The sequence below is a fragment of the Bacillus sp. P4_E1 genome (genome assembly GCF_056401715.1).
Genome location: NZ_JBFUIV010000017.1, coordinates 1 through 57,671, shown reverse-complemented (window position 1 = coordinate 57,671; position 57,671 = coordinate 1). Strand labels below are relative to the sequence as shown.

General features: G+C 35.0%; 56 protein-coding genes, 10 pseudogenes, 1 riboswitch and 1 other annotated feature (1 of these 68 running past the window's edge). Of the genes and pseudogenes, 17 read left to right on the top strand and 49 right to left on the bottom strand.

Annotated features, from left to right (window positions below):
- A protein-coding gene (locus tag AC1DS7_RS21370) for a hypothetical protein (protein ID WP_016100976.1) crosses the window boundary here: on the bottom strand, positions 1 to 109 show its 5' portion. It extends 41 nt beyond the left edge of the window; only the first 109 of its 150 coding nucleotides appear in the window; it begins with the start codon at positions 107 to 109; the stop codon falls past the left edge of the window.
- Positions 110 to 186: 77 nt separating this feature from the next.
- On the bottom strand, positions 187 to 1,224 hold the full coding sequence (locus AC1DS7_RS21365) for a tryptophan--tRNA ligase (protein WP_080118264.1): 1,038 nt from the start codon (positions 1,222 to 1,224) through the stop codon (positions 187 to 189).
- Positions 1,225 to 1,229: 5 nt separating this feature from the next.
- Positions 1,230 to 1,436 (bottom strand) — a binding site (T-box leader).
- Between the two features lie 224 nt (positions 1,437 to 1,660).
- Here AC1DS7_RS21365 and AC1DS7_RS21360 point away from each other — a divergent pair.
- Complete coding sequence (locus AC1DS7_RS21360; protein WP_033715025.1) at positions 1,661 to 1,960, top strand: hypothetical protein; 300 nt, start codon at positions 1,661 to 1,663, stop codon at positions 1,958 to 1,960.
- Positions 1,961 to 2,064: 104 nt separating this feature from the next.
- On the opposite strand, the gene AC1DS7_RS21355 is transcribed toward AC1DS7_RS21360, so the two are convergent.
- Together AC1DS7_RS21355 and AC1DS7_RS21350 are read right to left on the bottom strand one after the other, a co-directional pair.
- Positions 2,065 to 3,186 carry an AI-2E family transporter gene (locus AC1DS7_RS21355; protein ID WP_002033358.1) on the bottom strand — a complete coding sequence of 374 codons (1,122 nt, stop codon included), beginning with the start codon at positions 3,184 to 3,186 and terminating at the stop codon, positions 2,065 to 2,067.
- A gap of 64 nt (positions 3,187 to 3,250) precedes the next feature.
- On the bottom strand, positions 3,251 to 3,499 hold the full coding sequence (locus AC1DS7_RS21350; protein WP_002033357.1) for a GlsB/YeaQ/YmgE family stress response membrane protein: 249 nt from the start codon (positions 3,497 to 3,499) through the stop codon (positions 3,251 to 3,253).
- 231 nt (positions 3,500 to 3,730) lie between these two features.
- Between AC1DS7_RS21350 and AC1DS7_RS21345 the strand changes: the two genes are divergently transcribed.
- Positions 3,731 to 4,201, top strand: a complete 471-nt coding sequence (locus tag AC1DS7_RS21345; protein ID WP_016100973.1) for a GNAT family N-acetyltransferase — start codon at positions 3,731 to 3,733, stop codon at positions 4,199 to 4,201.
- A 28-nt stretch (positions 4,202 to 4,229) separates the two neighbouring features.
- Positions 4,230 to 4,372: riboswitch (cyclic di-AMP (ydaO/yuaA leader) on the top strand.
- Positions 4,373 to 4,469: 97 nt separating this feature from the next.
- Positions 4,470 to 4,613 carry a hypothetical protein gene (locus AC1DS7_RS21340; RefSeq protein ID WP_000945246.1) on the top strand — a complete coding sequence of 48 codons (144 nt, stop codon included), beginning with the start codon at positions 4,470 to 4,472 and terminating at the stop codon, positions 4,611 to 4,613.
- Positions 4,614 to 4,694: 81 nt separating this feature from the next.
- Here the strand turns inward: AC1DS7_RS21340 and AC1DS7_RS21335 are convergent.
- The 3 genes and pseudogenes from AC1DS7_RS21335 to AC1DS7_RS21325 form a co-directional block, all read right to left on the bottom strand.
- Positions 4,695 to 5,841 (bottom strand): annotated as a pseudogene (locus AC1DS7_RS21335) (collagen-like domain-containing protein); the annotation flags it as partial.
- Positions 5,842 to 6,045: 204 nt separating this feature from the next.
- Positions 6,046 to 6,801, bottom strand: a complete 756-nt coding sequence (locus AC1DS7_RS21330; protein ID WP_002033352.1) for a class I SAM-dependent methyltransferase — start codon at positions 6,799 to 6,801, stop codon at positions 6,046 to 6,048.
- A 41-nt stretch (positions 6,802 to 6,842) separates the two neighbouring features.
- On the bottom strand, positions 6,843 to 7,385 hold the full coding sequence (locus tag AC1DS7_RS21325) for a CGNR zinc finger domain-containing protein (protein ID WP_476999201.1): 543 nt from the start codon (positions 7,383 to 7,385) through the stop codon (positions 6,843 to 6,845).
- 112 nt (positions 7,386 to 7,497) lie between these two features.
- Here AC1DS7_RS21325 and AC1DS7_RS21320 point away from each other — a divergent pair, with 112 nt between their 5' ends.
- Entirely contained in the window at positions 7,498 to 8,694 is a 1,197-nt protein-coding gene (locus tag AC1DS7_RS21320) for an MDR family MFS transporter (RefSeq protein WP_016100968.1), read from the top strand.
- 81 nt (positions 8,695 to 8,775) lie between these two features.
- Here AC1DS7_RS21320 and AC1DS7_RS21315 read toward each other — a convergent pair whose 3' ends face one another.
- Positions 8,776 to 9,690: a tetratricopeptide repeat protein gene (locus tag AC1DS7_RS21315; RefSeq protein ID WP_002033348.1), complete on the bottom strand. Its 915-nt coding sequence runs from the start codon at positions 9,688 to 9,690 to the stop codon at positions 8,776 to 8,778.
- Between the two features lie 369 nt (positions 9,691 to 10,059).
- Between AC1DS7_RS21315 and AC1DS7_RS21310 the strand changes: the two genes are divergently transcribed.
- Together AC1DS7_RS21310 and AC1DS7_RS21305 are read left to right on the top strand one after the other, a co-directional pair.
- Positions 10,060 to 10,440 (top strand): hypothetical protein, encoded by a 381-nt coding sequence (locus AC1DS7_RS21310; RefSeq protein ID WP_002142535.1) that lies wholly within the window; start codon positions 10,060 to 10,062, stop codon positions 10,438 to 10,440.
- 75 nt (positions 10,441 to 10,515) lie between these two features.
- Positions 10,516 to 10,743, top strand: a complete 228-nt coding sequence (locus AC1DS7_RS21305) for a DUF3923 family protein (RefSeq protein WP_002033344.1) — start codon at positions 10,516 to 10,518, stop codon at positions 10,741 to 10,743.
- A 96-nt stretch (positions 10,744 to 10,839) separates the two neighbouring features.
- On the opposite strand, the gene AC1DS7_RS21300 is transcribed toward AC1DS7_RS21305, so the two are convergent.
- From AC1DS7_RS21300 to AC1DS7_RS21285, 4 genes are all read right to left on the bottom strand, one after another.
- Positions 10,840 to 11,391 carry a DUF2179 domain-containing protein gene (locus AC1DS7_RS21300; protein ID WP_002033341.1) on the bottom strand — a complete coding sequence of 184 codons (552 nt, stop codon included), beginning with the start codon at positions 11,389 to 11,391 and terminating at the stop codon, positions 10,840 to 10,842.
- Between the two features lie 220 nt (positions 11,392 to 11,611).
- Entirely contained in the window at positions 11,612 to 12,025 is a 414-nt protein-coding gene (locus tag AC1DS7_RS21295; RefSeq protein WP_002084378.1) for an ATP synthase subunit I, read from the bottom strand.
- A 53-nt stretch (positions 12,026 to 12,078) separates the two neighbouring features.
- Entirely contained in the window at positions 12,079 to 13,401 is a 1,323-nt protein-coding gene (locus AC1DS7_RS21290) for a hemolysin family protein (RefSeq protein ID WP_002142537.1), read from the bottom strand.
- A gap of 119 nt (positions 13,402 to 13,520) precedes the next feature.
- The gene (locus tag AC1DS7_RS21285; RefSeq protein WP_012261301.1) at positions 13,521 to 13,925 is read right to left on the bottom strand and encodes a MerR family transcriptional regulator; all 405 of its coding nucleotides are present in this window, start codon (positions 13,923 to 13,925) and stop codon (positions 13,521 to 13,523) included.
- 310 nt (positions 13,926 to 14,235) lie between these two features.
- Here AC1DS7_RS21285 and AC1DS7_RS21280 point away from each other — a divergent pair, with 310 nt between their 5' ends.
- Positions 14,236 to 15,123, top strand: a complete 888-nt coding sequence (locus AC1DS7_RS21280; RefSeq protein ID WP_002142538.1) for a DMT family transporter — start codon at positions 14,236 to 14,238, stop codon at positions 15,121 to 15,123.
- Positions 15,124 to 15,144: 21 nt separating this feature from the next.
- Here the strand turns inward: AC1DS7_RS21280 and AC1DS7_RS21275 are convergent, their stop codons facing one another.
- Together AC1DS7_RS21275 and AC1DS7_RS21270 are read right to left on the bottom strand one after the other, a co-directional pair.
- Positions 15,145 to 15,681, bottom strand: coding sequence for a hypothetical protein (locus tag AC1DS7_RS21275; RefSeq protein WP_002142539.1), 537 nt, complete (start codon positions 15,679 to 15,681; stop codon positions 15,145 to 15,147).
- A 21-nt stretch (positions 15,682 to 15,702) separates the two neighbouring features.
- Positions 15,703 to 16,557 (bottom strand): pentapeptide repeat-containing protein, encoded by an 855-nt coding sequence (locus AC1DS7_RS21270; RefSeq protein ID WP_016100966.1) that lies wholly within the window; start codon positions 16,555 to 16,557, stop codon positions 15,703 to 15,705.
- 195 nt (positions 16,558 to 16,752) lie between these two features.
- On the opposite strand from AC1DS7_RS21270, the gene AC1DS7_RS21265 reads away from it, so the two are divergent.
- Positions 16,753 to 16,926 (top strand): DUF1272 domain-containing protein, encoded by a 174-nt coding sequence (locus AC1DS7_RS21265; protein WP_001162783.1) that lies wholly within the window; start codon positions 16,753 to 16,755, stop codon positions 16,924 to 16,926.
- A 69-nt stretch (positions 16,927 to 16,995) separates the two neighbouring features.
- Here the strand turns inward: AC1DS7_RS21265 and AC1DS7_RS21260 are convergent, their stop codons facing one another.
- From AC1DS7_RS21260 to AC1DS7_RS21240, 5 genes are all read right to left on the bottom strand, one after another.
- Positions 16,996 to 17,472, bottom strand: coding sequence for a heme-degrading domain-containing protein (locus tag AC1DS7_RS21260; RefSeq protein ID WP_002033314.1), 477 nt, complete (start codon positions 17,470 to 17,472; stop codon positions 16,996 to 16,998).
- Between the two features lie 304 nt (positions 17,473 to 17,776).
- Positions 17,777 to 18,343: an SGNH/GDSL hydrolase family protein gene (locus AC1DS7_RS21255; RefSeq protein ID WP_016100964.1), complete on the bottom strand. Its 567-nt coding sequence runs from the start codon at positions 18,341 to 18,343 to the stop codon at positions 17,777 to 17,779.
- A gap of 16 nt (positions 18,344 to 18,359) precedes the next feature.
- Positions 18,360 to 19,184 (bottom strand): MBL fold metallo-hydrolase, encoded by an 825-nt coding sequence (locus AC1DS7_RS21250; protein ID WP_016100963.1) that lies wholly within the window; start codon positions 19,182 to 19,184, stop codon positions 18,360 to 18,362.
- Between the two features lie 29 nt (positions 19,185 to 19,213).
- The gene (locus AC1DS7_RS21245; RefSeq protein ID WP_002033311.1) at positions 19,214 to 19,771 is read right to left on the bottom strand and encodes a DUF7010 family protein; all 558 of its coding nucleotides are present in this window, start codon (positions 19,769 to 19,771) and stop codon (positions 19,214 to 19,216) included.
- 27 nt (positions 19,772 to 19,798) lie between these two features.
- Entirely contained in the window at positions 19,799 to 20,638 is an 840-nt protein-coding gene (locus tag AC1DS7_RS21240) for a phosphotransferase family protein (protein ID WP_016120556.1), read from the bottom strand.
- A gap of 176 nt (positions 20,639 to 20,814) precedes the next feature.
- Here AC1DS7_RS21240 and AC1DS7_RS21235 point away from each other — a divergent pair, with 176 nt between their 5' ends.
- Positions 20,815 to 21,024, top strand: a complete 210-nt coding sequence (locus AC1DS7_RS21235; RefSeq protein WP_000801639.1) for a hypothetical protein — start codon at positions 20,815 to 20,817, stop codon at positions 21,022 to 21,024.
- 138 nt (positions 21,025 to 21,162) lie between these two features.
- On the opposite strand, the gene AC1DS7_RS21230 is transcribed toward AC1DS7_RS21235, so the two are convergent.
- From AC1DS7_RS21230 to AC1DS7_RS21205, 6 genes and pseudogenes are all read right to left on the bottom strand, one after another.
- Positions 21,163 to 22,062, bottom strand: a complete 900-nt coding sequence (locus AC1DS7_RS21230) for a PhzF family phenazine biosynthesis isomerase (protein ID WP_016100961.1) — start codon at positions 22,060 to 22,062, stop codon at positions 21,163 to 21,165.
- 11 nt (positions 22,063 to 22,073) lie between these two features.
- On the bottom strand, positions 22,074 to 22,850 hold the full coding sequence (locus AC1DS7_RS21225; RefSeq protein ID WP_016100960.1) for a GNAT family N-acetyltransferase: 777 nt from the start codon (positions 22,848 to 22,850) through the stop codon (positions 22,074 to 22,076).
- A pseudogene (locus tag AC1DS7_RS21220) lies at positions 22,847 to 23,550 on the bottom strand (SDR family NAD(P)-dependent oxidoreductase). Before AC1DS7_RS21220 ends, AC1DS7_RS21225 begins: the two are co-directional and overlap by 4 nt.
- Entirely contained in the window at positions 23,547 to 24,110 is a 564-nt protein-coding gene (locus AC1DS7_RS21215) for a GNAT family N-acetyltransferase (protein ID WP_476999186.1), read from the bottom strand. The pseudogene AC1DS7_RS21220 and the gene AC1DS7_RS21215 overlap by 4 nt, the downstream one beginning before the upstream one ends.
- Positions 24,111 to 24,254: 144 nt before the next feature.
- Complete coding sequence (locus AC1DS7_RS21210; protein ID WP_215588373.1) at positions 24,255 to 25,757, bottom strand: class I adenylate-forming enzyme family protein; 1,503 nt, start codon at positions 25,755 to 25,757, stop codon at positions 24,255 to 24,257.
- Positions 25,758 to 25,968: 211 nt separating this feature from the next.
- Entirely contained in the window at positions 25,969 to 26,502 is a 534-nt protein-coding gene (locus AC1DS7_RS21205; RefSeq protein ID WP_002014057.1) for an NAD(P)H-dependent oxidoreductase, read from the bottom strand.
- A gap of 124 nt (positions 26,503 to 26,626) precedes the next feature.
- Here AC1DS7_RS21205 and AC1DS7_RS21200 point away from each other — a divergent pair, with 124 nt between their 5' ends.
- On the top strand, positions 26,627 to 26,950 hold the full coding sequence (locus AC1DS7_RS21200) for a winged helix-turn-helix transcriptional regulator (RefSeq protein WP_002167925.1): 324 nt from the start codon (positions 26,627 to 26,629) through the stop codon (positions 26,948 to 26,950).
- 247 nt (positions 26,951 to 27,197) lie between these two features.
- On the opposite strand, the gene AC1DS7_RS21195 is transcribed toward AC1DS7_RS21200, so the two are convergent.
- The 4 genes from AC1DS7_RS21195 to AC1DS7_RS21180 form a co-directional block, all read right to left on the bottom strand.
- Positions 27,198 to 27,464, bottom strand: coding sequence for an ArsR/SmtB family transcription factor (locus AC1DS7_RS21195; protein WP_000661861.1), 267 nt, complete (start codon positions 27,462 to 27,464; stop codon positions 27,198 to 27,200).
- A gap of 184 nt (positions 27,465 to 27,648) precedes the next feature.
- A complete protein-coding gene (locus tag AC1DS7_RS21190; protein WP_476999185.1) occupies positions 27,649 to 29,052 on the bottom strand; it encodes an anti-sigma factor domain-containing protein in 1,404 nt (467 codons plus the stop codon).
- A complete protein-coding gene (gene sigI / locus AC1DS7_RS21185; RefSeq protein ID WP_002128341.1) occupies positions 29,045 to 29,767 on the bottom strand; it encodes an RNA polymerase sigma factor SigI in 723 nt (240 codons plus the stop codon). The genes AC1DS7_RS21190 and sigI overlap by 8 nt, the downstream gene beginning before the upstream one ends.
- Positions 29,768 to 29,865: 98 nt before the next feature.
- Entirely contained in the window at positions 29,866 to 30,060 is a 195-nt protein-coding gene (locus AC1DS7_RS21180; protein ID WP_033708374.1) for a hypothetical protein, read from the bottom strand.
- Between the two features lie 215 nt (positions 30,061 to 30,275).
- On the opposite strand from AC1DS7_RS21180, the gene AC1DS7_RS21175 reads away from it, so the two are divergent.
- Complete coding sequence (locus AC1DS7_RS21175) at positions 30,276 to 30,482, top strand: hypothetical protein (protein WP_000834521.1); 207 nt, start codon at positions 30,276 to 30,278, stop codon at positions 30,480 to 30,482.
- Between the two features lie 68 nt (positions 30,483 to 30,550).
- Here the strand turns inward: AC1DS7_RS21175 and AC1DS7_RS21170 are convergent, their stop codons facing one another.
- From AC1DS7_RS21170 to AC1DS7_RS21160, 3 genes and pseudogenes are all read right to left on the bottom strand, one after another.
- The gene (locus AC1DS7_RS21170; protein ID WP_002084333.1) at positions 30,551 to 30,922 is read right to left on the bottom strand and encodes a hypothetical protein; all 372 of its coding nucleotides are present in this window, start codon (positions 30,920 to 30,922) and stop codon (positions 30,551 to 30,553) included.
- A 61-nt stretch (positions 30,923 to 30,983) separates the two neighbouring features.
- Positions 30,984 to 31,343: pseudogene (locus tag AC1DS7_RS21165) on the bottom strand (recombinase family protein); the annotation flags it as partial.
- A pseudogene (locus tag AC1DS7_RS21160) lies at positions 31,336 to 31,404 on the bottom strand (Holliday junction resolvase RecU); the annotation flags it as partial. The pseudogenes AC1DS7_RS21165 and AC1DS7_RS21160, both read right to left, overlap by 8 nt.
- Positions 31,405 to 31,533: 129 nt before the next feature.
- Between AC1DS7_RS21160 and AC1DS7_RS21155 the strand changes: the two are divergent.
- Positions 31,534 to 31,830, top strand: a complete 297-nt coding sequence (locus AC1DS7_RS21155) for a hypothetical protein (protein WP_098167792.1) — start codon at positions 31,534 to 31,536, stop codon at positions 31,828 to 31,830.
- A gap of 1,400 nt (positions 31,831 to 33,230) precedes the next feature.
- Here AC1DS7_RS21155 and AC1DS7_RS21150 read toward each other — a convergent pair.
- Positions 33,231 to 33,974 (bottom strand): M15 family metallopeptidase, encoded by a 744-nt coding sequence (locus AC1DS7_RS21150; RefSeq protein ID WP_476999200.1) that lies wholly within the window; start codon positions 33,972 to 33,974, stop codon positions 33,231 to 33,233.
- Positions 33,975 to 34,218: 244 nt separating this feature from the next.
- Here AC1DS7_RS21150 and AC1DS7_RS21145 point away from each other — a divergent pair, with 244 nt between their 5' ends.
- On the top strand, positions 34,219 to 34,473 hold the full coding sequence (locus tag AC1DS7_RS21145; RefSeq protein ID WP_476999184.1) for a SunI/YnzG family protein: 255 nt from the start codon (positions 34,219 to 34,221) through the stop codon (positions 34,471 to 34,473).
- A gap of 340 nt (positions 34,474 to 34,813) precedes the next feature.
- On the opposite strand, the gene AC1DS7_RS21140 is transcribed toward AC1DS7_RS21145, so the two are convergent.
- Entirely contained in the window at positions 34,814 to 35,137 is a 324-nt protein-coding gene (locus AC1DS7_RS21140; RefSeq protein WP_098636504.1) for a hypothetical protein, read from the bottom strand.
- Positions 35,138 to 35,356: 219 nt separating this feature from the next.
- The gene (locus AC1DS7_RS21135; RefSeq protein WP_476999204.1) at positions 35,357 to 36,142 is read right to left on the bottom strand and encodes a hypothetical protein; all 786 of its coding nucleotides are present in this window, start codon (positions 36,140 to 36,142) and stop codon (positions 35,357 to 35,359) included.
- Between AC1DS7_RS21135 and AC1DS7_RS21130 the strand changes: the two are divergent.
- Positions 36,086 to 36,391: pseudogene (locus tag AC1DS7_RS21130) on the top strand (hypothetical protein); the annotation flags it as partial. The gene AC1DS7_RS21135 and the pseudogene AC1DS7_RS21130 overlap by 57 nt on opposite strands.
- A gap of 31 nt (positions 36,392 to 36,422) precedes the next feature.
- On the opposite strand, the gene AC1DS7_RS21125 reads toward AC1DS7_RS21130, so the two are convergent.
- Complete coding sequence (locus tag AC1DS7_RS21125; RefSeq protein WP_215588376.1) at positions 36,423 to 39,704, bottom strand: VaFE repeat-containing surface-anchored protein; 3,282 nt, start codon at positions 39,702 to 39,704, stop codon at positions 36,423 to 36,425.
- A 1,008-nt stretch (positions 39,705 to 40,712) separates the two neighbouring features.
- Between AC1DS7_RS21125 and AC1DS7_RS21120 the strand changes: the two genes are divergently transcribed.
- The gene (locus tag AC1DS7_RS21120) at positions 40,713 to 41,969 is read left to right on the top strand and encodes an ATP-binding protein (RefSeq protein WP_061675657.1); all 1,257 of its coding nucleotides are present in this window, start codon (positions 40,713 to 40,715) and stop codon (positions 41,967 to 41,969) included.
- 280 nt (positions 41,970 to 42,249) lie between these two features.
- Here the strand turns inward: AC1DS7_RS21120 and AC1DS7_RS21115 are convergent.
- From AC1DS7_RS21115 to AC1DS7_RS21105, 3 genes and pseudogenes are all read right to left on the bottom strand, one after another.
- Positions 42,250 to 42,376: pseudogene (locus AC1DS7_RS21115) on the bottom strand (IS6 family transposase); the annotation flags it as partial.
- A 367-nt stretch (positions 42,377 to 42,743) separates the two neighbouring features.
- Positions 42,744 to 44,534: a helix-turn-helix transcriptional regulator gene (locus AC1DS7_RS21110; protein ID WP_033715022.1), complete on the bottom strand. Its 1,791-nt coding sequence runs from the start codon at positions 44,532 to 44,534 to the stop codon at positions 42,744 to 42,746.
- Between the two features lie 4 nt (positions 44,535 to 44,538).
- Entirely contained in the window at positions 44,539 to 45,129 is a 591-nt protein-coding gene (locus tag AC1DS7_RS21105) for a sensor domain-containing protein (RefSeq protein WP_016100947.1), read from the bottom strand.
- A 284-nt stretch (positions 45,130 to 45,413) separates the two neighbouring features.
- Between AC1DS7_RS21105 and AC1DS7_RS21100 the strand changes: the two genes are divergently transcribed.
- Positions 45,414 to 47,423, top strand: a complete 2,010-nt coding sequence (locus AC1DS7_RS21100) for a serine hydrolase domain-containing protein (RefSeq protein WP_016100946.1) — start codon at positions 45,414 to 45,416, stop codon at positions 47,421 to 47,423.
- 129 nt (positions 47,424 to 47,552) lie between these two features.
- Here AC1DS7_RS21100 and AC1DS7_RS21095 read toward each other — a convergent pair.
- The 9 genes and pseudogenes from AC1DS7_RS21095 to AC1DS7_RS21055 all read right to left on the bottom strand — a co-directional run.
- Positions 47,553 to 47,768: pseudogene (locus tag AC1DS7_RS21095) on the bottom strand (DDE-type integrase/transposase/recombinase); the annotation flags it as partial.
- A gap of 507 nt (positions 47,769 to 48,275) precedes the next feature.
- Complete coding sequence (locus AC1DS7_RS21090; RefSeq protein WP_016100945.1) at positions 48,276 to 49,253, bottom strand: DUF4179 domain-containing protein; 978 nt, start codon at positions 49,251 to 49,253, stop codon at positions 48,276 to 48,278.
- Positions 49,254 to 49,256: 3 nt separating this feature from the next.
- Positions 49,257 to 49,787 carry an RNA polymerase sigma factor SigX gene (locus tag AC1DS7_RS21085; protein ID WP_002190245.1) on the bottom strand — a complete coding sequence of 177 codons (531 nt, stop codon included), beginning with the start codon at positions 49,785 to 49,787 and terminating at the stop codon, positions 49,257 to 49,259.
- A gap of 795 nt (positions 49,788 to 50,582) precedes the next feature.
- A pseudogene (locus AC1DS7_RS21080) lies at positions 50,583 to 50,666 on the bottom strand (YjcZ family sporulation protein); the annotation flags it as partial.
- Between the two features lie 293 nt (positions 50,667 to 50,959).
- The gene (locus tag AC1DS7_RS21075; RefSeq protein ID WP_016100944.1) at positions 50,960 to 51,940 is read right to left on the bottom strand and encodes an alpha/beta hydrolase; all 981 of its coding nucleotides are present in this window, start codon (positions 51,938 to 51,940) and stop codon (positions 50,960 to 50,962) included.
- 182 nt (positions 51,941 to 52,122) lie between these two features.
- On the bottom strand, positions 52,123 to 53,490 hold the full coding sequence (locus AC1DS7_RS21070; protein ID WP_215588378.1) for a sensor histidine kinase: 1,368 nt from the start codon (positions 53,488 to 53,490) through the stop codon (positions 52,123 to 52,125).
- Positions 53,487 to 54,161 (bottom strand): response regulator transcription factor, encoded by a 675-nt coding sequence (locus AC1DS7_RS21065; protein WP_002142571.1) that lies wholly within the window; start codon positions 54,159 to 54,161, stop codon positions 53,487 to 53,489. Before AC1DS7_RS21065 ends, AC1DS7_RS21070 begins: the two co-directional genes overlap by 4 nt.
- 386 nt (positions 54,162 to 54,547) lie before the next feature.
- A pseudogene (locus AC1DS7_RS21060) lies at positions 54,548 to 54,791 on the bottom strand (GNAT family N-acetyltransferase); the annotation flags it as partial.
- 147 nt (positions 54,792 to 54,938) lie between these two features.
- Positions 54,939 to 55,826, bottom strand: a complete 888-nt coding sequence (locus AC1DS7_RS21055) for a LysR substrate-binding domain-containing protein (protein ID WP_002142572.1) — start codon at positions 55,824 to 55,826, stop codon at positions 54,939 to 54,941.
- Positions 55,827 to 55,968: 142 nt separating this feature from the next.
- On the opposite strand from AC1DS7_RS21055, the gene AC1DS7_RS21050 reads away from it, so the two are divergent.
- Positions 55,969 to 56,727 carry an NAD-dependent epimerase/dehydratase family protein gene (locus AC1DS7_RS21050; RefSeq protein WP_002014092.1) on the top strand — a complete coding sequence of 253 codons (759 nt, stop codon included), beginning with the start codon at positions 55,969 to 55,971 and terminating at the stop codon, positions 56,725 to 56,727.
- A gap of 335 nt (positions 56,728 to 57,062) precedes the next feature.
- On the opposite strand, the pseudogene AC1DS7_RS21045 reads toward AC1DS7_RS21050, so the two are convergent.
- A pseudogene (locus tag AC1DS7_RS21045) lies at positions 57,063 to 57,449 on the bottom strand (IS4 family transposase); the annotation flags it as partial.
- Positions 57,450 to 57,671 lie beyond the last annotated feature (222 nt).

Here is a 57,671-nt window from a genome sequence, read left to right as displayed (position 1 = left end):
CCTCCATTAGATTAACTTGAATTAAAATTTTTCCTTTTAGATTACTAGGTGGTATAATTTCTGTTCCTATTTGAAATAACAACATTTTTAATTCGAGAATTGCATCCATTTCTATCCCTCCCTTAATCTATATTGGTAACAAATTTAAATTCCGTTCGATTTTTTTATAAAAAAACAAGGGAACACTCAGCGTCCCCTCTCAAATCCAATTCGTTTTTTAATTTCCGCTAAATTTACCTTTGCGATAGCTCGTGCCCTCTCAGCACCTCTCTCTAACGCTTCATATAATAAATGCGGCTCATTCATATACATCTCATATTTCTCACGAGGTCCGGCTAATTCACGGTCTAAAACGCGAAACAACTCTTTTTTCACATCTCCCCAACCAATTCCGGTCTCATACTTTTCACGCATCGACTGCATTTCATCTTCTGTCGCAATTTCTTTATAAATTATAAATAACGTTTCCAGTTCTTTCGGTTCATTCGGAAGTGAAGAATCGGTTTTGATTTTAAATATTAACTTTCGTAGCTTTTCTTGCTCTGCAAATAACGGGATCACATTTCCGTAACTTTTACTCATTTTTCTTCCATCAAGACCAGGTAAAATCGCTCCCTCTTCTTGTATCACATACTCTGGAAGCGTAAATGTCGTGCCGAATGTATGATTAAAGTACGCCGCAATATCACGCGCAATTTCAATATGCTGAATTTGGTCTTTTCCAACTGGTACATGAGTAGCTTGAAATAGTAATATGTCAGCTGCCATTAAAATCGGATACGTATATAATCCCATATTCACACCTGCATCAATTTCTAATCCCGCTTCTTTATTTTGCTCTACCTTCGCCTTATACGCATGGGCACGGTTCATAAGCCCTTTCGGAGTTAGACAAGCTAATATCCAAGCTAATTCTAGAATTTCCGGCACTTCCGTTTGTCGGTAAAAAATAACATCTTCTCCAAGCCCAAGTGATAACCAAGTAGCAGCTACCTCTTTCGTATAACTACTGAACTTTGCTGGATCATGCACAGCATTTAACGCATGATAATCAGCTATAAAGTACAATGCTTTTCCTTCATTATTTTTTGACATTTGCAATGCAGGTTTAATTGCACCAATATAATTTCCTAAATGCGGGTAACCTGTTGGTTTAATTCCTGTTAACATAATTTTCTCGCTCATCCTAACTCCTCCTTTCTCAAAATAAAAAGAGCCCCTCATCCTAAAAAAAGGACGAGAGACTCCCGCGGTACCACCTTAATTAGCTATATTATAGCTCACTTCAACTTCTTAACGTGAAGTAACCGTCTTCGCCTACTCATTTCAGCTAGAAGCTCCAGAGCCCATTCCATATTCATCACTTACTGATTCCCACCAAATATCAGCTCTCTAAAAAGTTGTGAATATGTACTCTTCTCTTTCATTGCTTTTTAGTTATTTTTTACAGTTTATCACATTTCACCTTAATATAAACCTGAATTTTCTGATTTTATAACAGAGATTTTCATTCTTGGATCCTTTAACCATAATTAACCCCTTGTTTTTAACACTCAGTGGAGACTTAAGAATTTTAACAATAATTATTACTGATTTATCCCATACAATATATAATCAATATATAGAGAATTTATTTACAATACAAAAACGAGGTGAAGTTATGGGTTGGTTTACTAAAAAAATTGGTAAGTTTAAGAACAGTATTCAGACTGACTATGATACTTTAGGGGTTATTATACATTTCACACCTATTGCTATATATTTATACACCTGCGATGAGTATATAGAAACATTTGACAGTGCGCTCACTTTTGAGACTGAAAACGGAAATCAAGTAGAAATCGGAGGTACTTTCATTTCTCTTGAAGTTGATGCGAATTTTCGCATGGACGATATAATATTTGATTACAAACTAAAGGAAAGCAATCTACCTATTGTTGAATTAAAAGCCTACGTATGATATTTATTGATGGATCAGTCATGGCACAGCTCGGTACTCCTAATATGCAAATCAATTATTAATAAAAAAGAGCTAAAACAGATAAAACTGTTTTAGCTCTTTTTTCACGTATTCAACTTCACAAATCTATAACCGTGCGTAACTAAAACTTTTAATATCGCATACCCTGGAATTGCTAAAATAATCCCCATAATTCCAAATAAATTTCCCGCAGTTAAAATGATAAATATAATAGTAATCGGGTGAATATCTAACTTTTTCCCCATGACTTGCGGAGAAATAAATTTACCTTCTGCTAATTGTACAATCATCATAACGATAATTACTTTTAACACCATTGATGGCGAGTCGATAAATGCGATAATTAAAGCTGGTGTAATTGCAATGATTGGTCCTACGTACGGAACGATATTTACAATCATCGCTAAAATAGCAAGTAGTACCGCATATTTAATACCAATAATAAGATAACCGATTAATAGCATAATACCGATAAATAAACTAACAATAATTTGTCCTCTAATATACGAACTAATCGCATAATGCATATCATCTAGTATTCTCTTCGCAGCTGGTTGTCTTTGCTCAGATATAAACTTTAAAAAATGATTCGGTAATTGCTCACCATCTTTTAAAAGATAGAACAAAATAAACGGAACCATTACAAATGTTAAAACAACTTCAGTAATTGTACTTAAAAATCCAGTTACATTTCCTGTTACTGATGATAATGATTTTGTAAAGTTCATTGTAGAATCTTTTACGATATTAGCAAAATCAATATTTAAACTTTCCTGCATTCTACCAATTACATTACTTTCTCCAAATTTACGTGCTGCCCTTTCGATTTCATGCCCGAAATATGGCAAGTTATCTATTAAAGCATTTACTTGATCTTTAATAATTGGAATAACCGTGACCGCAAGAAAAACAAATAATCCAAGAACAATTATATATATCGAGGCAATTGACACAATTCTCGACACACCTTTTCTTTCTAAAAGAGAAACGAATGGATGCAATATATAAAATAGTACTCCCGCTAATAATACTGGGAAAAAGATTGTTTTTAAAAATACGACGAACGGTGTAAAGACGAATGATATTTTTGTAAGTAATAATATATTTACAAACAGCAACGCGAATCCAAGTAGTACAGCTAAATAATTTTGTTCTTTAAAAAACTTTTTCAACTTATCTCTTTTTCTTATATTTACTTTCTCCAAGTGTACCACCTCTCTAATTAGGAAAAGCCCTAAAAGGGCTTTATAAAACAATCAGTAATAGCCTTTATTTTCTTGCAGCTTTTACTACAAATGATACAATAAGAATTAACACAATTGCACCTAATAATGCTGGTACGACATGAATCCCACCAAACGATGGCCCAAAAGATCCAAATAATCTACTACCTAACCAAGCTCCTAGTAAACCAGCAATTATATTTCCAAACATACCAGCTGGAAAATTTTTACCCGTTATAGAACTAGCAATTATACCTATAATAGCACCAACTATTAATGTAATAATCCATCCCATTTTTAGTCCCTCATTTCTATTATAGTTTGTATTATCAAATACAAGAGTAGCTAAACTCTTATATAAGATTACGTATTTATCTACGCTAACCATATCCTACTATAGAAATATACCTACGAACATTTTATGTATGGAGATACATATATTATATGCAAAAAAGAAAAAAATTGTCAAACTTACCCACAAATCAATTATATTAATATATCATATTTAAAGGAGGCGTTATTATCTATGATTCATAAATTACTTCCCACTTCTTATGAAGTAGCATCATCCATTTTAAATGTTCAAATTCCAGCTTATAAAATTGAAGCAGACTTTTTAAACAGTACTGCAATACCTCGTTTATATGATACTGTAAACGATATTCAAAATTGTGATGAAACATTCTATGGATATTTCTCTGAAAATAAACTCGTCGGCTTTATTTCTTTTATACAAGAAGAAGAACTAATCGATATCCACAGATTAGTTGTATCGCCCGATTTTTTTCAAAAAGGAATCGCAACGAAACTGCTACTTTATATATTTAACATGTTCTCGTCTTCAATGACATACATTGTACAAACAGGTAAAGCCAATACTCCAGCTCTCGCATTATATAAAAAACACAGCTTCATTGAAGTAACAGATACAACACTACCTGATGGCATGATTCTTACGCAACTTAAAAGACAGAAAACACAAAATAGTTTGACTTAATTATTTATTTATGTTATTTTTTACTTTATACAACCTTTTGCTGAGTCCAAATTTTGGAGCGGGGGAACCATTTTTGTAGCTATGCTACTTGGGGCGAATCTTTTTCAAGTAGGGAAACTCTCACTTCCCGAGTCCGACAGCTAACCTCGTAAGCGTAATGGGAGAGGAAGGTGCTTTTTGCCTATGTTACACACTTTGCCTCCTTAGTTATAAATATGGAATCGATATCAATCAGAAAACTATATTTATAGAAAAGGAGACTGGTACAATGTTACGTTTATCAGATCACGCAATAAAAATGATGGAACAAAGACTTCGACTCGAACAACACCGCACATATCAAGCAAATAAAGTTGTAGATAACTTACATCACAAATACTTCTTTCAGCATATTTTTCAACCGAAAAGATAAAGAAAATGTTTATTTAATATTAAAAAACACAAGGTGTGTCTGTAAAGACATTCCTTGTGTTTTTTATATTCCCTATACTTTTTATAATATCCTCACCACATTTAAACTTGCCGTAATTGTTCCTGCAATAGTGGTCACATGCCCAACACCTAATGGACCATTTTGTAATATTAACGTTGAATTTGCACTCGCTACATTCACAAGAAGTGTATTTGAAATAGCTGGTTCGATTACTACAGTTGATGTCGTTACGTTTTGTATAAAACTCCCTGTTATTTGTGTTCCATTTAATAGTAACCTAACAGATACAGTCTCATTCCCACCAGTCGCGTCCCCTTGGAAATAGTAGCTTACTAAATATATTCCTGGTGTGGATACCGTGACAGTTGTAGCACTAGTTAAAGATACACCAGTTCCATATACAGTGGATCCTGAATTAATTGGAATGTTGGCATTTGCTGCAATTGTACTTGTTGATGTAGAAAAGAAATACCCACCACCTGTTGATATAGCAGGTGATCCAGTTGCTCCGGTTGAGCCGGTTAGGCCAGTCGCACCTGTTGGACCCGTTACTCCGGTTGAACCGGTTGCACCGGTTACTCCTCTTATTCCTTGTATCCCTGTCGGTCCAGTCGAGCCGGTCACTCCTTGTGGACCTTGCACTCCTTGAATTCCTTGAGAACCTATTACTCCAGTTGCTCCCGTGGCACCTTGTGGACCTTGCGGGCCTATCACACCTGTTATCCCCTTTATTCCACTTATGCCTTGTGATCCAGTAATTCCCTGTATTCCTTTCGCTCCTTGGGAACCTTGTGAACCCGTTACACCAGAGATGCCAGTTTCACCCATCTCACCTTGCATTCCTTGTGCTCCCGTTTGTCCCCGCTCCCCTATTTCTCCTTGTATTCCTTGCGGGCCTTGTAAGCCTTGACTACCAGTAGGGCTTTGCACTCCTTGTATCCCTTCTAGTCCTTGTACTCCAATATCACCAATTGGACCTTGGTTTCCAATTAATCCTTGAGAACCTTGTAAACCAATTGGACCAGTAATCCCTTGCGCTCCAGTATCACCAACGGCACCTTGTATTCCTTGTGCTCCTGTTGTCCCTCGCGGACCTTGTATTCCTTGTATCCCTGGAGGACCTTGTGGACCCGTTTGCCCCTGTAGGACCGGTGATGCCTGGAGGACCAACTGGACCTTCATAGCCTCCAGTTGGTCCAATTGCTCCCACAAGCGGAAGAGGCAGTGCCACTCCGAATTTTTTGCACTTTCTATGATGACGCACAACAATCCCCCTTCCCCAAAATAATTACACTTTTTATATGAAATGCATTTTTATATGAAAAGTACATCTTTGACCTCACTTTTTTAAAAATAAAGAAGCCTATCATTTCATTTGTTCAAAATGATAGGCTTCTTTATTTTTAGCAAGTTATTTCCTCGTCTTAATAATAAAAGTAGTTGGCACCATTCTAGCTTTATATAAACAATAATATTTCGTAGAAGGTGTAGCTACTTCTTCATCAAATACACGAGACGGTTCAGGCTCTTCTATTCTCTCAATTGTAAATCCCACTCTATTTAACTCATTTATGTATGTACTTATTTTTCTCTTATATAATGTCGCTTGTACATTTTCTCCTTTAAATGTTTCAAACGTAATAGGAGTTTCCTCATGATAAGAAGACTTTAAAGCAATTTCTTCTGTACCATACTGTAAATTCGAATATACTGGGTGCTCCCAGCTAAAAATAAAACTTCCTCCTGGCTTTACATATGAATAAATCAGTTCCAACGTTTTTCCTAAATCTGAAGTCCATCCTAATGCATAGATGGAATATACAATATCAAAATACCCTTTCGGAATATCTCCTTCTTCTTCCATTGCTCCGCATATTAACTTTGGATTCCAACTCTTTAACGTTTCATTCGCTGTTTTAATTTGTTCACTTGAAAGATCAAGACCCCATACTTCCTCTGCCCCATGTTCTGCCATATATTGCAACGAATGCCCGCTTCCACATCCAATATCAAGAACCTTTTTATTTCTGATTGAATCGAACAAATGAATCTCATCTTCAGACGCTGTATAAGGACCATATTTCGGTAAACAATCTACTTGAAAGAAATATGGTGCAACTGTATCCCAACACTTTTTATTTAAAGCTAACATTTGTGTACCTTTCATATTCTACATTCCCCCATCCAATTTTCTTCCCCTAATATAAATTACACATTATAACCTGATCTCCCTTTTCTCTTCGCCCGGTAATTTTTCACTTTTGCAATCGTACCGCACGCTCTTCCGCCTTCTTCCCCAGCATACATACCGCACCATCTTTTACTTCCATTACGCGAATGATCATAAAATACCCAGCGACAATCTGGGCATGCTTTTAACCTTCCCCACAAATTTTCTTGAATCGCCGTTAACATAATACTCAATACTTTTGTATACACATTCTCTTCTTGCACCGGTTCATATGTAACACTTTTCATATTTCCCTTTATATGTACATGAAATGGGTATTTTTCTAACCATTTTTGCAACGATCCTTCGCCTTCAATTGTTAACCGAATGTCTTCTCGAAAACTTTTTAATTCATCTATTGTATGAAATGAAAACTCTTCATGAAAATATTTTTTCATAAATTGCTTTATATCACCTTCTGTTTGTAGCAAATCAATTAGCTCTCTCGTATCGTTTGGTATTTTCCATGTATTTAAAAATTCCCGAATATATTCTAATTCATGTGGTGCATTCTGATTCAATTCCATTCACCTTCTTCTTAAAATTTACTTTTTTCTGACTTTATGTATAATTATAATATAAAATAGTTAACCATTAAATAATTTTACTGGTTACAATATTAGGAGGAGTTCTATGAAAAGTTTCTCAATACCGATACGTTTCATGCTTATTTCTTCATTTTTTATGTCTTTTGGTTATTTTGCGGTATTTGCATTTTTAGCTATTTATCTATTAAGCTTTCTTCATTTTTCTGCTGTTCAAGTAGGAACAGTGTTGACGATTATGACAATCACATCACGAGTTATCCCATTATTCTCAGGATTAATTGCTGACAAAATAGGCTATATCATTATGATGATAGCCGGATTATTTTTAAGAGGAATCGGATTTATCGCTTTAGGAATATGCTCTGATTTCTATACAATTTCTATTTCTTCTGCACTTATTGGCTTCGGAACTGCATTTTACGAACCTGCTGCGCGCGCCATATTCGGCTCACAACCAGCTCATATGAGAAAAAATTTATTTACATATTTAAACCTTAGTTTTAATTGCGGTGCAATAATCGGACCAATTGCAGGAGTGTTCTTACTCTTACTCGATCCAATCTATGCTTTTTTTCTAACAGGATCTCTTATGCTGCTATTCGCTTTTATCTTTTACTTACTTAAAAATCACTTCCAAGTCACTACTGAAAACACGTCTATTACATTAGGGCTACAGGCTATCTTACAAAACAAATCTTTCCTTTTGTTTTCATTTATTATGATTTTCTTCTATATTATGTTTACTCAGCTTACTGTCGCACTTCCACTTCATATGAAAAACATTAGTAATAGCAACCAGCTTGCTACACTAGTTATTACGATAAATGCAATAACAGGCGTCATATTTATGGTGTTATTCCGAAAACTTTTTCATAAATACAACACACTTTCGATTATTAAATACGGTGTTTTATTAATGAGTATTTCCTTTTTACTCATTCCTTTATTTCAACACCCATATTGGCTATTTATTTGTGTAATTTTATTTACAATCGGTGAAACACTCGTATTACCTAACGCTGATATCGCTATTGCAAATTACAGTAACGAATCATATACAGCTACTTACTTCGGATTTTATCAACTATCACTCGCATTTGGTTTTATCATCGGTAATTATACCGGTACATCTTTTACATCCAACTTAAACGGAATGTATACACCATGGCTTATTTTCGGCGGAATAGGACTTATTGGTTTTATTTCACTCCATATTTTAAATATTAAAAAAGGGAGCTCTAAAGAGGATATATACCTATGTAATGAGACGAAACATCTTTAACACATTACAATTGAGATGGTACCTTTAGACAAGCAGCCTATAATAAAAAATTCGACCATCATATTTGACAGTCGAATCTTTTTATTTTTCATATTCAAGATGATTATGTCTTTTACAACCAAATAAATAGCAAGCCCCTATATAATCAGTTTCAAATTCTAACCCTGGAACATATCCAGATTCGATACGTTCTATCATTTTTTTATAACAATTGTTCTCTTCTATATATTCCTCAATTAACTCTTTCTTATCGTTTTCTGTCCAATTTTCTTCTACTTCTTCATTCTGAACATCTTCTATTTCTGCTGTCTTCGCTTCGATAGATTCCCGTATAACTTCATTTATACGGGAGAAATTATTAGCTTTATATAGAGCATAAACAAATCTACCAATCCAATTGGGACTTTTCCAGTATTCTTTGTATCCCTTTTCGAACCATTCAATTGCTTCTTTATAGCAATTCAACTCAACATATAAATCTGCTACATTAATTTCTCCTACAAAATCATCAGATTTCCTGTTAAAAGCATCCAACTTCTCTTTCGCTTCTGTTTTTCGCCCTAAATCAATTAAACACTTTACATAGTTATACATTATAATGTCTGAATCCCCTGCAACTCGCAAGAAAAATTCCGAAGCTTTTTCCAACTCTCCAAGATTATAATGAGCTACAGCTACATTGTGATATGCTTCATCGGATGGTTGAATCGAAATAGATTTTTGTAATGCATCTTTCGCTTCTTCCCACTTTTCTTGTTTCATGTAAATTTCCCCTAAGATGTTATAAGGAAAGTATGAGGAAGGATTCAACTTAACAGCTTCTTTTATTAATTCAAGAGCTTTACCATCATTCTCTTCCTCATAAAAGTACATCCAAGCAAGATTATTGAGAGATTGTACACCTCTAGATTCATGTACTGCTTGTTGAAACAGTTCCATTGCTTCCACATATTCATTTTGTTCAAACATTTCAATTGCCTTCTCGTTAATGTTCAAGTAACTACCTCCGAAGTGAATGAATTCATCTATTCCCTATCATTATTTTAATATGCAAAAAATGTAATTTCCATAATAATAAGTTCGCTTCGTATTAAGTTCTTTCTCCTGTCTACATTTCATCATATATTTGGATATATAATTCGTAATGATTTTAGCAACACTGCTTTGTAAAGAAAATATATACCTACTGTAAAAATACTGATTCTAAACAATAAGTAAACTTTTCAATCTCCCTTAAATTGGATATACAACCTGTTTCATTTTACATATTATGGTACAATTAAAAAGTGCTAGCTAAACATTTACGTTCCACACTAGCAGTCTAGCAATACCAAAATCAAAAATCACTTGAAATTGGGGGATGTTATGAAAAAGAAATTAATTGTTCTTCTATTCATCGGAATCATTTCATCTGGATGTTCAACTATAGTAGAAAATTCTTTAGAAACCGGAAGCGGCAGTATTGAATTATTAACACCAACGATTACAACAAAAGATAATGAATTAGAAATTAAGACTGAAGGTATTGATGAAAATAAAGTAACTTTTATTTATGTTGCCAATAAAAAAGTATTGGAACAAAAAATAAATAATGGTGAATCCTACAAACTTAACATTAAAGATATCGAGCACGCTCATAGGACAGACTACAAGCCAAGAGTTCAACTTTTGCAAACGAAAGATGATAACGAAGATGGAGACATGGCAACCTTTAAACAAGTTAGATATACAGTTGAAAAAAAGTAGTTTTATAGTTATTCCATTTAAATATAACAACCGAAAATATACTTTTAACAGAGGGTAAATATAAGAGGTGCTAATATGAAAAGACGATGGATTTTTTGGTGGATTGGTAACATATTTTGGATTATAACTTTCGGGATATTGGCAGCTATCATTTGGCTAAGAGAGGTTGATGGGACCGGCGTTACTCAAACACCTGAGCTGAAATTAATAGCATTTATCGTTTTATTAATTGCATTTATATTACCACTAATTATTCAAGTTGTATGGTTAATTGTTAATCTGAGAAAAAGCAGAAAAAAATAACGCAAAAAAAAGAGAGGAATCTTTTTCAATATAGATTCCTCTCTTTTTTCTATGGGGATTATGCCGTGCTTTTAAAGCTGCACTACTCCCTTTTCTTTACAATGCATGTTCATCTTTCTTCTTCTTCAACAATGCTCTCTTTTTCATCGCCTTCGTTAAATATCCACCTTTAAACGAACGGATTTCATAAGAAGACATAAACGCTTTCGGTGCAATTTCATTAATAATTTCTAACAGTTCTTTTTCTCTAGAACGCTTTGCAACGATATCTAAGCGATAACGTATAGAATTTATTCCTTCACCTTCAAATACTGTAACGCCAAATCCAAAATGGCGTAATTCATTTACTAATTCATTACAACGGTCTAGCAAACTAACTTGATACGTAATATATCCAATTGCTAATTTATTTTCTATATAACCGCCTAATAATAGTCCCGCACTAAAGCCGATGACATAGGCAACAATGTTCATCCAATTTGATAAATCTTGAAACACAATACCTAAACTGACAATATAAATTGCTCCTTCTAACAATCCTACACCTGCAGCGGATCTTGTTTGATTCTTTACAAGCAAAATCGTACGGATTGTTAAAGTTGGAACGTAAATAATTTGAAGCACAAAAATAAGTAAAGCTTGTAACATTGGTATCCACCTCTTTCGCAAATTCTTTTGTCATGATAACATACATAAGCTTTAGAAATCGATGGGTTTTTTAATTTTTTTTAATTTTTTTTCATACTATTGAAATGCCCCAAAAATAAGCGTATTATGTTTGGCATAAATTCGATAAGTACCAGTAAATCATTCGTATTATATCATTTATTTTTAAACGCAAAAAAGGAACCTGATTAGGTCCCTTTCATCAGAGCTCTATGTTTTTCGAAGCATTTTCCTTTTGCTTCTCTTCTTCTTTTACTAGCTGCATATTTGCATAGGCTAAATTCGCAATCATTAAAAAGTGTCCACCCAATATTCCAGTACCAAATGCCCACATTTCCATTTCATGCTCAATTTCAAACATAATGATAGCCCCTAATATTGCGGCTGCAAATCGGTTTAGAACTCCTAATCCAGGAGCCTTTTCTTTCATCACGATACTTCTTCCTAATTTCTCCACTCTGCGAGCTAATAGCCAAAGACAATATGCGCTAACTGCTAAACCGATACCGAACCCTGTCACTTGTTTCCCAAACGGAGTAACCGCCCACATTAGTAGTAAACCACTAAAGATCGTATACAATTGTAATCGATATACACGTAAGGCTACTTGAATCAAAATATCCGCTCCTAATTTCACATTTTATTATGTGTCAGAAGAAAAGCAGCAACTTACACAGTTGCTGCTTTCTCTTGTTCTTGTTCCATTTTTTGAATTTCAACACGTTTAATTTGATAAGCATCTTTTTCTAACACTTTAAATTCATAGCCTTCTGCTTCAACGTATTGTCCTTCTTCGATTTCATGATTTTGCATCATAATCCATCCACCGATTGTATCCACATCGTCTTCTTCAATGTGTAATCCAAACAAATCTTTTACTTCTGAGATAAGCACTTTTCCATCAACAATTTTATGATACTCGTTCACATGTTGAATTGGTGGTGCTTCATCTTCATCATATTCATCACGAATTTCGCCGACGATTTCCTCCAATATATCTTCAAGCGTTACAATTCCAGCTGTTCCTCCGTACTCATCATATAAAACAGCCATTGGAATTCGCTTCTTCTGCATTTGCAGTAATAAATCATGAATTGGAGTCGTTTCCATAACTTCAATAATCGGACGCATATACGTGCGAATCGATGATAAATCTTCTTGATCGTTGTTCATATATCGAATAAAGAAATCTTTTACGTTGACCATACCGATAATATCATCTTTATCTTCTCCAAAAATCGGATAACGTGTGTATCGTTCATTTTGGATTACTTTCATGTGTTCTTCTACTGAATCTTCAAGATAGAAACCAACGATTTCTGTACGCGGTACCATTATCTCTTTCGCGATGCGATTATCAAATTCAAAGATATTATTTACATACTTGTATTCAGCTTGATTAATTTCGCCACTTTCATAGCTATCTGAAAGAATAAGACGTAATTCTTCTTCTGTATGAGCTACTTCATGTTCAGAAGCTGGTTTCAAACCGAATAAACCAGTTATAACACGAGCTGAACCGTTCAATACCCAAATAAATGGATACATGATTTTATAGAACATCATTAACGGAGTTGCCAATAACAACGTTACTTTTTCAGCCTTTTGAATTGCCAGCGTTTTCGGAGCTAATTCCCCTACTACAACGTGTAAATATGTCATTAGCATAAAAGCAAGACCAAAAGTTAATACTGATGAGATAGAAGGATTTACGTTCCATTTCTCAAATAACGGGTGTAATAACTTTTCGATTGTCGGTTCACCTAACCAACCTAATCCCATCGCTGTAACTGTAATACCTAATTGACAAGCAGATAAATATTCATCTAAATTTGTTGTTACCTTTTTCGCTGCTAACGCACCGCGTTTCCCTTCCGCAACAAGCTGATCAATGCGACTTGAACGTATCTTAACAATCGCAAACTCTGCTGCTACGAAAAATCCAGTAAATGCGATTAAAATCGCAACCATGACTAAATTAAATATTTCCAATGAATCCCCTTAGTTAAAAAACTAAGGTGTCCACCTCCTGTATACTATAATGTTTTCTTATTTGTTCGTTAGAAAACATAGCCCGATACAAAAATTAAAGAGGTCGGATTTCACTTATTCTATAATAATAGAGCAAGTGTCTGTATTAAAGCTGTCGTTTGACCTGATAAAGATTTCGATATTTTTTCACGTTGTGAATCAGTCAATTCATCTAAAAGAGGCTTTAACTCTGTTAGTTCTGCTTCTAATCTATGAATATGGTCTGTCACTTCATTCACTTGTTTCGAAACGTGTTCATTGATACCGAGCAGCTTCTTCTCCTCGATCTTCTCTTTAATCTCACAAAGCGGCATATGCATTTCTTTGCACTTCTCAATAAATTGTAATGTCTCAAATGCTGTTTCGTCGTAATAGCGATAATTAGATTGAGATCGCTCCGCTTTTAAGATTCCTAGATTCGTATAATAATCAATCGTTCGTTTCGACACGTGAGCCATGAGAGCCAACTGTCCGATTCGATACACCTTCCCAACGATCTTCCCCCCTTGTTTATATTACTATTATCATACAATACATAAACTGTACAGTCAAACGTGACGGTTTGTTATTCACATTTTATGCACAATTCCATAACACTCTTTAATAATCAGAAAGTTAAGTTATAATATCATTAAAAGAAGAAGGGAGGCTACGTTCATGTACTACAACACTTCATTCGAAAACGATCAACCTGTAGGCCGTCTATAATCTAAGACGGGCATTCATATAACAAGTGCACCATGCCTCGTCTTAGGGAATAAATCATAACCCTAAAAATAGACGGAGGTCATTCAAATGAAACAAACCATTTTAGGAGCTATATGTTTATCACTAGCAGCAAGTATTTGGGGCGGTATGTACGTCGTTAGTAAATACGTACTCGACTTTATTCCGCCACTTACACTCGTTTGGCTACGCTTTATTATCGCTTTTGTTGTTTTATATGCGATTTTGAAAACAACTGAAAAAAAGCAAAAGAAAAAAGTAACCATACACAAAAAAGATTGGCTATTATTCGCTTGGATTGGATTCATCGGGTATTTCATTTCGATCACATGTCAATTTATCGGAACGAAATTATCCGATGCTCATACAGGCTCCTTAGTAACATCAGCTACACCTGCATTTATGGTTATATTTGCAGCGCTCCTTTTAAAAGAGAAACTAACTGCTCGTAGACTTTTATCAACTATAATAGCGACAATCGGTGTCATTATCGTTATCGGATGGGGTATTGAAATCGGCTCCTATTTTATCGGTACAATCATTTTAGTTGGGGCCGCTATTACGTGGGCTTTACTGTCCATTTATGTAAAAATCGCTTCCGCTCGATTTTCATCTTTAATTATTACAACGTACGCAATATTTTTTTCACTCTTTTTCATTACACCTTTTATGGTATGGGAATTCCAAACAAATCCTATTGAACATATGAACATGTATGTAGTATTAGGCGTACTCTATTTAGGAATCGTCTCAACCGCAGGTGCATTTTTTCTTTGGAATAAAGGATTAGAATTAATGGATGCTAGCATCGGTTCATTATTTTTCTTCTTCCAACCYATCGTCGGTTCAATACTTGGCTGGCTCCTATTAAATGAGACGTTAAGTAGTAACTTTTTCATTGGTGGTATCCTTATTATGTGTAGCGTTATAATTACTACTTTTGAAAAGCAAAAATAGTATAAAAAAACAGGCAGAGACTTAGTCTCTGCCTGTTCGCATAATTGGGTCTTGGTCGTGAAAACCGATGCAAATTGGTATATTACTTTGTAATCCACTGCATGCACTTATAAAACTACACACCGTTCTTGCGATTAAATATAAAGTAATACCTACAGCCTTTTTATCTGAATCAAAGCCATTTTCACCATAAATATCAGCTAACTCTCCTAAAGATGGTCCTTCTATTTCATCCGTCCAATCACTTGCCCAATCCTCATCTTCTTCTTCAAGAAACATATAATCGTCACAAATATAAAACTGACTATCCCACTCATTATCAAGATCATACTCAAAATAAATCGCCTTTGCTTCTTCACTTTCAGCAATTTCTAACGCTTCTTTCAAACCTATCCTCATACTTTCCTTGTATGAATCTAATGGAATCAATTTAATGCGCTCCGCATCCTCACTTGACGCTAGTGTGCGACAAACATCATAATACTTCAATTCTATTTGAGATACTGATAACAAAAATACATCTTCCTGCATTTCCTCTAAATACTGAAAAATATCCACACTATTACAACTCCCTACACTTTACGCAGTCCAATGTGCTGGACGAGACAACACTTTCGGTAATTTCGTATGTTTGTCCCCTTTCGCCGCATTAATTTGAACTTGCGTAAGAAAAACACTATTTGTAAAATCTGTCCCGCGAATGTCTGCATCTCGCAAGTCTGCTCCGATGAGATCCGCTCCCCTTAAATTTGCATCTCGTAAATTAGCCGCAATAAGATACGCCCCTCTTAAATTTGCTCCTTGTAAATCTTTCTTTTTCAGATTCGCTCCCATAAGGTCTGCACCTCGGTGACTGATTCGTTTCTTACGTGCATCATTCATTTCTTTCCAAACTAATTCACTCGTCTCTAAAAGGAGAATGTTCACTTCTGCACGGTGTAATGGCACATTTACTTCCATTAACTCATCTGGACTTAAATTAGAAAGACGCTCAGTCTCTTCAATTGCTTCCTTCAGCTCTTTATGAATTGTCTGCGTCGCCTTTAATAGAATAGCCTCATTCAAATACCAAAGCATTTCATGAAGTTGATGCATTACCGGAAAAGCATCATACATTTTTCTCGCATGCTGAGCATCTTTCCGCCAATCAATTCCTTTAAACGTAACTTGAGAAACCTTTTGTCCAGCACCGAAACATTCAAACACTGTACAACCTTTATACCCTTTTCCTCTAAGATCTCTATGTATACTACATTTATAATCTGATTGTAAATTTGTACAAGGTTTACCACCATCTTTATTCACCGCAAAATCTATTGACGCTGCGAACGGTAATGCTACACAACATAAACCAAAACACTTTTCACAATCTGCTTTTAAACTATTGTGATTTACATCCTCTTCTACATGAAAATAATCGTTATTATTAGTCAAAATATATACCCCCTGTTGTCTTTTGACTATTTCATAATATTCCAACTACAATAAATAATCAATTTTAAAATAAATAGACTTATTTCATTTCAAACAACAACATAATCCTTTTATTTCTTTTCATTTAAAAAGGACATCCACTACAATGTTAATTATAATTAAATTAAGAACTTTCAAATAACGAGGAGGATTACGATGGCATTAGAAATGAAAACAAACTGTCAAATTTGCGACCATTCCCTTCAGCCTGATTCTGAAGCATACATATGCGTGTATGAATGTACATTTTGTGCACCATGTACAGAGGAAAGACAAAATGTTTGCCCGAATTGTGGCGGTGAGTTAGTACGTAGGCCGAAAAAGAAATAATAAAAAGGCAAAAACGAACAGGAATATGTTCATTTTTGCCTTTTTATTTAACTATTAAAATTACTTCTATTATTGATTCAAATGATTTTTAACTGCTCTTATAACCAATTCATGATCTACTTCTGGTGGTAATCCTGAGACTGTTATCATCCCAATAACCCCTACGTTTTTTATTTGGATAGGAAAGCATCCACCAAACGCAGCATATTCCGAGCCATCTAAACGGTATTTTTCATGATATGGAACTCCGCTTATTTCACTTTCTATCTGCATATAATACGAGCTATGATTATGCAGGGAAACGACCCGTTTTTTACGCTCAATCCATTTCGTATTTTCCTCAGTTGTCCCCGTCATCTTGAAATGAAATAATTGCACACCATTTTTGGCTATATCAACAGCAATCAATTTCCCCTCTCGCTTTGCTGTTTCAACGATATATAAACCTAATTGCAAGGCATCTTCATTTGTAAAAGAGGAAAATTGAAGTGTTTCCTCCTCTATTAATATTTGTTTACTTATTTCACTCAAATTTGAAGTACTCATATCTTTAACCTCCCTAATTGTCTTATACCACATTGGCATTTTTTATAATTACCAGATTCTATAGTACCGTAACGCTTGTTTTCTTCTTACTGGTGCTATTATGAATTATATTTAACACATTAAAAATGTATGTACTTTAAAGTGCTATAGGTACTAAACATTTAGTACAGGAATTGTCTATTTCTGTGATTAATTAGAATATATTAAGGTGTTTGCATTTTGCCTTGCTACAATGCACTTGCGAAAAGATACTATATTTTACTTATGTGAATACAAAAAAAGCAAAGCGCCCAAGCTTTGCTTCTTACAAAATCCCTTTTAACTTTTCATAAATTAACTTCGCTAAATACGCATAGCCTTCTGCTCCAAAGTGTAATCCATCTTTTTCTTCATCTTCTACGAATATTTTATAATTTTCTTCTTGAATCATCTCAGCATATAAATTGAGAAAATGGCTCCCTGTTTTTCTTGCCACTTCCTCAACCACGTCTGCATATTGGTCGAGTACTTCATTCGTTCTATTATGCTGTCTTTCTTCATCAACTGGTGCAGGACTAATAAGTAATACTTTTTCTGGTGAAATCATGCTTACAATCTTCTCTAAGTTTTCTTTGTATACTTGTAATGACACTTGAGAAAAAGAGACCGCATCATTTGTACCAAGAAAAACCGTTACAAAGTCTGGTTTATGCGATAGTACATCATCTTCTATCCTATTTAACGCATCGAAAGTATTATCACCTGGAACACCCGCATTAACCACTTTCCAATTTGGAAACATCTCTTGCAAACGTGGTGTTAATCTCGGTGTTCCATCAAAAAATATTTCAGCAGCTGTAATACTATCGCCAAAGCATACTAACGTTTTCATTAATCTAGCACTCCTTTTACGTATGAAACAGCTTTCCTTCTATCGCTTTCATATATCTTTCAGCAGAACGTTCCACTGCCTCATTTGCATTTTCTTTTACTACTCGGTGAAAAGCATTATATAAACGATTAAATTGTAACGGTTTCACTCGATTCGCCATTTCCTCAACTTTTCTCGCCGGTAGTGGAATTAAGTTTGGATAGCTGTACATGAAGCTCACCCACTGTTGATCCGCTACAACTTGAATGATATCACCTGTTAATAATATACCTTTCCCATCATTTCCTTCTTCCCAATGTAATACAGAACCGCCACTAAAATGCCCTCCGAGACGATGCACAGTAATTCCATCTGCTAATTGTAAAGACTCACCAGACCAATAAATAATACGACTACTCGGGCGCATAACCCACTCTTTATCGTCTTCGTGTATATAAATTGGTACATCAAATGTTTCTGCCCATTCTACTTGTGTTGAATAATAATGCGGATGAGATAGTGCAATTGCATCTAATCCGCCCCACTCTTTTACCTTCTCAATTGTCGTGTCATCTAAATAAGTAATACAATCCCATAACAAACGATATGACTCTGTTTTTACTACAAATGCTGTTTGACCGATCGCAAATTCTGGTTTTGTCGTAATACTATAAAGCCCATTTTCTTCTTCTATAATTTCATTTTTATATGTATCACTCGTTTGCAAGTTTTCTAAACTCGTCCAAGACTGCCCTTTCGGATTAATATATTGTCTCTCCTCATCACAAATAACACAACTTACCGGTTCTTCCACACTCGCTGCATACTGCACGCCACACGTTGTACAAACGAAATTATTCATAGTCATTCCCCTATCCCTTTAATTTTTTATTAAGCTGATATTTGTTGATAGTTTTCTGCTTTTTTATTTTCGATTACTAAACCTATTAGAGTCAGTAAATAGACAGCTGTAACTGACAATGGAATTACAATAAGTCCATTGTCTGCAAAAAGAATCCCGCAAACTGACGTCACAAATACGGTTCCTACTGACAATACACCATAACTTTTACTTTCATAAATCCATACGTACGGTACAAAATGAACACCTATTAACATTGCTACTACAAAAGGTAACCATTCTGGAAATTGAAAATATGCAAGTAACACTAACGGAATATTTAATACATTTATCCCACCAATTATTCCAGCTAAAGTCCCTAGCGAATTTCCTTTCGCAAACATATCAATTTTCAATATAGCAGCTATCATTAAGCCACAAGGAAATACACAACCCATACCAATTAAATACACCCACACAACTTGTTTTTCTGAAAGAAGAATACCCGTTACACTCGCTACAATCCAAAACAAAATACCAGCTATTATAACAGGAATTCCCCTCTTCGTTCTTTGTGCTAAATCTCGTTTTGCTTCTGCTATGTTCATTTCACTATCTCCCCCAAACTATTTGTACTATAAAGCCGGCTCAATTTCGTTCATCCAATAACGCCAAGCTACTAAGTAATCTTCTAAATCTTTCGGGTGGTGTCTCAAACATGTATCTATACGCAAATATAAACCTATGACTATTTCCTCGTATAGATCTCGATTTTTTTTAAGAAATACACATTGTTTCATCACATAATCGATCGCTTCTTTTGTTACATCTTCCGGAGTTGAACAGAACGCATAAATTAAATCATATAAAGGATCTCCTAAAATAGGTAACGGATCAATTACCCCATGTAACCTATTCTCTCGAAATATAAAATTATGAAATCCGAAATCACCATGTAATAAAAATGGCTGATTTACTCCGGCGTCCCTATTTGCTAGTTTAAGAACAATTCTATAATCTTCCTCACTTATGTAACGTCTTACATTTTCATAAGCTTCCATCACATTTTCCGTTAAAAATTCATTCCAAGATTGAACCGGACTTTCTTTCCATCCCCAGCCTTCTGCCCCTGGAACCATTTTATACTTATTGATAACTTCTTTTACAAGTGTACGAAGCGTACTTCGTTTATATCCTTGTTTACACGAAGTATTACCTTCAAGGAAAGAATACACGAAATATGTATGTAAAGGTTCCTTATACAAAAGCTTTGAAAATAAACTATTCTCCTCATAAAATGAGAGAAAATTAGCTTCTTCACGTATTACTTCCGCTTCATTCAGCTTTACTACATATTTTTCGTCCAACAAATATACAGTACTTGTCGTTCCTCCGTTCAACGCTTTTACGCTATTTGGATCATGTGAAATAACTTTCTCCTTAACTAGTTGTGCAGCAATTATTGAAATGTCCATTCTCTCACCCTTTAATTCCGAAGATTCCCCCAATTCGAAAGACAACTTTACTATTATTTGACAAACGAATAGGAAACTCCTTCCAAAATCTTAATATAACAAAAAATCATTTACTTTTATATTTCAAAAATAAGGAAATACTAACAACAACGTTACATACATATTAGGAGGACAATATGAAACCTGAATTTTTAAAAGCTATACATGAAGCGATTGGAAATGTTGAGCATATTCATATAGAAGAAAGTGGTGCAGATAGTTTACTCATTCATCACGATGATGCACAGCAATTAAAACAAGTTGCTGAAACGTTAGAAAACAATAATTTCCGCTCTACTATTAGAACAGCTGGGGATGCTTCGTATATTGAAGTGTTGAATAGATAATGAAGGTCTGGATGTATTCCGGGCTTTCTTTTTTTATCCCGCTATTTGCCGTGCAGTAAGACCTCCACCTCAAAATTCAGCGGAAGCAAAGAAGTTAGGTTGGGGATGAACAAAACCCCCACTGATTAAAGTTTCACTTTATATTGAAACTTCAAACTCTTTCACATACACCGCTGTTCCCGCAATATCTATTTGTAACTTCTCATTTTCTACATCTTTCGTTACATAAACCGTTACACGACCATCTTTATTTATTTCCTGTCCTTGCTCAACGATTAACTCCAATTCATGGTCAAAATCTTTCTCCAAATACGTCGCATAATACGCTCCCATTACACCTGAAGCTGTTCCTGTCACTGGATCTTCAATCGTTCCAGAATAAGGTGATGAAAAATGACGACCGTGCATTTTTGCTTCTGTATCATATGTCTCTAAGCAAAGTGGATGAATCGCAACCTTTGGCATTTCTTTTAGCACCGATGGAAATTCATTATTATTAGGTTTCATTCTTTCACATGCATCAATTTTTTTGATAGGTACAATTAAAGTCCAAATACCAGTATTTCCATATACAATTGGTAAATTTCCATCTAAATCATTCACTTCAAGACCAATACTGTGAGCTAATGCCTCTTTGGAACCTGCAAAACTTTGAAACTTAGGTATTGCTTGTCTCATTTTAATAAAAGTTTCTCCATTTTCATTCGCACCTATATGTATTGGTAAAACCCCCGCCTTCGTTTCAATCGTTAAATTATGTTTCCCTCCCAATATTCCTCTTTTATGAAGTGCATATATTGTTCCTACTGTCGCATGACCACATAAATCATTTTCATGCCCAGGTGTAAAATAGCGAATTCTTATATCTGCTACTTCTGAAGAAAGAACGAAAGCTGTTTCGTTAAATCCAACCTTTTCAGCAATACGCTGCATGTCCTCTTCCGTTAATCCATCTGCCTCTAATACAATACCTGCTGGATTTCCCATATTTGGTTTATTCGTAAATGCGTCGTAATGAAATACGTTTATGTTCTTCATTTACCTATCTCCTAACCCTTTTTAAATAATTTATAATAACTCTCTATCTCCGTTTTCACCGAACAATTATTTCTCCAAAATATCCTCTGCATCTTTTCATTTGAAGTATGTGTGCTTCCGATGTAATAAGTAGCCCCCATTTCCTTTAACATATGCAAAGATTGAAGATGCAGTTGGGAAGCAATTCCTTTCCCGCGATAATAAGGCATTACCCCAAAGTAAAATAAACGTCCTTCACTTTCTGTTCCAGGCTCTATATGCGGTATGGACAAACCAATCGGCTCATTTTTATCATAAAAAACAATGCATGACTTTTCCCAACCTTTACCTAACTCTGTTTGCACAGAATGCAGATGTTCATCGACATTCAGAATTGACGGTCGATTTCCTGATTCCAACATACATTGCTCCCAAATGCATGTGAATTCTCTTTCCGATAATGTCCCTCCTTCTATCGAGCGATATGTATATTGTTTTTCAAGCGCCTCTATATTGTTCAACTCTCTACACACTTCTATCTTTGCCGCGTACAAATCAAAGCCCTCATCAAGTAATACTTTTACACTTGCGTTATAACTACTAAACCTTTTGTTTAATACAATACTCGCTCTTTTTAACTCCCAGTTAAAACAAACTTCTTCAAATCTACTTACCTTTTCTTTGTAAGTTTGTGCGCTATAAAAAACATCTTCTTCTATTTCTTCAATCGTTACTGCATTTGGTAAACCATTTAATACTTTTCTCGAAGGACCAAATAAATTTTGAACAACTGTAAGATCGTACTTCACCACTTTATTTCACCTACACCCGGCTCAATAAACTTCCCTGAAACCTTCTCATTTGAATCTATTACCCAATCATATATATTTTGTGCTCCTTCAGCCGGAGTCATATTCGCATCAAAGGCACCAATGTCAGTCTTTAATTTTCCAGGGTGAATTGCGGTTACACGAATTCCTTTATTCTCAAACTCTTGTTGTAAGCAGAGCGTTAACATATTTTGTGCGGCTTTTGCGATCCGATATGAATATGAGAACTTACCTTGTGGAAACTCTTTGTTCGCCATTTTATGCAATGAACCTAAACGAGAGGATACATTTATTATTCTTGGTTGATTCGAGCTGTAAAAGCCACATATGTACCTTTTACAGCTCGAATAACTCCTAAGCAATGAACATTAAATAGTTCCATTAACTCTTCAGAATTTGTACGTAAAATCTCGGTTTCCTTACCAGTAATTCCAGCGTTATTTATAACTAGATCAATATACTTTGTATATTCCTCCAGCTGGTTCTTAATTTGCTCCGTACTCTCATCAATCGATAAGTCTGCTAATATAGGAAAACATCTAGAACTAAACATTTTCTTCAATTGCGTTACCGCAACCTCAGTTCTAACTAGCGGATAAACAATATGTCCATTTTCATGAAACACTTTCACTAGCTGTAACCCTAATCCACGATTTCCACCTGTAATAAGTACCCTCATATATCCATCTCCTTATTTTTATAATAAATAAGAAAATCTGCCCACTTACCATTCCCCATAGAAAATGCCTCTCTCGTACATTCAAATGAAAAACCAGCTCTTTCTGCAAGACGAATAGATGGCTGATTATCGATATGTATATGTAATTCGATTCTATGAAATTGAAGGCCATTAAAAAATAACGGCAGCGCAGCTATTACACTTTCTGCTCCGTATCCATTTTTCCAATGTTGATTATGAATAGAGTAACCCATCATCGCCCATTGATAGTCCATACGTAAAATTTTTATAAGTTCTAGCTTTCCAATATTGGCGCCATCTTCTTTCTGAAAAATACCTAGCACATACATTTCATCCCGTCGTRCCGCCTCATCAAATCCTCTTATCCATTCCGTAAACCATTCTTTCGTTGAAGACGACATGTCATGATAGCCATCATCGTATTTATATTGAGATGGTAACCTCTTATTGAATCCATCTAACCAACTTTCATAATCCTCTTTTTGAAATGGACGGATAATCAGCCTCTCTGTCTCTACTTGTAATAGTGGCAGCTTCATTTATATCTCTTCCTTTAATTGTTAATTGAATATTCTTTATTATCTTACACAAAATACAAAATCTAGTAAATTATTATGTTTTTTATAAACAAAAATCCAGTTATGCTTTTTACATAACTGGATTCTTCATTATTTAATAACCTTTTATTTTACAAGAAAAACATCCCTTAATTCCCTCTTCAACACTTTCCCTAAAGCGTTTTTCGGTAATTCGTCCATAAATACAACTTCTGGTATTTTATAGCTTGCTAGTTTTTCTTTACAATGCTGAATAATCTCTTCTTCTGTTAAAGACGTTTGAATGTCCTTTACAATGTAAGCTGTTGGAACCTCCCCCCAAAAGTCATTTGGAATCCCAACTACTGCAACTTCTAAAACGCCATTTATTTCATGAATTACATCTTCTACTTGATCTGGATATACGTTGTCACCACCGCGTACGATAACGTCTTTATATCTTCCCATAATATGTAGAAATCCATCATCATCTATCATACCGGCATCACCCATGTTAAACCAATTATCTTTTACTACCTTCTTTGTCGCCATTTCATTATTCCAATATCCTTTAAACATGTACGGGCTTTTCACGTGAATCTCTCCAACTTTATTTGTTGTTAGCTCATCACCTGTTTCTGGATGAACAATTTTCAACTCAACATGCTTAAGTGTTTTCCCTACAGAAGACATTTTTTCTTTTCCCATATTTGGATGCCAAGAAGTTACTACCCAACCTTCTGTACTCCCATAACCTTGCACCATATAAATGCCTTTTTCCATATATTTTTGAATGAGTGTTTCTGGCACTTTTGTACCACCACTTTGCGCTACTTTAAAGGCCGAAATGTTGCGCTCTTTATTATCTAATTCATCAAGCATGTAACTATAAACAGCTGGGAACGCAAGCATCGTAGTAATTTTCTCTTCTTCAATCTTATCCCAAATAAGAGTAGGATTCGAATCAGCTAAAAAGACCATCGTAACGCCATGATAAATACAATTTAAAATAGAAAGCACGCCACTCATATGAAACAATGGGTGCACTGATAAAAAGCGTTCACCTGCTGGAATTTCTCTTTGCCCCGCAATTTCAGTAAAATAATGGTGTAAGTTTTTATGACCAATTACACATGCTTTTGCCTGTCCAGTCGTTCCTGAAGTAAATAAGTAAATGGCATCATCATCTTCATGAACTTCCACATTCGGCTCTGTTATTGGCTGTTCCTTTAATTTTAATTCAAATGAGCCAAATCCTTCTTTTGTCGTCTCAATTACATAAGGAATTTCTTTAACTGCATTAATCTTTAATACAACTTCACTAAATTCATCATCAATAACTAATACTTTTAATCTCGCTTCTTTTACAATCGATTCTAATTCATAAGCTGTAAGCTGATGATTAAGCGGAATAAATATCGCTCCAATTTTTAAGCTTGCCATCATAACGCTTGGAAACGGATGATTATTTTTGCATAGAATTCCTATACGATCCCCTCTTTTCACACCGGTATGTAACAAATAATGTGCAAGCTGATTTACTCGTTCATTATACTGCTGAAACGAATACCTTTTCTCTCCACCGATAAGCGCTTCCAAATTTGGTGACTGCATTGCTCTTTTTTGTAATAATTGTCGCATCGTTCTCAAGTAAAACTCCCCTTTATATATGTTAGGATTTTTATTTTACCAGATTAATTATTAATTTACTAAAGATTAAACTTGGTGAATTTAAATGAAGTGAATCTTTAGTCGATGTGGGGTGTTCATCTCCACTGATTATTAGTCCACACCTTACGGGCTGTTAATGCGGGATAAACAAAAATAGCCATCTACTTAACAAGTAAATGGCTATTTCTCCTTATATATTAGAAAACTCCTTATTCATCACATATTTCACATACTCAGGTGCACTTTTGTCAATCTCTTCATCACTGATTTCATATTCCGCACCATATAAATAAAATGATGGTATAAATTCCATTCCTGTATATAAGCTCGTAGCGTGGAATGGTTTCGTTAATTCATCCATTGTAATTCCGCTATTTTTATAGTCTTTTTCTAACCCACCTATAGAAATAGCTACACCAAATTCTTTCCCCTTCACTTTATCCCCTTTTGATCCGTAGGCAAATCCATATGTTAATACATCATCGAACCATTTTTTTAATAATGGTGGTGAGCTATACCAGTAGAGTGGAAATTGGAATATATATCGGTCGTGCTCTACTAACAGCTTTTGTTCTTCTTCAATATTAAATTCCCAATTTGGTGCCACTTTATATAATTCATGCACCGTTATTTCATCTGGATATTTCTCAAGTTCTTCTACCCATCTTTTATTAATTCGAGACTTTTCAATATCAGGATGTGCTACAATTACAAGTGTTTTCATATATTTTCTTCCCCCTTATAAATAATTCAAACGCTTTAGTATTAGTATGAATGAGTCACATATAATTGAAAAGTACGTACTTTAAAGTGCTATAGGAACCTTAAAGTACCTTTGGAGGTGTTATATGAATCAAAATGATAATTGCCCAATCGCAACGACACTCGACGTGATCGGGGGAAAATGGAAAATTCATATTTTATGTGTTTTGGCGGATGGAAAAATGCGAACAAATGAAATAAAACGAGAAATTCCAAACATTACACAAAAAGTTCTCACACAGCAACTTCGGCAACTTGAGGCTGATGGGATTATCCATCGTACTGTATATCAAGAAGTACCACCAAAGGTTGAGTACACAATAAGCGAACATGGAAAATCTTTAATGCAAATTATGGATGAACTATTTGAATGGGGAAAAGACCATCAAATGAAAAGATTACATGACTAAAAAAACTACCAAATTCTTTACATACTAGTGGGAATGGCACATCACTATCAAGCTAACAAAAAGACCCTAATAAGAAAACTTTCATTTTTATAATCCATTTAAACTTTAGCTTGATAGTGATACGGCAAGACCCTAATAAAGAAATGTATTAAACAAATTAAAAACAACAACACATACGACTAATGTTAATAAGAAAATTATAGTCGCTGAATTGCTTACTTAATTTTGAAATCTAAACAGTTACCCTTTAAGCCAAGCTTAATAATATCGCTTTTGTACGATTATCTGTTACCTCATAATAAATTTCTAATCCTTTCCGAGTACCTGTAACGACTTTAGTAGCTTTTAGTTTAGATAAATGTTGACTAATTGTACTTTGAGGCATTTGTAATGTTTCATACATTGTCGTTACGTTAATAGGACCTTTTGCAAGCATTATTTTTACTAATGATAAACGGACAGGATGTGCTAATACCTTCAATACTTCAGTGATTTCTTCATACATTTCTTTCATATTTTTTCTCCCCTTTTATATAAACATTAATGATATCCATATATATAATTCGAAAGGATATACGATTTTATGTCCGTCATTTTAAAAAAATGTTAAAAAATATCTTCAGATGGAAGGAATCTCCCCTCCGTTCAATATTCTATAGATTTTTCTTTCACTAAATATTATGTGGTAGGAGCTTTCCTTACTGAGACCCTCTGCCATTGTTCCCTTGCTGATGCCCATTATTCCCTTGCGATTCTCTTCCGTTGTTCCCTTGACCATTCCCATTATTCCCTTGCGATTCTCTTCCGTTGTTTCCTTGCCCATTCCCATTATTCCCTTGCGATTCTCTTCCGTTGTTCTCTTGCTGATGCCCATTATTCCCCTGTGATCCTCTTCCGTTGTTTTCTTGCTGGTGTCCATTATTTTCTTTTTGTGGACCTCTACCGTTGTTTTCTTGCTGGTGTCCATTATTTTCTTTTTGTGGACCTCTACCGTTGTTTTCTTGCTGGTGTCCATTATTTTCTTTTTGTGGACCTCTACCGTTGTTTTCTTGCTGATGTCCATTATTCCCTTGCGATTCTCTTCCGTTGTTCCCTTGCTGGTTTCCATTATTCCCTTGGGACCCTCTGCCGTTGTTTCCTTGCCCATTTCCATTATTTCCTTGTAACTCTCTGCCGTTGTTTCCTTGCCCATTTCCATTATTTCCTTGGGACCCTCTGCCGTTGTTTCCTTGCCCATTCCCATTATTTCCTTGTGATCCTCTTCCGTTGTTCTCTTGCTGATTCCCATTATTTTCTTTTATTTGCTTCGGTTGTTGTTCCTTAGATTGCTTTTGTTCTATATGCTCTTTCTTCTCGTTGCTTTCTTCTTTTACAGGAGATGCGTCCGATGATGCATCAGAAGATGACTTTTGTTGTTCTTGATTAGACGGAGGTGCAGGTGGAGTAAGCGATTTTTGCTTCTCATTCTCTTGTTTTATATAAACGCCCGTTCCAACTCCAGCTTTCTTGGCATCCTCCCGTATTTGCATCGTACTGCTTTGATATTCAACTGTAATATGTTTTATCTCATACTCTTTCTTTAATTTTTGCATAGCCTTTTCCAACTGAGGTTCTAACGACTTGTCCTTTGTAACAGCTGTTAGCATAACTTGCTTATCATTCGTTAAGTACTTATCCTTTTGACTCTGCTTTATAATAGTACGTATTACGTCTTGCAGATGCTTATTTTCCCACCCTTTCATTTCTTTTAAAATACGCCTTCCATCATCATTACAAGCCCGCAAATCTATAACACGAAGATCTTCCGTTACGCTCGCCTCTAAACTTGGATTTATATCAACTGAGACATAAGCAAACACTTTTTCTTCCGGTTGATTGTAGAAAAACAGCAATACGCATAGAAAACCAGCAACAATTACTGTTGTAGGCTTTAAGAAAGGTGGCATTGAAAAACGCGGTGCTCTTTGCTCTTGTTCGTTAAACGAGATTTCCTCTCCAATCATGTAAGAGTGTACTTTTCTTTTAAACGTAATAAACTCTCCATTTGGAGTTAAAACAACTACGTTATGTTTCTTTATATCCATCACAATTCCTTTATTCATCATGCTTCTCCCCTCTTATATAATCCAGAATATATGTATAGTTGTTTGCAAAGATAATACACATCGCAATAATGTATTTTCGATGTCGCTCCAACGTTTTACGACTTACCCTAACACGTGGTTCAATATGTTTAAGGGGTAACTTTTTCTTTCGGAATAGCTCTTCCATCATTTTCTCGTCTTTTATAATAATCTTTACAATTTCTATTAAGTGCTCACGCGTATCACGATGCTTAGGGGATTCCTTAGCAAGCTCTGAAAATGTGATTTTAAACTCAGCTAGCACACTTTGAAAATGAAGAATTTCCTCCTTACGGTTACTATTTTCCATCTCTTTCATATACTCCGTAAGCGATACTTGTATTTCTAATATTTCCTCTTGCTTATCTTCTTTTAAAAAGACAAGATTATGCTTAGACTCCTTGCGTATATAGTCAATTACATCTCTTTTTATAAGAAGATCAGCAAACGCTAGAAAAGATTTTCCTTTTTTATATGAATACTGTTCAATTGCTTCGTTAAATGCAAATAATCCAATGCTATATTCATCATCCTGCTCTGTAATGTACCTGCGGCAGACAGACGATATTGATTTTCTAATAAACGGCTGATACTGTACGATAAAAGCTTCCTTATCTCCACCGTTGTTTTGTATGTTAAATACGATATCTTCTATTTTCGTTTTTTTTAAGATTTTCATTACTAAACTCAACACTAGTAATCTCCCTGCCTCCTTCTGCTTCAAATAGCAAAATGGTCACTAAACAAGTGACCATTTAACCACATTTTCTTAGTACTTTTCTTTGGGCTTGTCTACTTGCTATTGCTCATATTTTTCGAGGCCGATTTTTTTATATGACTATTTTTTCCACTTGTACTAAAGTGAAGTCTGTATTTTGTATTACTTTCTTGTTTTCTTTTGCAATACCACTTGCTCTTTTCTATTTTAGCTGCAATCTTTGAATAACTCTTCGCTATATTTTTGGTAATTTTAGCTTTTTCTTTCATTTATTTTCTTCTACTTATATATATTCGAAGGAATAAATAATTTTATGGGGGTCAAAAAAATATTTTTTATAAAATAGTTATTTTTTTAAAAATAAAAACCATCAATTGGAAGAAACTCGTTATAACTCCTCCTTATGGTAATTCCTTTGTAAACTTTTTATTTAAATGTATAATTGTATTAAAAGTCTAAAATTTCAGAATCAGAGGGCGGCGTCATGAAAAGTTTTGGTACGTTAGTAATCTCTACCGTCATTTCAGCAGGCTTAGTGTATTATAATATCGATTCCTTTTATAATAAATTTACATCCGGGAATACATATTACTGGGTAAACGGTATCCTAGCTGCTGGATTCCTTATATCCTTAATTATCAACATAAAAGATATCATCAAGAAAAACTACACAACTTCTGAATCAAATTAAGGAGCCTATTATGGTTCCTTTTTCTATGCAAAATAAAAAAGCAGCTGTTAAGCTACTTTGAATTCTTCTTATCCCCAAATGAAATGATATATATATTCTCCCGTTACACGTTCATTAATTCCAGCGATCCTAGCGAATCTCATTAAGTCCGCCCCTTGAAGAAAATACACCGAGATCGTAACTGGTACTTGTGACCACATGAATTGATAAAGCTCATTCACTCTCTGATTCGTCGAAACGATTAAATCATTTACAGGTCCATGATTCCATGCAGAGGTTTGAACTGAAGTGAACGGAAGGTCTTTCCCATTAACCACTATTCTTACCACACTTTGAGTTATGTCCACAACAATCCCCTCCACCATTACAAAATTTAAACCTGTTTCTATACTCATATTCTTGATTAATAATAAATGTTTAAGGCAAACCCCTATTTTCATTTCTACTCAAGAACAATTTATTTGATAAAATAAAAAAGCAGCGGATTCGCTGCTTTAAAATCTACATAACTCCCTTTTCTTTTGCTCTCTCATAAAGAACCGTGCGGCTTACACCTGTAACTTCACATATCTTCTTTACTGTAAGCTTGTTTTCCTTTCGGTTTGCAAGCAGATCTAAAGCATGTTCCATATTAGGATAATCATCATCGTACTTCTTAGGGCGCCCTTTATAAACACCACGCTCTTTAGCTAGTTCAATACCTTCTCGTTGCCGCATTCGAATTAGGTCACGTTCTAACTGATTAACACCAGCCATTACAGTGAGTCGGAAAGTGCTGTATGGATTATCGCTTGTAGTATCAAGCCAATTGTCTTTTAACGACTTAATAGAAGCGCCTTTTTCTTTAATTGTTTCTATGATACATTTCATTCGCTAGATTGATAAGCATTTCAAATGCCATCCCACGGTTTCCGAGTCCCATTGTTATTCCTCGCTTTCTATTAAAAGGATTATTTTGTTAAAAAATTGATTCTAATTTATAACCTCTATCTTTTTCCTTCATTTCCCATTAAAATTGAGTAAAACTATTTTGAAAACATAGGAGAAAGCTATGAAGCACAACCTCAATCTATGGTCCTTTATATGCTCTTTGATTTGCGTTGGACTATTCCGTTTATATTTTGAAATTCCACTTGAATTATTCAAATTTTTCACGGATTCATTACACATTCACCCTTTATTTATATTACTAGTTTTAACAATAGGAACTTTTTTTGCTGGCATTATAGGATTTTCTAAGATAAATAATTGGATTGCGATGCTTAGGAGTGTAGCAACAGTCTTACTAACATTGTTATTATCAGTGTTTTTAACACTAACTTTGATTGTGGGTTATGCATTAAGTTAAACGTAGTTTTTTATGAGTAAAACTCAATATTCCGTCAATAATATAGATGACATTAGATTTTTCTCCTTGTTCCCCCTTGGAGATGAGCAGTTAGTTTTTGCTAACTGCTCTTATATTTATAACAAAGATAAGATTCTTTAGAATGATTCTTCTTTATTTCTCAATATAAGGAGCCTTGGATTTTCATTAAAACTCCTGTAGTATATGAACAAAGAGTAAGGTAAGAGTTACTCTTTGCCATTTTAGGAAAGGTTCTGTTGGAAACAACAGGACCTTTTTTCGTAAAGAGATGGTTTTGTTTAATTTCTCACCACTAACCACAAAAAATATCTTATAATCGTTATATACTAAATTAAAATAATGGATTAGGAGTAGATCAAATGCCAGTTACACTAGAACTTATTCTTTTCATTCTTCTAGCAATTAGCGCTATTGGCTATTTAGTAAAAGAATTTCAAAAAACTAGGAAAAGAACACTTGGAATTTCACTAGAATTCTTGGTTCTTTTCTGGTCAATATGGAGAATATCGACTATCATAATCTGATTTGTAAAACATGAATTCCTTCGAATAAAAATCAATATTATGTCCATAATGTTGATAGGCTGTATGCCAAAATCCATTTAGTTTTCTCTGTATCTCCTTGTATTGAGCAGTTAGTTTTTGCTAGCTGCTCTTTTATTTATGAAAAAAGATAAAAATTTTTATAATGATTCTTCTTTATTTCTCAATATAAGGAGCCTTGGATTTTCATTAAAACTCCTGTAGTATATGAACAAAGAGTAAGGTAAGAGTTACTCTTTGCCATTTTAGGAAAGGTTCTGTTGGAAACAGCAGAACCTTTTTTCGTGATTTAAAGGTACTAAGAAAAAATGAAATATTTACCATGAAGGTAATTGTTAAATATTTTACGCTTATACAGTATAATGGGATAGTTATTGTGTATTGGCATTAAGAGGAGCGTCCTGATTAAGCGCTTCTCTTTTTTTATAAAATAGCTCCAAATTACTTGGACACATTTACCAGTTTATTCAACACAAATATCATGTTAAAATCCCTTGTGAATACGACATAACTCAACTTGGTGAAGCCCTGTAATATTTCCTGTAGGGCTTCTTTTTTTACAAGCAGTTATTTCATTAAGCTGACTACCTTGTTGTGCAAAATAACGATTTTGTTCACTTTTTTGATACATTTATAAAACATTCATATGTTATCTTCAGTAAGTTCTATTTCCTTTATAATATTGTGTGAAGTATACCAACGAACGAAGCCTAAAAAACTCTAATGAAGTGATGAAAAAAACCTAATTTCTCTACAAAACATTGAGAAATTAGGCTTTTTAATAGAAAAAGTAGCATTCATAAACAATGAATACAGTTTAACTCTTCAATTCTATTTTCACAGATTCATATATTCTTCTAAAGTCAGTTTTTCCTTATATATATTTTCAGCAATATCTCCTACATAGCGAATATGCCAAGGTTCATATGCATAACCCGTAATACTTTCCTTCCCCTTAGGATAACGAATGATAAACCCTGCACGATGCGCGTTTTCTTTCAGCCATTTTCCTTCCTTCGTATTCGCAAAGGATAGCTCTAGTTCATTGTTCGCACTTTTAGAAGAAACATCCATCGTTAACCCTGTTTGATGTTCGCTATGCCCTGGCTTTGCAGAGAATCGATCCGTATGCTCTTGCCCTTTCTTTTTAACATTGTTGGCATACAGACCTTTTTGATACTCATAGGAACGAAATCCTGAAACAGCATTCAACTGGATCCCATCTTGCTTAGCTAAAAGGAATAGTTTTTCTAACGCTTCCGCTGCTTCTTTACGAAGATGACTCTTTTCTACCGTTCCACTAAATGAGAACGGTACATTTGGTACAACTAAATCCTCTGGCATATAGTCTTCGGGTAAACCATATTCCTTATTTACTACAGCCTGTATACTAGCAAAGGAACTTGCTATCTTATTTGAAGTCCCATTTTGCTTACTATTTTTTTCTTTATTTATGGAGTTTTCACTAGTTTCATGGTTTGTCTTATATGGTTCTTTACCAATAGATATATTGGTGTAAATGATAAAGATACCTAACATTACTACTATAGAAGTTAAGGTTCCTACTAATTTAAGTCTCATCATTCATTTCCTTCCTGCAACTCCTACTGTTACTCATTCATCATACTTCAACCATATCAAATCCATATTAATTCCCTGTGAACTTTTCTTCATAACGTATTCCTTAATAGATTGATAGTATATCTTCCCTTTCTTTTGGCACCCTTAAAATATCAGCTCTATTCATACATGTAGAAAAACAATCTAAAAATTCGTATAATAAGATAAGAAGTGCAGCATTCTATTATAGAAAGGTCTTGGTATAATGCTAGGTATTGATGTCAAAAAAACAAAAGAAGAGTTAATTATTTCATGGCAATTTGCGGAGGTCACGATTCCATTACGTGATGTGATTGAGGTTACCGAAGATGCTACCTATGCGGGTGTTGAAGAACCAAGTGCAATCCGTATCGGAACAGCATATGGGACAATTGATCGTATATTAATTAGAACTGTAAAACAAAATTATGTATTATTTACTACGAATAAAGTGTCGATTTTAAACGCAATTCACGCGTAACAATGAGTAGATAAACGCGCTTAAACAAAGTTCAAGTGAAATAAAAAGGTGCAAAGTCATAGAATTGACTTCGCACCTTTTTCTATATTTGTGAGGGTAGCATGTAATTGATGCCGCAGAAATTGGGATGCAAAATTGCATCTTTAATTCAGATATATTAATAATAAAGATGAACTGCTCAACATTTTTCTTTTAAGTTAGTATTTCAAACCCTAGCTACCTAAAGAACTCAAGTAAACGTATCTTAAATCCTTTTAAGTGGCACAAAAAGCGTCTATGTAGGCGCTTTTTGTATAAGAAAACACCTTATATGCATAAGGTGTTTTCTTATTTCATCTATCTAGAACTTCTCTATTTGAACTGTAAAATGTGGCTTGAATTTTACTTCGATTGTTTTGTTTTCTACGCCGCCTTGGACATATAATGAGTCATTACGGGTATAGATTCGTTTCGCCGAATGTATCTTGGTTTCAAATATGCGTTTATTTTTGTAATACAATTTTAATTCAACAGTTTCCTCGTAATAACACATAATCATTACTAATTCAAATCCTAATTTATCTATTTTATTATATCTATATGCACCTGCACCAGGAATAAAATAATCTTCTGGTTCACTCTCGAATATTTCTAATAATTCGTATTCATCATATTGAATATTCATTTTAACAACTCCTTTCGTGAATGGGCTTAATCTACTTTATTTATAATATTCACGATTTATTAGGTACAACGGAAACAACATCGCCATTATCATTCAATACGACTCTAACATCTTTCCCATCGTATTACCATAGACCAGGTTTATTTCCTGGTTTTTTAGTAGCATGCTTAATTGTTTCTTCTACTACGCTTGGTGTTACACCTCGCGGATCAACTTTTTTTAATTCCTCCATATATTCTTTTGATCCGAATGTGTAACCATTCCTTTCAGCTCTTTCACGTGCACGCTTCGTAAGTTCTGCCCGAACCTGAATTGTATCAGGTGCCATTCTTTCAAGAGCATGTTCAGTATACTTACGCCCATCAATGACCCTCCGCCTCTTGGCATACTCCATCCACTCTCTTCAGTTACCTTTGATACTTTTCCTAAATCCTTCGCTTTTTGTTCTAACTCACCATATTTACCGAATACACGTCCAATAACTTTAGGAGCCCCACCAAAAACAGTAGAAACGGTTCCCCATACATAGTCATTTTTGTCATACTCTCTATCAGTGAAATATTCTTTGCCGTTAATGAGTTGTAGCCCTTGTTTGATTTGCCCAATAACTGGCATGAAATCAAGTGACATCGATCCAAGTTCATTTGTACGCTTCTGTTCTGCCAAAAACTCTTCCATTTTTTCAGGTGGTACACCAAAATCTTTGAGGCGAGTAGATAAACCATCCATGTTTCCAACATTTTTAGCTATATTAGACGTATCTATTTTATAGCCTGAAATCTTATTAGCAGAGTCCATAATGTTATTGGCAGCATCTAATCCAGACATGATATCTGTATGCAAGGTTGGGAATGCTTGTTGAGCTTCTGCAACATGCGTTGAGACACTATTAATTAGTCCATCAGCCATTACTGCTTGTTTATGAAGTGATGCCCCAGCTTTTTGTATGGTAGAAAACTTGGCTTGGAGCAACGGACTTGTAAACAGTGTGGCCATGTCATTCAAAGTAAAGCTAAACTACGTCTAGGTCTCTGCCCTAGCTGTTACGAACACCAAGTAATTATGAATCAATTAAATGTAGAATTTAAGAATTTTAAATCCACATGTATTATGGAAATGTACGCCGATTATGTAGATTCAAAAAGATGGATTTCATTAAGTGATGCAACGAAATTAACGATTAAACACCGAGCAGCTGCTGACTGTTTTGCTGTCCTGGAATTATTACAACAACTCAAAAATAAGCACATCTAGTAAAAAAACAGATGTGCTTATTTTTTAATTTTTATGCATTTTTACGTTTTAGGAAAATCACTCCACCAACAATTAACAATAATGCACCTGCAGCCATAGAGATCCAGCTTGTAAGGTCAGCGCCTGTTTGCGGTAACCATCCAATTTTAGATTGAATTTCTTTCTTAGGTTGTGGTTGCTCTTTTACTTGCTCTTTAGGTTGCTCTGATGTTGGAGTATTTTTATCTTGATTCGGCTGTTCTGGTTTTGGTTGTTCCGGTTTTACCTCTTTAAATTTCACCGTTTGACCCTTATCTTCGATGTCAACATGAATAGCAACCAAGACATTATCTTGATACAATTCTTCAAACACTACCACTTCTTTACCTTGTAATGCAGATGCATTAAATGTGAAATCGAGTGTGATAGAACCATTTTTTTCTTTTGCAGTAAACTTAGATTCTACTGTTACTTCTTTATCATCAACTAATAATGGTTTTTTTGTTGCTTTATCCATTAGTTTGCCTTTTACAACGTACTCTTTACCCACGATTAAGTCTTTGTATTCCACTTTATCTTGGATTGTTACAGATTTAGAAGCGTCTAACTCTTTAGAACCATCAGCTTTGTTTGTAGCTGTTGTTTTAATGGAAGGCTCTACAAATCGAACTGTTTGACCTACATCGTTAATGTCAGCGTGAGTTGCAATTACTTGACCTTCATGCAATAAGTCTTCAAACACAACTACTTCTCTTCCTTGCTGTTCAGCACCAACGAAAGTAAAGTCTAATGTTACAAAACCATTCTTTTCTTTTGCAATGAACTTAGTCTCTGCTGTTATTTCTTTACCATCAATTAATAATGGTTTGTTAATAGCTTTGTTCATTAATTTACCTTTTACAGTGTACTCTTTACCAACAACTAAGTTAGTATACTCTACTTTATCTTGAATAGTGATAGAATCCTTTGAATGAATCTCTTTTCCACCATCAGCTTTGTTTGTAGCAGTTGTTTTTACTGATGGCTTAACGAACTTAACTGTTTGACCTTTATCATTGATATCAGCATGTGTAGTAACAACTTTTCCGTCTTTCAGTAACTCTTCGAATACTACTACTTCTTTTTCTTCTAAACCAGTTGCATCAAAAGTGAAATCTAGTGTAATAGAACCGTTTGCTTCTTTTGGTGTAAACTTAGTTTCAGCAGTTACTTCTTTACCATTTACAACTAATGGTTTATTAGTCTCTTTATCCATTAATTTACCTTTTAAAGTGTACTCTTTACCTACTTGTAGGTCTTTGTATTCCACTTTATCTTGGATTGTTACAGACTTAGAAGTGTGCATTTCTTTTGTACCATCGGTTTTATCAGTAGCTGTTGTTTTTACTGATGGAATCTTTTCATCTTTGACAATATGTTTAATGATTTGACCATTCTCTTTGATCTCAAAAGAGAATATTTCTTCATTCAATACATAACCTTTTGGTGCAACAGTTTCTTTATATGTGTATTTTCCAAATGGTAACTTTTCAAACTTCGCGATACCTTTATCGTCTGTTTTCCCTTTAACTACTTCTTTTCCTGCTTCATTATAAATAGTAAACTCTGCATTCGGAAGCTTATTGTTTCCATCAGCTACATCAACTTTTGTAATTTCTAGATCACCTTTGATAAGATGATTAACTGCTAATAGCTCAATAATTTTCCCGTGTTCCTTTATTTCGAACACAATTGGTTCTGTAATAAGAACGTAACCATTTGGAGAAGCCTTTTCTACAAATGAATATTTACCATACGCTAAATCTTTGACGTTAACTTCACCATTTTTATCTGTCTTATATTCCCCAATTACTTTCCCGCTTGCATCTTTTAGCTCGAATACTGCACCTTCTAATTTTTTACTGATATCTTCATTATCTACTTTTAGTAATTTCACACTACCTTTCACTTCTGTATTTTCCACTGTAAAAGTAAGTGTTTTATTGTGCTCTTTAATTTCAAAAGGATACTTTGTGTTATTTCCAATATATCCATTAGGTGTTTTTGTCTCTAAGAAATAATATTTACCATACGTAAGACCATCAACATTTGCAATTCCATTTTCTTTTGTTACTACTTTTTTCACTTCTTTTCCATCTTCAGTAAAGACCGTGAATTCAACATTAGGTAACATCTTACCTGAATCACTAAGTTTTTTTATTTCGATGTTACCTTTTACTTTGTTGTTTACTACTTGAACAGCTCCTATTTCCCCTGTCTTAACTTCAATAGTTTGTGGTTTATCACCTGAAACATAACCTGTTGGTGCTTTAATTTCTTTTACTGTGTAGGTACCAATTGGTAGGTTATTTAATTCTGCAGTACCATCAGCACCCGTCGTGATTTTTCCAACTGATTCATTATTTGCATTAAAGACTTCAAATACTGCACCAGCTAATATTTCTCCATTTTCCCCAACCTTTTTAATTTTTAAAGAACCAGCAGCTTCCCAATTTACTGCAAGGTCACTACTAAGCTTTTCCTCATTTCTTTCTAGTAGCACTGTAGCATTCTGAACAGTATCAGTACCGCGATAAGCAATTGCTTGAACTTTAGTTACATTTGCAGCAACACTTAGATTAAATTCACCTGTTTTTGTATCTTTAGGAATTTGGATACGGAATTTTTCTCCAAGTGAAAGCTGATCTTTCACTTCTCCATTTTCACTAACAATTTTAACTCCATTAGGTGCATTTTTCGCTACTACTTTATAAGAACCACTCTTAGCATTTGTTTGTACTGTGTATAGGTTTGTTTCAAAAAACTCACCCTTTAATTCTGCCTTTTGCTTTTCAGCAGGAATCACATTCATAAAAATATCTTGAGTATCTTCACTTGTATTTGCAGCATTAATAATTGTCTTAGCCGCTTTTTCAACATTTTTATTTTCATGCTTTAATTCATTTACATCAAGTTGACCTAATGCATTCCAAACCGCAAGCTGAGTTGCATAATGTGCTTCATTCTTATTAGCTACTCCCAGTTGTTCTATACTTTTTTGTGGGAAACCATTTAATAGAACCCTATATACTACATTATCTGTTTTCCCCATTTCAGGAAGATCTTCACCATTTGGTGATTTTAAGCCAAGGGTTAAACAATAAGCAATTTGACCGCTTGAATTTTTAATAATTTCAGTTCGAATGTACTTACCTAAACTGTCGCTATAACTCCAGTTCATTGAATACTTTTCATGCGTCATAACCTCCGCATTTGCCTTCGGTAGAAACACATTAAAGAATAATGCTAGTACTGATAATAATGCAAAAACTCTTTTAACAACTCTTCTCCCCAATTTTAAAACCTCCCTAGATAAAATGAACCCGATGTATTATTCAAATATTTAAAATAATCACAACGAAGATATTTCATATTATAAGACATAAAGTTACAAATATTATATTATTTTTACAAATTATTTATTTTCTCAACAACCACTATAAATTATAATATTAAAACATTCCGTTTCACAAAAGTGACAATATTAGGATACCTTAACAAAATAAGAAACTTGGTAAAATACTAGAATAACGGTAGTTGGAGTACGGAAACGATTCTTCGCATGAAGGACCACTACAAAGATATTTTCAAATTGAATATATGTATTAATAATGAAATTTTATTGCATTTACACCTGCAATGTTTATATAAAAGATAGTAAATTATGTTTTTATAGGATTTTTTCTATTAGTTTACTGGAAATTTGCATTATTATGTGACAATAAATATCATTGTATTTAATATAAAATGATATAAAAAAGGGGTACGCAGATAATTATCGGAACTTTCAATCGATTAATTATACTAAAATTAGTATTAAGAATATTAGTAAAAAAGTAACAACGTTATTACAAAGTTCGAATATTGGTCTAAGTACCCTAGCATCTCAATGGTAACCTCTTGAATACTTTTACGTTTTTAAATAAATTAAAATAACAAAAAAATAATAATTTTTAATTTCTTCTTTGTAATTTAATAAGTTGCATGTTAATATGGCGAAGGTTATAAAATGGATTTCGCCATACACAATGTTTTTTCGGAATATTCACTCCAGAGAAACGTAACTATTTCAGTAATTTGCTTCATCTTTTACCTATACAAGGGCTACTTTCAATTTTTTTGTTCATAAGTAAAAGTAACTTTTTATTCTATCTTCCTCATCGATTTTAATATAAATGGTAAAAAAGCACTTTTTCAAGTGCCCTTCCTTTTCTTTTTTAAAGATAGAAAATCTAATAAAATCAAACACCTAGATTAAACACATACATAATCCTACTTACAAACTCTCAGAGAGGTATAAACTATGGGAATTCCTACACTATTATTAAATACATTTATTATTATTATTTGTATCCTTAGTTACCAAGTATTTTGGCTAGAACATAAAGAAAAAATGGCATGTAATAATATATTAATTTCTGTACTTTCCTCCATTGCAATTATTTTTTGTATGACTTTTCCTTTTCATTTACACGCTGGGTTCATTTATGATTTACGTTTTATTCCCATTATATTAGTTTTTCTATACGGAAATACAAAGAGCATTTTTTGTATTGGAGTTTTATATCTTTCTTATAGATTTTACTTAGGTGGAAGCGGAGTCTTCCCATCATTTATTATCTTTACTGTTATTTCTGTTATTACAATCATGTTTCGTTACTTGTCACCTACTTATTTCAAGGAAAAGAAGATATTATTAAGTATTCTACTTATTTTGATATGTACAACTTCCCTTTCTATCTGCGGTATTGTAACGCAAATAAATACAGGTGGTAAAATTGACTCTACTCTCATTGAATTTTTATTCAATTATATAATCATAAATATTTTCACAGTATTATTATCAGTTTATTTAATAGAAGGAATGATCGAGAAATATAAAATAAAAGAAAGAATGCAAAGAGCAGAAAAATTTTATATAGCTAGCGAACTAGCTGCATCGATTGCACATGAAATTCATAATCCACTGACCACGGTACGTGGATTCACTCAATTACTAAATGAAGATGAGAGTGCTAAGATGTCTCAAGATAAGTACTTAGAAATTATGTTACTTGAAATGCAGCAAATACAATCTACTATTAATAACTATTTATCTTTAACCAAACCACAAAACATTATAAAAGAGGAACTAGATATTAATTACATATTAAATCAAGTGAAAGATAATATTTCACCACTCGCTCTTTCATATAATGTTGAAATAAAACAGCATATTACAACAGATTCCCTTTACATAAATGCTAATACTGAAAAATTAAAAATATGTCTAACCAACATCATACAAAATGGAATTGAGGCTATGAAAAATGGTGGCGTATTACAAATAAATATACAAAAAATAAAAGGTAATATTGTAATTGATATTATTGATACAGGAATAGGAATGTCTTCCCAACAAATAAAACGTATTGCCTTGCCATTTTATTCAACAACAGAAAAAGGTACTGGGCTTGGTACTATGATTGCGTACAGTATTATTAAAGAATTAAACGGAGATATAGAGATAGAAAGTGAACTAGGAAAAGGAACACACTTTTCTATCACTATCCCCTGCTAATATAATAGAAGATTTATTTAAATGATATTATTTTGTAGCTAATATAACCATATAAAAAGAAGACGTAACTATTCGTCCTCTGTTTATATGGTTCTGGTGCAAAAATGTTAGTTAGAAACATAGAGTAGCAATTTCCTTTTCATTTCTATCTTATGAAGCTAAGCCAAACAATTTATGAATAAATTCTTTCTCGCCTTGGACAGACTTGTCCGGTAAAACAAGTGGTTCTGGTGCAAAAATAAAATACAGTAGAATAACGCACATATATTCCTAACGGAATCGTATCAGCAATGGATAAACCCCGTTCTTCTAGCATTTCCACCAAATCACGAAAACTAAGGTTGTATCGTTAACAAGATGATGTCTGGTTGATAATGCTTCCATTTTAATACATTTCCCTTTTCCATACCAATCACGCACTTTTTCTAAAGTAATAGTAACAGTATGTCCAAGATTTATAGATTCATTGCAATTATCCTTAAGTTTTTGCACCAGAACCCTATTTAGGTATGTGACCGATTCGAGGTATGGGGCCATCCTTTAAATTAATTCCATGTATAAGGGTTACAAAGCTAATGTTCACTATAAAACCCGACATAAGATCGATTATGTTGGGTTTTATATAATTGTCTTTATCGAAAATTAAACATTATTTATAGAATTTATAGAATCTATAAAATTGTCTATAACAGACATTCAAATTACATTTTTTGAAGTGTGGTCCCCGAAACCCCGAATTATTCACGTACCCCTAGCAGATGACAGTACTCCCTCTTACGAGAGTAATCCTGTATCTCTTGCTTTTTGCACGGCTTCTTCCCGATTTTTGACTTCTAGCTTGTCATAAAGAGTAGAAGCATAATTTCTAACTGTGCCATTTGATAAGTAAAGTTTCGAAGCAATTGTTTTATAACGGATTCCTTGAGACAAAAGATTCAAAACCTCTAACTCGCGTTTCGTTAAGCCATACTCTTTTCCATCTGACTTCAATTCGACTGACTCTTCCTCATCATTTCCATCCCACATCTTATGGAACAAATCTTGGTCAATCATCGTGCCTCCCCGATAGATGAGKCGAATCGATTCAGCTAGTTCACGAGAATCTATGGATTTCAGCAAATAACCGTCAGCTCCATTTCGTATGATTTCCTTCGCCCTTTTGGTATCCTGAAACGTTGAAAGAATGAGGACACGAATGTCTGGCCATTTCCCCTTAATTATTTTGGTCGCACGAATCCCATTCAGATTGGACATCTCTAAATCCATTAATACTAAATCTGGTTTTAGTCTTTCACACAATTCTACAGCCTGTTCTCCATCTTCAGCCATTCCCACTACTTGCAAGCCATCCTGTCCATCCAAAATTGTATGAAGACTTTCTCGAATAAAAGAATGATCATCGACGATACACAAGCGGATTGGTTCATTAGACAATTGTACAAGTCTCGGTAACGCACATGAAATTAACGTCCCTTCTCCTTTTTTGGAGTAAACAATAACTCTCCCTTGTAACTGACTCACGCGCTCTTTCATCGCAGTTAATCCGAAGCCATCCTTCCATTCCTCTACCCCGCAGCCATTATCCTGCACATCCAATCTTATCTGTTGCGGCTCAAAATGAAGTGACACAATGATTTCGGTGGAGTGTCCATGGCGAACCGCATTTGTTAATGATTCCTGTAAGCTCCGATACATTGTCAGTTTTGATTGCTTGGAGACCGTATACTCTTCTCCTATTATTCGAGTACGTACATTTACTTTTGCATGCTTCTCAAATTCCTCTGTCAATTGTTGTAATGTGAGAGTTAAGGCAAGCGATTCTTGTGGTAAGTCCATCTGATGTAGATACATTCTTACTTCTTCCATACTGTTACGGGCCAATTGTAATAATGAGTCGAGCTTTTGCTCTCCTTCTTTAGTCTTTAATTCCGTACGTAATGTTTCCATCCCCATAATAATTGAGGTATAAGAATGCCCCATCGTATCATGTAAATCTTTTGAGATCCTGTCACGTTCCTCCAGTAAAGTAATCCGCTCAACTTGAGATACGTACTGTTCCAATACATGCTTTTGGTTCCGAATCGTTTCACTTTGACGGTAATTGACAACTAGTAAACGAAAGGAAGAACCCACAGCAAAAGCCAGACCGATTTGTATAATAATCACCCATACATCTATTCCATGGGAAAATATTGCAATGAGCAACGGAAATAAAACAATTGTGATAGAAGCCGACCAACGGTATGATTTATGAGCACTATTTGCTGCAATCATAAAAGTCGGCATTAAAAAAGCAAGGTACGCTGACGGAAATAATAAAGTTAAGTAAAAGCATACTCCGCCAAATAAAATTATCTCAGTAAATAGATAATAGCGATAACTGAACATTAAACAAATCCATGGTATTGAAAATGAAGTGACTTCCCAAAGGATAATGATCCAAAGCGGTATAGTCAAATGGTCTCGGTGTTGGATAGTCGTTACCATCAATGATAGCCAAATGATAAAACGTATACAAAGTAATACCCAATCATACCAGAGCCATAGTTTCAAGGTCTTAAACAAATTATCACCCCTTAATAGCTTTAAACATGGAACGCGTGTACATTCCAATTGTTCGAACTAAGCTGTTTCCAATACAAATACATATCCAGATGAGAATACACCCAACAATCATGACAAAAATAGCCTTCTGCCATGAATTCACAACAATTCCCAATAAGTATAAATCAAAATATTGAAAAAGCAATGGTGTTAAGGTAAATGCAAACGGAGCTACGTACAATATAACGGCACATATAAGGCTAATCACTCCAACAAAAGATTTTTGCATGAGCCAAAAAATAGCTCTCCAATTGCTACTATTAAGAATTGCCTCTCTCGCTTTAATCCATTTATCCCCTTCATTTTTTGTCATTGGCAAGATTGGCTCTATCGATATACCCGTATAAACTTTCGTCTGAATGCGTTCATACTGGACAAACGTGTGAGTTGTTTGCAGCACCCATGCCAACAAAGGAATACCTATGAAGATAACCGTCAGCACCAATGCAAATGTCATACTGACCAAATAAAAGAAAAAGTAAAATAATCCAGATCCAAAGGTAAACAACAAAAAGTAGAAATCTTGCAAGCTTTTTTGAACAGATTCTTTTGTCATTAGATTCTCTCCTCCATTTTCTTTTCTTTGCTAATACCCTATGAGTCGCCCTTCGATTCTAACTTTTCATCTGTCACACACAGTAGTGTCAAAATGTCATAACTTGTAGGTCGTGGGTATAAAACTAGCCGTACTCCGCTCTATTTTTTATGTCATGCATGAATATGACGAAAGGTCACTAGTTACTATGACTTGCTACTTGCTACACTCGGTTCATACACTAACGAGCTGACAACTCGTTGTGCAAACAAGAAATCTTCAATCTCATAAAGGAGTGTACAAAAATGAAAAAAGCAATCAATAAACTGGGGCTCGTCGCAATTCTGCTCACTTCTACAAGCATGATTTCTGCATGTTCCCAACAATCATTAGAAGTTAGAAATTCAAAGTCATCGACACTTGCAACCAATATCAAAATGACGAAAGCACCTAATAACAAAAAAGAAGTAGAATTTTTTGCTGATCCGTTATTCGAAGAAAAAATGAAGAAGTACAATGTGAACGGTTCAAGTTTTGTCGTCGTTCATGATGGAAAGGTCGTCGTCAATAAAGGGTATGGTTATGCAGATAAAGAAAAGAAAATTCCCGTCAATAAGGACACGGTCTTTCAAATCGCTTCAGTCTCGAAAACTTTTACCGCCTTGGCCGTGATGCAACAAGTTGATAGAGGAAAGCTTAAACTAAATCAAGATGTACAACAATATCTCGGTGGATTGAAAATCCCCAATAAAACAGGAAAACCCCTCACCCTGTTTGATATGTTGACCTATACCAGCGGCGTAGACCTGCCCGATATCACCACGCTAATCGGGCCTGAATATGTAAATCAAAATATATCTATTAGGGAATTTCTACCTAAACATATGCCGACAGTGGTACGGCCGCCCGGTGAAGCTTATACGTATGACAACTTTGCATTTTTACTCGCAGGATTTGCAGTGGAGAATGTTACAGGTACATCTTTCTCACGATATATGGAAAAGAATATTTTCAAACCATTAGGCATGAAGTCTACAAGTGTGCGCTTTACGCCTGACCTTCTCAAAAGAATGGCTACACATTACGGTCCCACTGGCGATCCTCATCCAACAAATGGGCACGCTCCAACAGATGGACCACAAGGAAGCATTTTGTCCACCGGGGAAGACATGTCAAAGTACATGATTATGCAGCTACAGAATGGAAAGTTTGAAGGTAAAGAAATCGCAAGTAAAAAAAGCATGGATATGATGCATGCCTACCAAGTTTTCGCAGATAAGACGATTCCCATTGCGACAGTTGGATTTGAAACATATTTCAATGACCTTGCCAACGGTCAACATGTCGTATTAAAGGGCGGGAATATGCCAGGACATTCTTCATTGATGGTTTTGATACCTGAACAAAAAACCGCATTCTTCATGTCTTACAATAATGATTCTATGATGAGTCGAGAAGTGTATGAAGCGTTCATGGACCATTATTTCCCTGCTCCCAAGGCGGAGAAAACAGTATATCTCTCGTTAGAGGAAAAAGAAGCCCAAAAATACTTGGGCATGTACCAAAACACACGTGCGTTTGCGATTCGTACCCACTTTACCTATGAGAATGGAACGTTGGTCATGGAAGATGAAACAGCTGGCAAACAACTCCTTAAAATGATTCACCCTTTGTTGTTTGAGGATCCAGAAGGAAATAAGATTGCTTTCCAAAAAAATGCGGCCGGAGAAATCGCATATTTTTATTACACCAGTCCTAAAGGCCTAGGCATTGTTGCTCAATCTCAGAAAATCAATATCAAACCACCTTTTGCAGACGTCTCGCAAAAGAGTAACTATAGAAGCCATATCGACAATCTTCATGCTTTAAACATCATGGATGCTAAAGCGGATAATCTATTCGATCCGATGGGCACGATGACACAAGGAGAATTTACGGATGCCTTGTTGTTGGCACATGGATGGAACATTTTCCCGGGTCAAGCCGAAGGGATTAAGAAGCAATGTATAGCAGGTATACCAGGATATGACCGCGCGACTCCGATTAGCAGACAAGTTGCAGCAACCATGATTCAAAACTTGAAGCAGATTCAACCTGACCAAGCCAATCATGTGAAATTGCTCGAAACTGCGGATGCCTGGGCGGTCCAGTCCATTCAATCCCTTGCCTCACAAGGCATCATAGACCCTGATACTACCATCAACACTGACGGATCTTTTACCTTCCGTCCGAAGGATTTGTTACTGCGTCAAGAAGCGAGCGCTTTGCTCGATTTGGCTTTTGGCTATTATGCACTGCCTATTAAACAGAAGTAAGCATTCATCCAAACATGAATCATGGCAAATGTTTAGGGGGGGTATCACATCAGCATAAAGATAAAGGGTTCTGGTGCAAAGATTGCATCTATTTGAAAGAGGTATATAGATTCCTAATGGAATCTATTCTTATGTAGCCATTCCGAATAGTTGATGAATAAACTTCAGTTCATTTTGGACAGACTTGTCCCGTAAAATAAGTTGGCCTTTTTTAACGATATGCATAGCTTCTATTCCTGAAAGAATAGATTTAGCTGTACGAAAAGATTTCAATCCCAACATTGAACGAACTCTCTTTTTAATAAAACGATGATCTTGCTCTACAATGTTATTAAGGTATTTTATATCTATCAAAACTGACTGAAATATGTTTAAAATTCAGTTCAAAAACTCATGACCAAAAACAAAGTTTTATATCAAACATCAAATACCGTTTATGGAACACTCTTAATGTACGGAAAACCAAGTTTTTAAATAAAAAGTTCCTTAGCGTACGAAATTCGCGTTATGTTGGCGGGACCCCATCGCCATCAAGTTAAGGTTTTGAAGTACCCCCTAAACGAAAAAATTCTTTCTCTATAGGGGCACCATATCAAAAAAGAAAATTGTAAGTTTAGACACATTTTAGATACAAAATAACCGATTCCTTATACGTTAAGGGACCGGTTATTTATTTCCCTACTTTTTTAGGGAGGTTTTTCTCGTAATGGTCTTAAATGATTGATTTAAGGTTATAAACTTAAATCATAAATAAAAGATAGAGTAAAAACTATATAAGAAATAAATGTAACGAAAACAAGAAAACATATAAACTGAGCATTAGATACATATTGTTCTATTCTTTTTTTCATTTTAATTAGTATTATTTTTCAGATGTGAAGTATCAATTTGAATTTCACCTTTCCAAGATCCAATTACTTTTCCAATTCTATTTATATTTACATCTAAAGTAAGGGGCTGTTTAAAATCGTCTTTTCCCTCAGAAACTATAACAAATGTAGCAACACCTTCGGGTTTATCATTATCACGAATACCTACATCATTTAATTTTTTACCTGCTGCCATAAGTTCAAAAGGAAGACGGTCATCTGAATCATGGATAAATGATAGTCTCCCTTCATGTTTAATCTCAGGGTTTTCCTCTTGTTGCCCATTAATTTTACCATCACTTTCGAGCTCTAATCCTGATGTATCAAATTCAAATGGTACTAAACTTCCGTCAGCTTTTTCCATTCTATAATGAACTGATATACGTGAATCTGCGATATATAATTCTTTGAAATGTACAGTAATACCTTGATCTGTAATTTTTTCATCAATAGGAATATATTCGCCATTCTTCATCATATCTTGTGTGACACCATTTTCATCTTGTATTCCTTCATTTACAACTTTATCATTTGTAATTGCATCAGAAAAATATGAGGCAACATTTGTAGCCGCTACTTGTACTTGTGGAATCATTGCTGTTGTGAACAGTGCTGCTGCAGCTACTGCTGTATACATGAAACGTTTTGATTTTTTACTCATGTTTGTAAAGAGTCCCTTCTTCTGTTGTTTTTTGTGATTTATATTAGAAACATTGTCTAGCTTGGAACGACTTTCAAATGTTTTCCATGCTTGTTCTATATCAATTTTGATTTCTTGTGGTGAATTTGCAGATTCTTCATCTAGCATTACGTTTTCCCATTGATTTAATTTACTGATTTCTACTAATAAATCTTGGCATGCTTCACATGTATCTAGGTGCTTTGTGAATTCCTTTCTTATATCATGAGAAAGTTCTCCATCAATATATGTTTGAATAAATCCGATATCATAACATTTCATTTGTTATGCCTCCTCCATTTGTTTATAAATCTTGCGAAATTTCATTTTGGCTCGGACCAATAATGTTCCAATAGAAGATATTTCAATTTGAAGTATTTCTGCAATTTCTTTATATTGAAAACCAGAGAATTTCATTAGTAAAAGGGTTCGTTCTCGATCATTCATTTTATTTAGTATCGTTTGTACCTTTGTAATTTCTTCTTTTCTTATCCAATCATCGTCTAATGATGAAACATTTTGTACTTCATGGTATTGTATTTCTTTATCAATCTTCGCTTGTTGCCTTTTTTCAGATCGCAAATGGTTATAAGCTACATAAGTAGAAGATTTAATCAACCATCCAGGTATGTTTTCAATTACTTTCCAGTCGCTACGATATAATTGTAAAAACACTTCTTGTGCTAACTCTTCAGCGATAGATTGATCTTTAACAATCCATATAATCTGCTTCACAGCATAAGCATAGTACTGCTTAAATAAATCTTCAAAAGGTATATCAGAAGCATGACTTTCTTCATTTTCTATGGTTAACATGTTAGTTTAAACCTCACTTTCAATTTGATGCCTGTATTATAGAGAAACCAGAAAAACGGATTTTGTGACAGTTTTTCTGGTTATTTTTTTATTATGTACTAAAAAAAGCATTCATCTGATTAAAAGATAAATGCCAAAAGGGAAATGAAAACATAAAACTATAACTCTTGCAGTAGTTTTCTATTAATGGGGTACCGCCACATCGCTATCAAGCTAATAAAAAGAAATGCAACAACAAAAAATTGCATGATAAACATAAAAAACAAGTCAGATACCGATGTGGTGAGACCCCATAAAGAAAAGACACCCTAAGGTGCCTTCCTCCGACTTGAACCACTTTAATTTAATAATATGTATTGGACATTAAGTAAACACGTCCTATAAAACAGAATCATTTATTTTCAACAGATTGTTAGTGTACAAATACAAGAGAATCGAGATCGTTTGTTTGGCTAGATTAAAGCAACGCCACACCACACCTATATGGTTGAAATGTGTTACGCCTTCTAATCGGAGAATCAGCTTTATAGAACGTGTCCACAATTTATATTTTACTACATGTAATATTTATTTTATGTAATTTTTACAAATATGTATAATTACATGAAATTTACGAGAAAAAGAGAGTATACTTTGATATTGTGTAATAAAGATAAGGCCCACCTACGGAAATAGGTGGGTTTTTTGTTGGGCATTACTATCTCATTGCACAAAAGGGAATTTGCATTAAAATAATATCATATTCTTAGAGTTCTTATATTGAGAAAAAAGACACTCTTATGAGTGCCCCTTTTTTTAGTAACCGAATCCGCCCCAACAACTACATCCTATAATGATTAACAGGATGAATAGAACGATCAGTAAAGCAAATCCGCCACCTAACTGTCTACGCTTAAAGACTAAAGTTACCTTTAGCCCTCCAAGACTCGCTACGAGCGAATGGCTAGTTCTTACTCGACGGGAATCCCACCCGTTATATGATACGACCTAGGCTTGGCCGCACACCTGCCTCGTTAGTTAATATGAAAATGAAACCCAATGTCTTTCAGGCGAAAGTATAATCTTGGTTTGGAAATATACAACTGTTTGGACATAAAAAAGACCATCGAAATGATGGTCTTGCAGACTGTAGACAAATGCATAAAATAACGAATGAACATTTCTCTGAACACTTACTTTACTTCTTTCATAAATAGTCTAACGTTTTCAGCGATTTCTTTGAATTTGGTATGGTGTAAATAATGTGATCCATCCATGGTTACTACTTTTCCATGTACCGAGTCTTTGATCTGCCCTTCATGCAGAGGTATCCATCCTGCTACATCTTCACTATTCGCTTGTACAAAGAGAAGAAGTGGAAGATATTTAGGGAAGATTAAACCTTGAGCCCCTTTAAAATTAGACGAAATATGGTCCATCTCATTCAAGGTTGTGTCATTATACATGTTTTTATTCGAAATCATTTTCATTTGCTCTACGGTTTTTTCATCAAATGCCAGTCCAGCATAGGGGTCAGCACTGATTTTCATAGCCAATCTTAAGAGGCCTGATTTTTTGAGATATGCAAACGTTTTTAATGGGAAATTGATATCCATACCCGGTTGTGTTGCAACACTGCTATCGATTCCGACAAATGCAGTCACCTCGTTTGGATATTTGTTCACATAATCAATTCCATAAATACCTGTAATGGAGTGGCCCATGAGCATGTATCTGTTAATATTAAGCTGCTGTAGAGCTTCATGAACTTCACTTACCATATTCTCCGTGGTTCGCTCTTTTACAGTTTCATCACTTAATCCATAACCGAAAGGCTCTACCGCAACAACTTTGTAAAATGGAGATAATTCATCGATAAGAAGCTTAAAATCAAGCCCTGGAGTAGCTGTTCCATAACCAGGCAGGAGCACGATCGTTTCCTCGCCCTCGCCTTGAATTAACACATTCATGTTTTTCCCGTCTACAGATACGTGCTGCCCGTAGGGCACTATTCGTTTTTGCTCCGAATGACTACTCATCACATTTACGATATAAACAATACCTAAAAAAAGTACAATGGCTAGAACGATTGCTCCTATGATTTTAAGTAAGATGTTTCGCACTTTCTTTATTTTCATTCCACTTAGCGTTTTCTTTTCCTCTTGTTGTGTCACTGTCATCTTCTCCTGTCCTGATCTGTTTGCCTTCCTTCATGTGCCTGTAATGAAAACTTAACCAATGAAGATGTACTCACCATGACGACAATATGAACTGAATATGAACTGCCAAAAAAAATGCTACGGCTCTATATACAAGTAAGCTTGCATATGAGTCGTAGCATAGAGAATGAATCTAACTAATCTGTTGGTGTAGTGATTGGCAAGGTGACAATGAAGGTCGTTCCTTGACCAAGTTCACTTTTCACTCGGATGTCACCTTGATGAAGCGACACGATCTGTTTAACGATAGCGAGTCCCATACCACTTCCGTCATACTTACGACTGTGGGAACGATCGGCCTTAAAAAAACGCTCGAATATACGCTTCTGGTCGTCAAGGTTAATACCAATACCAGTGTCGGATATTAGGATTGTGACGTTTTTGATATCTTGTTTGATGCTTACGTTAATCACGCCGGTATCCTCGGAAAATTTGATGCTATTTCTGAGGATATTCGTCCATACCTGATTTAACAGGTCATGATCAGCCGTTACTTTAACTGTCTGTAAATCAAGCTCGAAATGTATATCGCGAGCAGACCATTGTGGCTGGAGCGCCACAATTATCCGTCGGATTTGTTCATCGAGGCTGAGCGTGACGAGCCGCAGTTGCTTTGACTGCGATTCAAGAAAACTCAGCTTTAACAGGTTATCGCTCATTTTGGACATCCTTTTCGCTTCAGCGATGATAATATCAAGATAACGGCTTCGTTCGTATTCTGAAAGGTCAACTTGCTTAAGCACTAGAGCATAACCGGATATCGAAGTGAGCGGAGACTGAACCTCGTGCGACACGTTCGTTACGAATTCCCTGCGCATCTGCTCAAGTTGCTGCAGATCGTGCATCATTTCTTCGAAGCTGCGAGCCAAAGTACCCAGCTCACTCGTTTGCTTAATATTCAACTTGACGTTGAAATCTCCAGATGCTATCCGCCTGGTCGCTTTTGTCAGCTTTTTTATCGGTCTTACCAGGAATACAGAGGCAACTAGAATCAATAAGCTTCCTGCAATCAACGAACATGTTGCAAAGACCAATGCCCACTTTGTGACAAAAGAGGCTGAAGGAGGGGCGAGCGCTTCCAAAAATATCGCTTTCGTTCCCATTTCCGTTTTCAACGGCAACCCTAAGAGGACCGTGGCAATACCATTAGGAGTGTCCTGAACAACACCTCCATCTAATACTTTCTTTAGTTGCTCCATCGTCACAGGCGCAGGTTTGTGTCCGTGAAGTTTACCGTAAGACTTGAACTGACCCGTTGCTTCGTAAATTCGAATATAATAAGAATCGAGCTGCTTCATTTCACTTACGAACAAGTCCGCTTCACGTAACGGAAAGGTCTTGTAAATCCGGACGATGTCTTGGCCAAAGTTACGTAAGTTGATTTGAGCGTTTTCGTTCAATTTATCTTCGAATATCCAAGTTGACACCAAAAAAGAAATGATCGTGCCCCCGATGATGGAGACTAAAAATGTCAGGACAACACGTATATATAAGGATCTGATCATTCATAAACCTCAAGCCGATACCCAAGCCCGCGCACCGTTTCGATCCGAAAATCGTGTGTTGTCGCAAACCGTTCACGCAGCCGTTTAATATGTACGTCTACCGTTCGATCATCTCCGGCGTAATCGATACCCCAAATCTGATCGATCAACTGCACGCGCGTATAGACTTGTCCGGGTGTTCCAGCGAGCTTATACAGCAATTCGAACTCCTTTAGCGGCAACGTAAGCGACTCCGTCCCTTTCATCACCTTATAGGTCTGTCGATCAAGGATGACGTTCCCTAAATGGATCGTCTGCGTGGAGCCAATCTTGTATCGTTTGAGTAGTGCCCTAACACGAACCGTCAACTCTAACGGATCGAATGGTTTGGTTAAATAATCGTCCGTCCCAAGTTCGAAACCTTTCACTTTCTCCCATGTTTCTCCTCTCGCAGTCAGCATAAGTAAAGGTAGATCAGGATTGGCTCTTCGGAGCTCCTTGCTTAACGTCCAACCATCCATAATCGGCATCATAATGTCAAGTACGACAAGATCGACATTCGTTGAGATGTAGACGGCCAGTGCTTCCTTGCCGTCCGCTGCTTCAGCTGTTGCGAATCCGTCGTTGCGTAGAAATAAACAGACGAGTTCGCGAATGTTCGCATCGTCGTCAGCAACTAGTATAGTAGGCATCGGTTCCCTCTTTTCCCTGTTTTCCACCGCATTATTTCAAGCAATCATTATACTATAAATTAACACGTATGTTGATTAACCAAAGTAATACAGTTTCTTGATTTATCGACCTGTAGAATTCAAGTGTTTCTTTCAAACTAATTTGCCACTCAATTGACAAGGCTTCACAAAGAAACAGGCATGTGAAACCTGCAAATGACAAGCGTTTATTTTGTCTTTTGGCCTTGTGCACGAAGAAATTTCAGCAAAGCATAGGCAATTATAGCTGTGAATAACTGATTGAACAACGCATTGGATGTTGTGCCAAACAATACAGGAACGTTCAAATTCAGCTAAATCCAGCGGAAAAATGATTCAATTGCCCAGCGCGATTTGTACATGGCGGCGATTCCTTCGGACAGATAGATTGATAGAACACATATTCCCCAAACTACTCCAGTAATTACACCATCTGAAATAACACGTCCCATACCCACTAATTATTTTTCATCAAATGTGTATGGCGTATCAACTTTGATTGCACATTCGTTCCAAATCATTACTTGTTAATTTAAGTGAATTCCATCATAAAGATTCATATAGGTTTAGTAATTAGTCAAAGTTATTAGGGTGTTCTGTCGTACAATTTATATATTACTATATAATCACCTCCTGATTTTTGTATATTATATTTCTACATCGACACATAATATATAACTTTTTCTCATTGCTTATTGAATTAATCTGCTCCGTTCAAGAAGAACCATATCAGTTTAAATAACTCAGATTTTGGAAAAATTAAATTGATTCAAATGATACCCACCTTTTAGTAATCTCAGAAAATTTCTTAGTCGCGAGTGAGGTTGGTTTTCTTATAGCTAATCCAATAGTTCGATAGCTATCACTTTCAAGCGGAATTGCTGCAAAAGAAATTTTTGATGTCGGTATAATCATTTCTGGCAATATACTAATTCCTAGATTATTCTCCACCATGGAGATCACTGAGTATTCATTCATATTTTCGAATCGAATATTGGGGCTAACTTTATTCTCCCTAAATATTTTTTGAATATCATCATAACACTGATATGTTGGCATAATAAAAGGTACATTTTCTATTTGTTGCATTGATACTTGGTTTTCCTTACATAATGGGGATTGGTTAGATACAACACATAAAAGTCGATCCCTCTTCAATTGTACGATTTCAAAGGATTTTTCAAAGGATTCAAAGTAAGTATCATTATTAATAAATCCACAATCTAATCTCCCGTTTTGTAACCAATTCTCAACCTCAGCATAGTTTCCTTCCAGTAATTCGATTTCAATATTTGGAAACTTTTCCTCCATTTTTTTAAGAATACCAGGAATCCAGTTTTTAGAAATACTCGAAAAAACCCCCACTCTTACTGTTCCTTTTTGGAACCCATTGATAGCGGCTACTTCCTGCTTCAGCATGTTGTTATAGTATAAAATTTTCCGAACGGTAATTAAAAGCTCCTCTGCATTTTTGGTCAATGTTAAAGTAGAGTGATTACGAATAAATAAAGGAAAGGAAAACTCTTTTTCCAAACTGCTAATTGCATGACTTACAGCAGATTGGGTGAAACCTAACACTTCTGCAGCTTTTGTAAAACTATTGAGTTCTGCCACTTTGTTAAATATTTCATATTTTGTTAAAGTCACTATGGTCCTCCTCATGAATTTTATTCATGTCTCCATTATATTTCTTCGTTTTATTTAATGCCATTACCAACATACAATAAGTGCATGCTCTATTATATGACCCTTGACAAGGGATGTATTTTTTATGGAAGGATGAAGTGAAATGCAAAAAATTTTAGTTACAGGTGCTGCAGGTAAGATTGGCCAAGATGTTACAAGATTCCTAGATAAGCAAGGGAATTACCAGTTACGGCTAGCAGATATTAACTTATCTGCTTTAGAAACTTTTAAAGATACAAATCATGAAATCATATATTTAGATGTTTCTGATTTAGCTGCTTGTCAAGAATTTACGAAAGGTATAGATATAGTTATACACTTGGCAGGTAATCCTTCGCCAAATGCTGATTTTTATGGCTCCTTATTAGAAAATCATATAAAGGGAACCTATAATATTTTTAGAGCTGCTAGTGATAATAATGTATCCAAAGTGATAGTTGCTTCCAGCGCTCAAACAATTGAAGGCTATCCTTTGGATTATCAACCACATGCTTATTCACCCACGAGACCCAAAAATATGTACGGGGTAAGTAAGTGTTTTGCAGAGGCTGTTGCTTCTTATTTTGCTTATGAAGAAGGGTTACAAAGTCTTGCTATTCGTATAGGTGCATATGATGATTATAATCCATATGGTAAACCACTAACAGCTAGAGATATGAGTGCATACTTAAGCCCAGAAGATTTTATGGACCTTCTCTTAAAGTCGATGACGGCAAAGAACTTACCTCCATTTTCAATTTTACATGGTGTATCTAACAACAGGTTTAAACGAATTGATATTGAAGGAACAAGAAAGTTAGTTGGTTATAGCCCAAGTTCTGATGCTTTTGTACTAAGTGGTATTAAATTCTTTGATTCTTGATAAAGGCATATCTAGAAAAGATATTATATTATTGTTATTTAGCTTTTATTTGTTCTATTTTCAATAGCTATAGTTTCCGTAATCATAATATTCCAATTCCCTCAGATAGAGAACACTATTCTTCTGTCTCATTTGTGGAACAACTCTATTGTCACCACTAGTTCCACAGATGTTCTTTTCCTTTTCAACATAATGGGGTAGCACCACATCGCTATCAAGCTAAGCTCATGTAACGTCAATGATAAGCGAGATTGTTTCTTTTTTTCGAAAGTCTATATGTAGGTGCTTTAAAGATTTGCATACGAAATAAACCCTAACGGGTTTCCTTTTTTGAATTAAGCCGCTTGATTATCAGACATGGTACAATTGTAAACGACACCTAATATATCAAAGACTGTTTTCTTCTCATATCGATGAGATTTTCGCCCGTTTTGCTGTAGAAGATTGAATAGGCGATATAGAACCTTTGATAGTTCTTGGGTGTCTTTCTGTATAGCTTGGAAAAGAAGAAGGAAATAATCTCTAATCATATATATGGCCTTATACTCACTCAGTTCTCGTTTCTTTTTCATAAGAAGTAATTGACGCATTTGAAACATGATAGAAGAACAGAGTAGAATGGCAATCAATTGTCCATACAAATGGCACTCCCATCTTTCTGGTTTTATCTTTTTACACTGATGAATTTGAAAGAATGACTTCCACGTTTTAAATAAAATTTGTCGGGTAAAGAACTGGCGCGGTATCAGTTATGACCCGTCTCCAGCCCCTCCCCATAAGAACTGCTCGTGAAGTTTTCCCTCAAGCAGCTCACCCCATAAACTTCATCAAAAGGGTTATGAGACCTATCAGATGGCAGACACTTTTATCAATATCTCCCTGAGCTTTCGAGAGGACGAACTTTCCAGTCCCAATAGAGAGGACGAACTTTCCAGTCCCAATAG

Bases quoted from the DNA above. Each gene is read 5' to 3' on its own strand.
- AC1DS7_RS21365 (WP_080118264.1), bottom strand. From the start codon at position 1,224: ATGAGGGGCTCTTTTTATTTTGAGAAAGGAGGAGTTAGGATGAGCGAG.
- AC1DS7_RS21360 (WP_033715025.1), top strand. From the start codon at position 1,661: ATGGGTTGGTTTACTAAAAAAATTGGTAAGTTTAAGAACAGTATTCAG.
- AC1DS7_RS21350 (WP_002033357.1), bottom strand. From the start codon at position 3,499: ATGGGATGGATTATTACATTAATAGTTGGTGCTATTATAGGTATAATT.
- AC1DS7_RS21345 (WP_016100973.1), top strand. From the start codon at position 3,731: ATGATTCATAAATTACTTCCCACTTCTTATGAAGTAGCATCATCCATT.
- AC1DS7_RS21340 (WP_000945246.1), top strand. From the start codon at position 4,470: ATGTTACGTTTATCAGATCACGCAATAAAAATGATGGAACAAAGACTT.
- AC1DS7_RS21330 (WP_002033352.1), bottom strand. From the start codon at position 6,801: ATGAAAGGTACACAAATGTTAGCTTTAAATAAAAAGTGTTGGGATACA.
- AC1DS7_RS21320 (WP_016100968.1), top strand. From the start codon at position 7,498: ATGAAAAGTTTCTCAATACCGATACGTTTCATGCTTATTTCTTCATTT.
- AC1DS7_RS21310 (WP_002142535.1), top strand. From the start codon at position 10,060: ATGAAAAAGAAATTAATTGTTCTTCTATTCATCGGAATCATTTCATCT.
- AC1DS7_RS21305 (WP_002033344.1), top strand. From the start codon at position 10,516: ATGAAAAGACGATGGATTTTTTGGTGGATTGGTAACATATTTTGGATT.
- AC1DS7_RS21300 (WP_002033341.1), bottom strand. From the start codon at position 11,391: ATGTTACAAGCTTTACTTATTTTTGTGCTTCAAATTATTTACGTTCCA.
- AC1DS7_RS21265 (WP_001162783.1), top strand. From the start codon at position 16,753: ATGGCATTAGAAATGAAAACAAACTGTCAAATTTGCGACCATTCCCTT.
- AC1DS7_RS21260 (WP_002033314.1), bottom strand. From the start codon at position 17,472: ATGAGTACTTCAAATTTGAGTGAAATAAGTAAACAAATATTAATAGAG.
- AC1DS7_RS21255 (WP_016100964.1), bottom strand. From the start codon at position 18,343: ATGAAAACGTTAGTATGCTTTGGCGATAGTATTACAGCTGCTGAAATA.
- AC1DS7_RS21250 (WP_016100963.1), bottom strand. From the start codon at position 19,184: ATGAATAATTTCGTTTGTACAACGTGTGGCGTGCAGTATGCAGCGAGT.
- AC1DS7_RS21245 (WP_002033311.1), bottom strand. From the start codon at position 19,771: ATGAACATAGCAGAAGCAAAACGAGATTTAGCACAAAGAACGAAGAGG.
- AC1DS7_RS21240 (WP_016120556.1), bottom strand. From the start codon at position 20,638: ATGGACATTTCAATAATTGCTGCACAACTAGTTAAGGAGAAAGTTATT.
- AC1DS7_RS21235 (WP_000801639.1), top strand. From the start codon at position 20,815: ATGAAACCTGAATTTTTAAAAGCTATACATGAAGCGATTGGAAATGTT.
- AC1DS7_RS21230 (WP_016100961.1), bottom strand. From the start codon at position 22,062: ATGAAGAACATAAACGTATTTCATTACGACGCATTTACGAATAAACCA.
- AC1DS7_RS21205 (WP_002014057.1), bottom strand. From the start codon at position 26,502: ATGAAAACACTTGTAATTGTAGCACATCCTGATATTGAAAAGTCTCGA.
- AC1DS7_RS21200 (WP_002167925.1), top strand. From the start codon at position 26,627: ATGAATCAAAATGATAATTGCCCAATCGCAACGACACTCGACGTGATC.
- AC1DS7_RS21195 (WP_000661861.1), bottom strand. From the start codon at position 27,464: ATGAAAGAAATGTATGAAGAAATCACTGAAGTATTGAAGGTATTAGCA.
- AC1DS7_RS21190 (WP_476999185.1), bottom strand. From the start codon at position 29,052: ATGAATAAAGGAATTGTGATGGATATAAAGAAACATAACGTAGTTGTT.
- AC1DS7_RS21180 (WP_033708374.1), bottom strand. From the start codon at position 30,060: ATGAAAGAAAAAGCTAAAATTACCAAAAATATAGCGAAGAGTTATTCA.
- AC1DS7_RS21175 (WP_000834521.1), top strand. From the start codon at position 30,276: ATGAAAAGTTTTGGTACGTTAGTAATCTCTACCGTCATTTCAGCAGGC.
- AC1DS7_RS21170 (WP_002084333.1), bottom strand. From the start codon at position 30,922: ATGAAAATAGGGGTTTGCCTTAAACATTTATTATTAATCAAGAATATG.
- AC1DS7_RS21155 (WP_098167792.1), top strand. From the start codon at position 31,534: ATGAAGCACAACCTCAATCTATGGTCCTTTATATGCTCTTTGATTTGC.
- AC1DS7_RS21150 (WP_476999200.1), bottom strand. From the start codon at position 33,974: ATGAGACTTAAATTAGTAGGAACCTTAACTTCTATAGTAGTAATGTTA.
- AC1DS7_RS21145 (WP_476999184.1), top strand. From the start codon at position 34,219: ATGCTAGGTATTGATGTCAAAAAAACAAAAGAAGAGTTAATTATTTCA.
- AC1DS7_RS21140 (WP_098636504.1), bottom strand. From the start codon at position 35,137: ATGAATATTCAATATGATGAATACGAATTATTAGAAATATTCGAGAGT.
- AC1DS7_RS21120 (WP_061675657.1), top strand. From the start codon at position 40,713: ATGGGAATTCCTACACTATTATTAAATACATTTATTATTATTATTTGT.
- AC1DS7_RS21105 (WP_016100947.1), bottom strand. From the start codon at position 45,129: ATGACAAAAGAATCTGTTCAAAAAAGCTTGCAAGATTTCTACTTTTTG.
- AC1DS7_RS21100 (WP_016100946.1), top strand. From the start codon at position 45,414: ATGAAAAAAGCAATCAATAAACTGGGGCTCGTCGCAATTCTGCTCACT.
- AC1DS7_RS21090 (WP_016100945.1), bottom strand. From the start codon at position 49,253: ATGAAATGTTATGATATCGGATTTATTCAAACATATATTGATGGAGAA.
- AC1DS7_RS21085 (WP_002190245.1), bottom strand. From the start codon at position 49,787: ATGTTAACCATAGAAAATGAAGAAAGTCATGCTTCTGATATACCTTTT.
- AC1DS7_RS21070 (WP_215588378.1), bottom strand. From the start codon at position 53,490: ATGATCAGATCCTTATATATACGTGTTGTCCTGACATTTTTAGTCTCC.
- AC1DS7_RS21065 (WP_002142571.1), bottom strand. From the start codon at position 54,161: ATGCCTACTATACTAGTTGCTGACGACGATGCGAACATTCGCGAACTC.
- AC1DS7_RS21050 (WP_002014092.1), top strand. From the start codon at position 55,969: ATGCAAAAAATTTTAGTTACAGGTGCTGCAGGTAAGATTGGCCAAGAT.